The sequence below is a fragment of the Pseudomonas parafulva genome, assembly GCF_000800255.1.
Classification (GTDB): domain Bacteria; phylum Pseudomonadota; class Gammaproteobacteria; order Pseudomonadales; family Pseudomonadaceae; genus Aquipseudomonas; species Aquipseudomonas boreofloridensis.
The window spans coordinates 681,072-738,279 of sequence record NZ_CP009747.1; the positions used below are offsets into that span (position 1 = coordinate 681,072).

46 protein-coding genes (2 of these 46 only partly in view) are annotated in these 57,208 nt (G+C 66.3%); 18 read left to right on the forward strand and 28 right to left on the reverse strand.

From position 1 onward, the window contains the following. On the forward strand, positions 1-712 hold the 3' portion of the coding sequence (locus NJ69_RS03050) for a YihY/virulence factor BrkB family protein (protein ID WP_029613693.1). It extends 245 nt beyond the left edge of the window; 712 of the gene's 957 nt are visible here — the last part of the coding sequence; the start codon falls outside the window, past its left edge; its stop codon occupies positions 710-712. A gap of 8 nt (positions 713-720) precedes the next feature. On the opposite strand, the gene NJ69_RS03055 is transcribed toward NJ69_RS03050, so the two are convergent. After that, a complete protein-coding gene (locus NJ69_RS03055; RefSeq protein WP_080754706.1) occupies positions 721-1,143 on the reverse strand; it encodes a GNAT family N-acetyltransferase in 423 nt (140 codons plus the stop codon). A gap of 214 nt (positions 1,144-1,357) precedes the next feature. On the opposite strand from NJ69_RS03055, the gene NJ69_RS03060 reads away from it, so the two are divergent. Continuing rightward, the gene (locus NJ69_RS03060) at positions 1,358-1,612 is read left to right on the forward strand and encodes a DUF2790 domain-containing protein (protein ID WP_039576129.1); all 255 of its coding nucleotides are present in this window, start codon (positions 1,358-1,360) and stop codon (positions 1,610-1,612) included. Between the two features lie 5 nt (positions 1,613-1,617). Here the strand turns inward: NJ69_RS03060 and NJ69_RS03065 are convergent, their stop codons facing one another. Beyond that, positions 1,618-2,985: a PLP-dependent aminotransferase family protein gene (locus NJ69_RS03065; protein ID WP_155290510.1), complete on the reverse strand. Its 1,368-nt coding sequence runs from the start codon at positions 2,983-2,985 to the stop codon at positions 1,618-1,620. Between the two features lie 74 nt (positions 2,986-3,059). Here NJ69_RS03065 and NJ69_RS03070 point away from each other — a divergent pair, with 74 nt between their 5' ends. Next, the gene (locus tag NJ69_RS03070; protein WP_039576131.1) at positions 3,060-4,013 is read left to right on the forward strand and encodes a threonine dehydratase; all 954 of its coding nucleotides are present in this window, start codon (positions 3,060-3,062) and stop codon (positions 4,011-4,013) included. A gap of 4 nt (positions 4,014-4,017) precedes the next feature. On the opposite strand, the gene NJ69_RS03075 is transcribed toward NJ69_RS03070, so the two are convergent. Both NJ69_RS03075 and NJ69_RS03080 read right to left on the reverse strand, forming a co-directional pair. Beyond that, complete coding sequence (locus tag NJ69_RS03075; protein ID WP_039576132.1) at positions 4,018-4,488, reverse strand: MaoC family dehydratase; 471 nt, start codon at positions 4,486-4,488, stop codon at positions 4,018-4,020. Positions 4,489-4,520: 32 nt separating this feature from the next. Continuing rightward, positions 4,521-5,465 (reverse strand): alpha/beta hydrolase, encoded by a 945-nt coding sequence (locus NJ69_RS03080; RefSeq protein WP_039576134.1) that lies wholly within the window; start codon positions 5,463-5,465, stop codon positions 4,521-4,523. A gap of 200 nt (positions 5,466-5,665) precedes the next feature. On the opposite strand from NJ69_RS03080, the gene fadD2 reads away from it, so the two are divergent. Both fadD2 and fadD1 read left to right on the forward strand, forming a co-directional pair. Continuing rightward, positions 5,666-7,354 (forward strand): long-chain-fatty-acid--CoA ligase FadD2, encoded by a 1,689-nt coding sequence (fadD2, locus tag NJ69_RS03085; RefSeq protein WP_039576136.1) that lies wholly within the window; start codon positions 5,666-5,668, stop codon positions 7,352-7,354. A 283-nt stretch (positions 7,355-7,637) separates the two neighbouring features. Continuing rightward, positions 7,638-9,335, forward strand: a complete 1,698-nt coding sequence (fadD1, locus tag NJ69_RS03090; protein ID WP_029613689.1) for a long-chain-fatty-acid--CoA ligase FadD1 — start codon at positions 7,638-7,640, stop codon at positions 9,333-9,335. 66 nt (positions 9,336-9,401) lie between these two features. On the opposite strand, the gene NJ69_RS03095 is transcribed toward fadD1, so the two are convergent. Both NJ69_RS03095 and NJ69_RS03100 read right to left on the reverse strand, forming a co-directional pair. Then, positions 9,402-10,709 (reverse strand): NAD(P)/FAD-dependent oxidoreductase, encoded by a 1,308-nt coding sequence (locus NJ69_RS03095; protein ID WP_039576138.1) that lies wholly within the window; start codon positions 10,707-10,709, stop codon positions 9,402-9,404. Positions 10,710-10,734: 25 nt separating this feature from the next. Next, a complete protein-coding gene (locus NJ69_RS03100) occupies positions 10,735-12,099 on the reverse strand; it encodes a glutamine synthetase family protein (RefSeq protein ID WP_039576140.1) in 1,365 nt (454 codons plus the stop codon). A 485-nt stretch (positions 12,100-12,584) separates the two neighbouring features. Between NJ69_RS03100 and NJ69_RS03105 the strand changes: the two genes are divergently transcribed. From NJ69_RS03105 to NJ69_RS03115, 3 genes are all read left to right on the forward strand, one after another. Further along, the gene (locus NJ69_RS03105; protein WP_039576142.1) at positions 12,585-12,833 is read left to right on the forward strand and encodes a hypothetical protein; all 249 of its coding nucleotides are present in this window, start codon (positions 12,585-12,587) and stop codon (positions 12,831-12,833) included. Positions 12,834-12,971: 138 nt separating this feature from the next. Beyond that, positions 12,972-16,877, forward strand: a complete 3,906-nt coding sequence (gene hrpA, locus NJ69_RS03110) for an ATP-dependent RNA helicase HrpA (protein ID WP_039576144.1) — start codon at positions 12,972-12,974, stop codon at positions 16,875-16,877. Between the two features lie 165 nt (positions 16,878-17,042). Further along, positions 17,043-18,164, forward strand: coding sequence for a beta-ketoacyl-ACP synthase III (locus NJ69_RS03115; RefSeq protein ID WP_039576146.1), 1,122 nt, complete (start codon positions 17,043-17,045; stop codon positions 18,162-18,164). An 87-nt stretch (positions 18,165-18,251) separates the two neighbouring features. On the opposite strand, the gene NJ69_RS03120 is transcribed toward NJ69_RS03115, so the two are convergent. Beyond that, positions 18,252-19,139: a LysR substrate-binding domain-containing protein gene (locus NJ69_RS03120; protein WP_039576148.1), complete on the reverse strand. Its 888-nt coding sequence runs from the start codon at positions 19,137-19,139 to the stop codon at positions 18,252-18,254. A gap of 182 nt (positions 19,140-19,321) precedes the next feature. Here NJ69_RS03120 and NJ69_RS03125 point away from each other — a divergent pair, with 182 nt between their 5' ends. Next, entirely contained in the window at positions 19,322-20,017 is a 696-nt protein-coding gene (locus NJ69_RS03125; RefSeq protein WP_209435522.1) for a class I SAM-dependent methyltransferase, read from the forward strand. A 168-nt stretch (positions 20,018-20,185) separates the two neighbouring features. Here the strand turns inward: NJ69_RS03125 and NJ69_RS03130 are convergent, their stop codons facing one another. After that, positions 20,186-21,430: a putative porin gene (locus NJ69_RS03130; RefSeq protein WP_039576153.1), complete on the reverse strand. Its 1,245-nt coding sequence runs from the start codon at positions 21,428-21,430 to the stop codon at positions 20,186-20,188. 264 nt (positions 21,431-21,694) lie between these two features. On the opposite strand from NJ69_RS03130, the gene NJ69_RS03135 reads away from it, so the two are divergent. Then, a complete protein-coding gene (locus NJ69_RS03135) occupies positions 21,695-22,822 on the forward strand; it encodes a GNAT family N-acetyltransferase (protein WP_039576155.1) in 1,128 nt (375 codons plus the stop codon). Between the two features lie 90 nt (positions 22,823-22,912). Here NJ69_RS03135 and NJ69_RS03140 read toward each other — a convergent pair whose 3' ends face one another. Genes NJ69_RS03140 through NJ69_RS03155 form a run of 4 tightly spaced genes read right to left on the reverse strand, consistent with a single transcriptional unit; the run spans position 22,913 to position 27,101 of the window. Further along, positions 22,913-24,745, reverse strand: a complete 1,833-nt coding sequence (locus NJ69_RS03140; protein ID WP_039576157.1) for an ABC transporter ATP-binding protein — start codon at positions 24,743-24,745, stop codon at positions 22,913-22,915. A 55-nt stretch (positions 24,746-24,800) separates the two neighbouring features. Beyond that, a complete protein-coding gene (locus NJ69_RS03145) occupies positions 24,801-25,358 on the reverse strand; it encodes a peptidylprolyl isomerase (protein ID WP_039576159.1) in 558 nt (185 codons plus the stop codon). Beyond that, positions 25,352-26,164: an alpha/beta fold hydrolase gene (locus tag NJ69_RS03150; RefSeq protein ID WP_039576161.1), complete on the reverse strand. Its 813-nt coding sequence runs from the start codon at positions 26,162-26,164 to the stop codon at positions 25,352-25,354. Before NJ69_RS03150 ends, NJ69_RS03145 begins: the two co-directional genes overlap by 7 nt. Before the next feature lie 13 nt (positions 26,165-26,177). Beyond that, a complete protein-coding gene (locus NJ69_RS03155) occupies positions 26,178-27,101 on the reverse strand; it encodes a LysR family transcriptional regulator (RefSeq protein ID WP_039576162.1) in 924 nt (307 codons plus the stop codon). 48 nt (positions 27,102-27,149) lie between these two features. On the opposite strand from NJ69_RS03155, the gene NJ69_RS03160 reads away from it, so the two are divergent. Together NJ69_RS03160 and NJ69_RS03165 are read left to right on the forward strand one after the other, a co-directional pair. After that, complete coding sequence (locus NJ69_RS03160; protein WP_029613683.1) at positions 27,150-27,464, forward strand: hypothetical protein; 315 nt, start codon at positions 27,150-27,152, stop codon at positions 27,462-27,464. 108 nt (positions 27,465-27,572) lie between these two features. Next, entirely contained in the window at positions 27,573-28,172 is a 600-nt protein-coding gene (locus NJ69_RS03165) for an FMN-dependent NADH-azoreductase (RefSeq protein ID WP_039576164.1), read from the forward strand. Between the two features lie 117 nt (positions 28,173-28,289). Here the strand turns inward: NJ69_RS03165 and NJ69_RS03170 are convergent, their stop codons facing one another. From NJ69_RS03170 to NJ69_RS03225, 12 genes are all read right to left on the reverse strand, one after another. After that, on the reverse strand, positions 28,290-29,348 hold the full coding sequence (locus NJ69_RS03170; protein WP_039576166.1) for a hypothetical protein: 1,059 nt from the start codon (positions 29,346-29,348) through the stop codon (positions 28,290-28,292). After that, positions 29,332-30,510, reverse strand: a complete 1,179-nt coding sequence (locus NJ69_RS03175; RefSeq protein WP_039576168.1) for an MFS transporter — start codon at positions 30,508-30,510, stop codon at positions 29,332-29,334. The genes NJ69_RS03170 and NJ69_RS03175 overlap by 17 nt, the downstream gene beginning before the upstream one ends. Continuing rightward, complete coding sequence (locus NJ69_RS03180) at positions 30,507-31,715, reverse strand: acyl-CoA dehydrogenase family protein (RefSeq protein ID WP_039576170.1); 1,209 nt, start codon at positions 31,713-31,715, stop codon at positions 30,507-30,509. The genes NJ69_RS03175 and NJ69_RS03180 overlap by 4 nt, the downstream gene beginning before the upstream one ends. A 3-nt stretch (positions 31,716-31,718) precedes the next feature. Next, complete coding sequence (locus NJ69_RS03185) at positions 31,719-33,368, reverse strand: class I adenylate-forming enzyme family protein (protein ID WP_039576171.1); 1,650 nt, start codon at positions 33,366-33,368, stop codon at positions 31,719-31,721. Further along, positions 33,365-35,164: a CoA transferase gene (locus NJ69_RS03190; protein ID WP_039576173.1), complete on the reverse strand. Its 1,800-nt coding sequence runs from the start codon at positions 35,162-35,164 to the stop codon at positions 33,365-33,367. The genes NJ69_RS03185 and NJ69_RS03190 overlap by 4 nt, the downstream gene beginning before the upstream one ends. 71 nt (positions 35,165-35,235) lie before the next feature. Beyond that, positions 35,236-35,508 carry a MoaD/ThiS family protein gene (locus NJ69_RS03195; protein ID WP_029613680.1) on the reverse strand — a complete coding sequence of 91 codons (273 nt, stop codon included), beginning with the start codon at positions 35,506-35,508 and terminating at the stop codon, positions 35,236-35,238. A 43-nt stretch (positions 35,509-35,551) separates the two neighbouring features. Next, positions 35,552-35,962, reverse strand: coding sequence for a Mov34/MPN/PAD-1 family protein (locus NJ69_RS03200; RefSeq protein WP_039576175.1), 411 nt, complete (start codon positions 35,960-35,962; stop codon positions 35,552-35,554). A 10-nt stretch (positions 35,963-35,972) separates the two neighbouring features. Next, complete coding sequence (gene moeB / locus NJ69_RS03205; protein ID WP_029613679.1) at positions 35,973-37,145, reverse strand: molybdopterin-synthase adenylyltransferase MoeB; 1,173 nt, start codon at positions 37,143-37,145, stop codon at positions 35,973-35,975. Between the two features lie 183 nt (positions 37,146-37,328). Continuing rightward, a complete protein-coding gene (locus tag NJ69_RS03210; RefSeq protein ID WP_039576177.1) occupies positions 37,329-39,848 on the reverse strand; it encodes an aminotransferase class III-fold pyridoxal phosphate-dependent enzyme in 2,520 nt (839 codons plus the stop codon). Beyond that, a complete protein-coding gene (locus tag NJ69_RS03215) occupies positions 39,848-42,217 on the reverse strand; it encodes a thiamine pyrophosphate-binding protein (RefSeq protein WP_039576179.1) in 2,370 nt (789 codons plus the stop codon). The genes NJ69_RS03210 and NJ69_RS03215 overlap by 1 nt, the downstream gene beginning before the upstream one ends. Next, entirely contained in the window at positions 42,214-43,494 is a 1,281-nt protein-coding gene (locus tag NJ69_RS03220) for an MFS transporter (protein ID WP_039576181.1), read from the reverse strand. Before NJ69_RS03220 ends, NJ69_RS03215 begins: the two co-directional genes overlap by 4 nt. A gap of 4 nt (positions 43,495-43,498) precedes the next feature. Further along, positions 43,499-44,563, reverse strand: a complete 1,065-nt coding sequence (locus tag NJ69_RS03225; protein ID WP_080754707.1) for a methyltransferase domain-containing protein — start codon at positions 44,561-44,563, stop codon at positions 43,499-43,501. Between the two features lie 182 nt (positions 44,564-44,745). Between NJ69_RS03225 and NJ69_RS03230 the strand changes: the two genes are divergently transcribed. After that, complete coding sequence (locus NJ69_RS03230) at positions 44,746-45,708, forward strand: helix-turn-helix domain-containing protein (RefSeq protein WP_052191974.1); 963 nt, start codon at positions 44,746-44,748, stop codon at positions 45,706-45,708. Between the two features lie 189 nt (positions 45,709-45,897). Here the strand turns inward: NJ69_RS03230 and NJ69_RS03235 are convergent, their stop codons facing one another. Next, a complete protein-coding gene (locus NJ69_RS03235; RefSeq protein WP_052191975.1) occupies positions 45,898-47,886 on the reverse strand; it encodes a TonB-dependent receptor in 1,989 nt (662 codons plus the stop codon). Between the two features lie 195 nt (positions 47,887-48,081). Between NJ69_RS03235 and NJ69_RS03240 the strand changes: the two genes are divergently transcribed. Next, on the forward strand, positions 48,082-48,957 hold the full coding sequence (locus NJ69_RS03240) for a carboxylate/amino acid/amine transporter (protein WP_039576182.1): 876 nt from the start codon (positions 48,082-48,084) through the stop codon (positions 48,955-48,957). A 138-nt stretch (positions 48,958-49,095) separates the two neighbouring features. Here NJ69_RS03240 and NJ69_RS03245 read toward each other — a convergent pair whose 3' ends face one another. The 3 genes from NJ69_RS03245 to NJ69_RS03255 are packed head-to-tail and all read right to left on the reverse strand — an operon-like array spanning position 49,096 to position 53,762. After that, positions 49,096-52,176: an efflux RND transporter permease subunit gene (locus tag NJ69_RS03245; RefSeq protein ID WP_039576184.1), complete on the reverse strand. Its 3,081-nt coding sequence runs from the start codon at positions 52,174-52,176 to the stop codon at positions 49,096-49,098. Next, positions 52,163-53,269, reverse strand: coding sequence for an efflux RND transporter periplasmic adaptor subunit (locus NJ69_RS03250; RefSeq protein WP_052191978.1), 1,107 nt, complete (start codon positions 53,267-53,269; stop codon positions 52,163-52,165). Before NJ69_RS03250 ends, NJ69_RS03245 begins: the two co-directional genes overlap by 14 nt. Positions 53,270-53,276: 7 nt before the next feature. After that, positions 53,277-53,762: a DMT family transporter gene (locus NJ69_RS03255; RefSeq protein ID WP_029612364.1), complete on the reverse strand. Its 486-nt coding sequence runs from the start codon at positions 53,760-53,762 to the stop codon at positions 53,277-53,279. Positions 53,763-53,857: 95 nt separating this feature from the next. Between NJ69_RS03255 and NJ69_RS03260 the strand changes: the two genes are divergently transcribed. The 4 genes from NJ69_RS03260 to NJ69_RS03275 all read left to right on the forward strand — a co-directional run. Next, on the forward strand, positions 53,858-54,766 hold the full coding sequence (locus NJ69_RS03260) for a LysR family transcriptional regulator (protein ID WP_029612363.1): 909 nt from the start codon (positions 53,858-53,860) through the stop codon (positions 54,764-54,766). A gap of 101 nt (positions 54,767-54,867) precedes the next feature. Further along, positions 54,868-55,839 (forward strand): class I SAM-dependent DNA methyltransferase, encoded by a 972-nt coding sequence (locus NJ69_RS03265; protein ID WP_245219497.1) that lies wholly within the window; start codon positions 54,868-54,870, stop codon positions 55,837-55,839. Between the two features lie 32 nt (positions 55,840-55,871). Further along, complete coding sequence (locus NJ69_RS03270) at positions 55,872-56,876, forward strand: formylglycine-generating enzyme family protein (protein ID WP_116887785.1); 1,005 nt, start codon at positions 55,872-55,874, stop codon at positions 56,874-56,876. A gap of 45 nt (positions 56,877-56,921) precedes the next feature. Continuing rightward, a protein-coding gene (locus NJ69_RS03275) for a GTP cyclohydrolase II (RefSeq protein ID WP_039576189.1) crosses the window boundary here: on the forward strand, positions 56,922-57,208 show its start. It continues 325 nt past the right edge of the window; only the first 287 of its 612 coding nucleotides appear in the window; it begins with the start codon at positions 56,922-56,924; its stop codon lies beyond the right edge, outside the window.

Here is a 57,208-nt window from a genome sequence, read left to right on the forward strand (position 1 = left end):
TCCGGTGATCGACCAATTGCAGCAGTCCAAGGGTGGGCTGGTGTCGGTGGGTATCGTCATCGCCCTGTGGACCGCCTCTGCCGGCGTGCGCCTGATGATGAGCGCAATGAATGCCGCTTATGACGTGCCCGAGGGCCGTCCGGTGTGGAAGCGCATTCCCCTGTCGATCTTCTACACCATCGGTATCGCCGGCATGCTGCTGATGGCGGCGGCACTGATGGTACTTGGCCCGCAGGTGATGGAGTGGATCGCCGCCCAGGTCGGCCTGCAAGAGGTGATCGTCACCGTTTGGACGGTGCTCCGTTGGCCGGTCATCATCCTGCTGATGATGGTCGCGGTGGCGTTGATGTATTACGTCATGCCGGATGTGAAACAGAAATTCCGCTTCATCACGCCGGGGTCGGTGCTGGCGGTGGTTGTGTGGATCCTGGCTTCACTGGGCTTTGCCTATTACGTGAAAACCTTCGCCGACTACAACGCCATGTACGGCAGCATCGGGGCAATCATCGTCCTGCTGCTGTATTTCTACATTTCCTCTGCGGTGCTGCTGCTGGGCGCCGAGATGAATGCGGTGATCGAGCACATGTCGGCCGAGGGCAAGGATCCTGGGGAGAAGGACTTCGACGGCGAGAAACCCAAGGAAACCATCACCGTGCTTGGCCACGAGCAGCCGGTATCGGCCGAGTCGCACCCGCGCCAGCCTGATGCCTGAAGCGCGATTCAGCCTGGCGTGAACCCCGCCCGCACCAGCGCCACCAGTGACTTGCTGCGCTGGTAGCGGGCCAACCGAGAAGCCAGTTCAGCGGGCAGGGCATGGGTTGAGTCGAAACCCAGCCGAGCATAGAAGGTCTGCAGGTCGGGGTGGCAGAATAGCCAGGTCGGGCCTGGACGTGCTGCCAGTGACGCCTCGATCAACCCCGCCGCGATGCCTTTCCTGCGCCACGGTTCGGCGACGAACAATCCCGTCAACCACTGACCCCCGGCAACCGGCGTCAGGCTCAGCGCGCCGATCAGGCCGTCAGCCCGTGCTACCCATGACTCACCGTCACCACTGGCGCGCATGCGCGAGCCCTGCTGGCGATAGAAATGATCGAGCAAGCGGCGCTGTGAGTGGCATAGCCGTTGATAGTCAGGCGGAGTCATGGGCAGCTTTGTCGCAGATTGTTGCATTTGGAGCAAGGGTGAAACTCCGACTGCCGGGTTCACGTATTGCGTGGCGGGCGTAAAATTCCAGCTATCCCTTTCGCATTGTCCGAAGCGGGATTCGTGCTTCGTGTCACCGCTTCGGTGACAACTTCTCCACGCCAGTGACGGCACAAGAAGTCGATCTAGCCGATTGTCTTCAAGGTCTTGAATCATGAAACCATTATTGATCCTCGCATTGGTCGGGATGTCTTCGTTCGCCCTGGCGGATGAGGTCAAGACGGCCCAGGCCCAACCCCCGGTGCAATACGACTACTCGACCAACCTCGATATCAAGCGGGTCATCCATCTGTCGACCCTGCCCAATGTCTGCGAGGTGGTACCCGCGACCATGATCTACGAAGATCACCAGGGGCAGGTGCACACCCTTCAATACCGCGCCATGGGCGAGGGTTGCCAGCAGGGCTAGGTGCGTCAGTCACTGCCGTCGTCCAGCACTGCGCGCACGATCTCCAGCCCCTGTGTGAGCTGCGCGCGGCTGACGGCCGCCGACAGGCTGATGCGCACGGCTTTCACTGCCTCGCCGCCCACCGCGAACACGCTGGCTGGCACCACTTCCACGCCCCGTTGCCGACACGCCGCCGCCAAGGTTTCGGCGCAGGCGGGTGTGCGCACCCAGATATGCGGGGACGGCGCCTCGCGGGTGAGCAAGGCCTCGCCCAACCACCGTCGGGCCAGACGCCAGCGTTGCTCGACTTCCTCGCGCTGCTGGGCCAACCGGCGTGCTGCCGTCCCCTCGCCGATCCACTGGCAGGCGATCTGCAGATTCAGCGGTGATACCGACCAGTGGGTGGCGCGGGTGTGAGGGTCGATGCGCTCGAGCAGGTCCGGCGACGCCGCGATCCAGCCCACCCGCAGCCCGGCGGCCACGGTTTTCGACAGGCTGCTGACCAGCACGCCACGGCCATCGAGCAGTGGATACAACGGTGGCCGTTCGCTGAACGCACCGTAGACATCGTCCTCGATCACCCACAGCTCATTGCGTCGGACCACGTCGGCGATGGCCTGGCGACGGGCTTCGTCCATGCACGCTCCGGTGGGGTTGTGCAGCGTCGGCGTGGTCACCAGTACCCGCGCGCCGCTGGCCCTCGCCACCCGCTCCAGGGCCTCGGGGCGCAAGCCTTGACCGTCCAGTGCAACGCCCTGCACGGGAAGGCGCAGCTGTCGACAGGCGGCCTTGATGCCGGGCGCGCTCAGCGCTTCGACCATCACCGGCTCGCCGGGCTGGCACAGCGACTGCAACACGCAGGTCAGTGCCTGTTGCGCGCCGCCGCACAGCAGCAGGTCGTCGGCATCCACGGTGATGCCGCGCAGGCTGAGCCAATGGGCGCCCTGCAGGCGGCCCAGCAGCAGTCGATCATGGTCCAGGTAGTGATCCAGCAGGTTGAAGTCGCCTGCCTGCAGCAACGATTGCAGACTCTGTTGCAGATCCTGTGGGGCCAGGTCGGCCACCGGCACGTTGGTCGACAGGTCGATCAGGGTCGGATGGCGGTCATGCTGCTTGAGGCGAAACAGCGTCGCTTCCTTGCTCCCCGCCAGCACATAGGTGCCGCGCCCGACTTCGCCGGCCACCAGGTGGCGGGCGGCCGCTTCGCGATAGGCTTGCTGCGTGGTGCTCGGATTGAGCCCCAGCTTCCACGCCAGGCGCCGCTGCGGGGGAAGGCGTTCGCCGACTGTCAGTTCACCGCGCTCGATGGCCATGGCGATGGCCTCGACCAGCGCCAGGTAGCGGGGTTGGTCATCATCGACCAGGTGAGGTGTCCACACGAAATTGCGGCCCATGCAATATAAGGTTTGACCCATACAATGCCGGGCACTCAGGATCGAGGCAACTGCAACCGAGAAGGATGACCGCCATGTTCGATCTCACCGCCCTGCGCGAAGCCGCCGATTTCGTTCATCAGCATGTGCCGCCGACGCCTCAGTTGGCCTGGCCGCTGCTGGCCGAGCGGACTGGATGCCAGGTATGGGTCAAGCACGAAAACCATGCCCCTACCGGCGCCTTCAAGGTGCGCGGCGGACTGGTCTACGTGCGTTCACTGCTCGACAGCGGCGAGGTGCCCGCTGGCCTGGTGACCGCGACCCGCGGCAATCACGGGCAAAGCATGGCGCTGGCGGCGCGGCAAGCGGGCCTGCCGCTGGTGATCGTGGTGCCTGAAGGCAATTCGCTGGAAAAGAACGCGGCCATGCGCGCGCTGGGGGCGGAACTGATCGAGCATGGCGTCGATTTCGACGTGGCCCGCGAGCACGCGGCACAACTGGCCCAGGCCCGTGGCTACCTGATGGTGCCGTCGTTCCATGCGCAACTGGTACGCGGCGTGGCGACTTACGCCTTGGAGCTGTTCGAGGCGGTGACCGGTCTTGACACCGTCTACGTGCCGATCGGCATGGGCTCGGGCATCTGTGGGTTGATCCAGGCGCGGAACCTGCTGGGGCTGCGCACCGAGATCGTCGGCGTGGTCTCCAGCGCGGCGGATGCCTATGCGCGCAGCTTCGAATCGGGGCGTATCGTCACCACCGCCAGCGCGAACACCTTCGCCGACGGCATGGCCTGCCGCGTGCCCAACCCCGAGGCCTTCGCCCTGGTGCGAGAGCACGCGGCGCGGATCGTGCGGGTGAGCGACGATGAGATCGCCCAGGCCATGCGTCTGTACCACGAAACCACCCACAACACCGCCGAAGGTGCCGGTGCTGCGGCGTTGGCGGCGCTGCTGCAGGAGCGCGAACGTCAGGTCGGCAGGCGTGTGGCAGTGGTATTGAGCGGCGCGAACGTGGACCGTGCGCGCTACGCGCAGGTCCTGGCAGGCTGAGCCCTCAGCTGGCGACGAAGTTCGGCGGCGACACCAGTTCGACGGTCTGCTGCTTGCGCGGGGCGAGAATCTCGGCCTCGCCGGAGACCACCAGTTCGTCGTTCTGGTTGTAGACGTTGGTGGCGATGCGCACTTTGAACTTGGGCAGCTTCTCGAGAATTTCCAGGCGCACGGTCAGGGTGTCGCCGATCTTCACCGGCTTCTGGAAGCTCATTTGCTGACCCAGGTAGATGGTGCCCGGCCCTGGCAGGGTGCAGGCCACCGCAGCACTGATCAGTGCGCCGCTGAACATGCCGTGGGCGATACGCTCGCGGAACATGCTCTTGGCGGCGAACTCGGCATCCAGGTGCACCGGGTTGTGATCGCCGGACATCGCAGCGAACAGCTGGATGTCGCGTTCTTCCACCGCTTTTTCGTAACTGGCCGTCTGGCCGACTTCGAGGGCTTCGTAGGGCGTGTTGCTGACCTGGGTCATCAGGGCTTCCTTGAGAGGGACGAGGCGGGTGTTCATTCGCTACGGGCTGGACGGTTCAGGGCCAGGGCCTGTTCCAGCCAGGCGATGATGTCGCGGGTGACCTCGTCGCGATGGGTTTCATTGAGCACTTCGTGCCGGGCATCGGGGTAGACGCGCAATTGTACATGGCGGTTACCGGTGGCGCGCAGCGCGTCGGCCAGATGGGTGAGACGTCCGCCGGCACTGACCGGATCACATTCGCCGCCGATCACCAGCAGCGGCAGGTCCGGGTCGATCTGCGCCAGGTGGCGGGGCTGGCTGATCTGCACCAGGCCTTGCAGCAGGTCGAGCCATAGCTGATTGCAGCAGCGAAAGCCGCACAGCGGGTCGTTGAGGTAGGCGTCCACCTCCTGCGCATCGCGGCTGAGCCAGTCGAAGGCGGTGCGGTTGGGCCTGAATGCCTTGTTGAAGGCGCCGAACGACAGCCAGTCGATCACGCCGCTGCGCCCGCGCGGCCCCTGGCGCCAGGTTTCCAGGCGGGCGATCAGCCGCGCCGCACGGTACAGCGCCGCCGGCCGGCTGTTCGAGCCGCTGAGCACGGTGCCTTGCAGGCTGGCGCTGTGGTGCAGCAAATAGGCCTGGGCGAGGTAGCTGCCCATGCTGTGGCCGAACAGAAACAGCGGCGTGCCGGGAAACTGCTGGCCGATGTACTGGCTGAGCAAGCCCAGGTCATCGAGCACCGTGCTCCAGCCATTGCGCTCGGCGAACAGGCCCCGATCGGCCGGTGCGGCGGTGCGGCCGTGACCGCGCAGGTCGGGTGCGAACAGGGCGAAACCGGCCTCGTTCAGCGCCTGGCCCAGTCGTCCATAGCGTCCGCCATGCTCGGCCATGCCGTGGACCAGCAGCACGACGGCCTTGACCGGGGTGAGCGGCAACCACTGGTGGACATACAGGCTGCACCGCTCGCCGGTGGGTAGCCAGAAGGCGTTGGGAGACATGACCGATCCTTTGCGCACGGGCCTCAGATCAGTGTATGCACAATGACCAGAATTGCAGGGAGGGCACAAATAAGATTCACGATGTTAATGGCAGCCCTTCCTGTGTTTGTCCCCTCAGGCTTACCTGCTAACGTCGGCTGAACGCCTGTTTGCCAAGGGCAATCAGGGCATGGACGGTTCAGGCTGAGGAACAACAATAAATGCAAGCCGACTTCTGGAACGACAAACGCCCGGTGGGCGTGCCCTCCACCCTCGACATGGGCGACTATGCGTCGGTCGTCGAGGTTTTCGAGCGCGCCTGTAAGCGCTTCGCCGAGCGCCCGGCGTTCAGCAACCTGGGCGTCACCCTGACCTATGCCGACCTGGATCGCCACTCGGCCGCCTTCGCCGCCTGGTTGCAGCACCATACCGACCTGGCGCCCGGCGAGCGCATCGCCGTGCAGATGCCCAATGTGCTGCAGTACCCGATCGCCGTGTTCGGCGCCATGCGCGCCGGGCTCATCGTGGTCAATACCAACCCGCTGTACACCGAACGCGAGATGCGTCACCAGTTCAAGGACTCCGGCGCCCGCGCGCTGGTGTACTTGAACATGTTTGGCCAGCGCGTGCAGAACGTGCTGCCGGACACCGGCATCGAGTACCTGATCGAGGCGAAGATGGGCGACCTGCTGCCTGCCGCCAAGGGCTGGCTGATCAACACCGTCGTCGACAAATTGAAGAAGATGGTGCCGACCTATCGTCTGCCCCAGGCGCTGTCGTTCAAGCAGGTGCTGCGCCAGGGCCGTGACCTTCGCCGCACCCCGGTACCACGCACGCTCGATGACGTCGCCGTGCTGCAGTACACCGGCGGCACCACAGGCCTGGCCAAAGGCGCGATGCTGACCCACCGCAACCTAGTGGCCAACATGCAGCAGGTGCTGGCCTGCTTTTCCCAGCATGGCCCCGACGGCCAGCCGCTGATCAAGGAAGGGCAGGAGGTGATGATCGCGCCGCTGCCGCTTTATCACATCTATGCCTTCACCGCGAACTGCATGTGCATGACCGCCACCGGCAACCACAACGTGCTGATCACCAATCCCCGCGACATCCCTGGTTTCATCAAAGAGTTGGGCAAGTGGCGTTTCTCGGCGTTGCTGGGGCTCAACACGTTGTTCGTCGCGCTGATGGACCACCCAGGCTTCGCGTCGCTGGACTTCTCGTCGCTGAAGGTCACCAATTCGGGGGGCACGGCACTGGTCAAGGCCACGGCCGAGCGCTGGGAAACGCTCACGGGCTGTCGCATCGTCGAAGGGTACGGCCTCACCGAAACCTCGCCGGTGGCCAGCACCAATCCCTACGGCACGTTGGCGCGATTGGGTACGGTGGGTATTCCGGTGGTGGGCACGGCGTTCAAGGTCATCGATGACCAGGGTCAGGAGCTGCCGCTGGGCGAGCGCGGCGAGCTGTGCATCCAGGGGCCGCAGGTGATGAAGGGCTACTGGCAACAACCGGAGGCCACGGCCGAGGCGCTGGATGCCGAGGGTTGGTTCAAGACCGGTGACATCGCGGTGATCGATGCCGAAGGCTTCACCCGTATCGTCGACCGCAAGAAGGACATGATCATCGTCTCGGGCTTCAACGTGTACCCCAATGAAATCGAAGATGTGCTCATGGGCCACCCGCAGGTGGCCAGTTGTGCGGTGATCGGCGTGCCGGACGAGCGCTCCGGCGAGGCGGTGAAGTTGTTCGTGGTGCCGCGGGCGGGCGGGGTCAGCGTCGAGGAACTGAAAACCTTCTGCAAGGCCAACCTCACCGGCTACAAAGTCCCCAAGCACATCGTGCTACGCGACTCGCTGCCCATGACCCCGGTGGGCAAGATCCTGCGCCGCGAATTGCGCGACATCGCCTGAGGTGCCAATGGCAGCAGCGGGGGTGGGTCGCTGCTGCCATTGCGCAGTCGGAGAGGTTCAGTGCTTGTTCGCCGCAGGAGGGCGAAATTCAAAATGTGACCACAATCTAAGTTAAGGTCACTTTTGTGACTGTGCGGGCCGCCACGGCCCTAGGCGGCCCCCGGCAAAGCTGCTACTCTCGGCGCGCTTCGGATGATGCGGTTTGCACTGAGCCCTCATCCCATATCAATAATAAGCGCATCGACGCGTAGAGCATTCGCTGTTGCTAAAGGAGTGGGCTTCCATGATCGAACATTTTTGGAAGGATAAGTACCCAGCCGGAATTACGGCGGAAATCAATCCTGACGAATTTCCCAACATTCAGGCCGTATTGAAGCAATCCTGCCAGCGCTTTGCCGACAAGCCGGCGTTCAGCAACCTCGGCAAGACCCTCACCTACGGTGAGCTGTACACCCTGTCCGGCGCCTTCGCCGCATGGCTGCAGCAGCACACCGATCTCAAGCCCGGCGATCGTATCGCCGTGCAACTGCCCAACGTCCTGCAATACCCCGTCGCGGTATTCGGCGCCATGCGCGCCGGTCTGGTCGTGGTCAACACCAACCCGCTGTACACCGCCCGCGAATTGGAACACCAGTTCACCGACTCCGGGGCCAAGGCGGTGGTGTGCCTGGCGAACATGGCCCACCTGGTCGAGAAGGTGCTGCCCAAGACCCAGGTCAAGCACGTGATCGTCACCGAGGTGGCCGACTTGCTGCCGCCACTCAAGCGCGTGCTGATCAACAGCGTCATCAAGTACGTCAAGAAGATGGTGCCGGCCTACCACCTGCCGCAGGCGGTGCGCTTCAACGAGGCCTTGGCCAAGGGCAAGGGCCAGCCGGTGACCGAAGCCAGCCCCGAGGCCAACGACGTGGCCGTGCTGCAATACACCGGCGGCACCACGGGCGTGGCCAAGGGGGCGATGCTGACCCACCGCAACTTGGTCGCCAACATGCTGCAGTGCCGCGCCCTGATGGGCTCGAACCTGCAGGAAGGCTCGGAAATCATCATCACGCCGCTGCCGCTTTACCACATCTACGCCTTCACCTTCCATTGCATGGCGATGATGCTGATCGGCAACCACAACGTGCTGATCAGCAACCCGCGTGACCTGCCCGCCATGGTCAAGGAACTGAGCAAATGGAAGTTCAGCGGCTTCGTCGGGCTCAACACTTTGTTCGTCGCGCTGTGCAACAACGACACCTTCCGCAGCCTGGATTTCTCTGCACTGAAGGTCACCCTGTCCGGCGGCATGGCCCTGCAATTGAGCGTGGCCGAGCGCTGGAAGGCGGTCACCGGCTGCGCCATCTGCGAAGGCTACGGCATGACCGAGACCAGCCCGGTGGCGGCGGTCAACCCGTCGGAAGCCAACCAGGTGGGCACCATTGGCATTCCAGTGCCGTCCACCCTGTGCAAGGTCATCGACGACAACGGCCAGGAATTGCCGTTGGGCGAGATCGGCGAGTTGTGCATCAAGGGGCCGCAGGTGATGAAGGGCTACTGGCAGCGCGAAGACGCCACCGCCGAGATCCTCGACAGCGACGGCTGGCTGAAGACCGGTGACATCGCGGTGATCCAGCCGGATGGTTACATGCGCATCGTCGACCGCAAGAAGGACATGATCCTGGTCTCGGGCTTCAACGTGTACCCCAACGAGCTGGAAGACGTGCTGGTCACGCTGCCCGGCGTGTTGCAGTGCGCAGCCATCGGTGTACCGGACGAGAAGTCGGGCGAGGTGATCAAGATGTTCATCGTCGCCAAGCCTGGCGTGACCCTCACCAAGGAGCAGGTGATGACCCACATGCGTGCCAACGTCACCGGCTACAAGGTGCCCAAGGCCATCGAGTTCCGCGATGCGTTGCCGACCACCAACGTCGGCAAGATCCTGCGCCGCGAACTGCGCGATGAAGAGCTGAAGAAGCTGGGCCTGAAAAAGACTGCCTGAGCCCTGGCAACCCCTGCTGTAGACGCGGCGCAAGCCCGCGCCTACAGCAGGGGCGGGGCTCGGAGATCAGCGCAGTTTTTCCAGCATCTGGTAGTACCACATCCCGACCGACAACAACGGGTTGCCCAGCAGGTCGCCCATCGGCACCTTGATGTGCCGGCATTGGGCGAAGGTGTCGAAGCGCTCCAGGGTGCCGGTCAAGGCTTCGGCCATGATTTCGCCCATGATGTGGCTGGTGGCGATGCCGTGCCCTGAATACCCCTGGCAATACCAGACGTTGTCCGACAGCTTGCCCAACTGCGGAATGCGGTTGACCACGATCCCCATCGCGCAACTCCACTTGAACTCGATCGGCACGCCTTTGAGCGCGGGAAAGGTGCGCTCGATGCATGGCCGCAGCTCGGCCTCGATGTCCCGTGAATCGCGTCCGGAATAGTGGGCGCCGCCGCCGAACAGCAGGCGCTTGTCAGCCGTCAGGCGGTAGTAGTCGAGGACGAAGCGGCAGTCGTACACCGCCAGGTCGTGGGGATTGATCTGCTCTGCCAGCTCGCCCAGCGCAGCGGTGGTGACGATCCCGCCCATAGCCGGAAAGATCTTGCCTTTGAGCTGGCGCTGCTCGAGCTTGTGATAGACGTCGCCGGCCAGCAGCACCTGGCGCGCGTCGATGCGCCCGTGGGCCGTGATCACCGCCGGACGCGCACCGTGGACGATCTCCAGCACCTCGGACTGCTCGAAGATCAACGCGCCCAGTTGGCCGGCGGCACGGGCCTCGCCCAGGCACAGGTTGAGCGGGTGCAGGTGCAGGTTACGGCTGTTCTTCAGCGCGCCCAGGTACAGCGGGCTCTGCAGGTGCTGGGAGACGCCGCGACGGTCGAGCAACTGCACCTGATCGCCCATGCCGCGGCGCTGGGCCTCGGCTTCGAAGGCGCGCAGTTCATCCAGGTGCGAGGGCTTCATGGCCGCGTGCAGGTGGCCGTGCTTGAGGTCGCACTGGATGCCGTAGCGTGCCACGCGCTGCTCGATGATCTGATGCCCGCGCCAGCGCAGTTGCCAGATGAAGTCGTCCACTTCGGCGCCGAGGCGCCGGCGCATCTGTGTACGCATTGCCTCGTCGCCCGACAGGCTGCCGGTGACCTGACCCCCATTGCGCCCGCTGGCGCCCCAGCCAATGCGGTGGGTGTCGACGATGGCCACTTTCAGGCCGCGCTCGGCCAGCTCCACCGCTGTAGCGACGCCGGTGAAACCGCCGCCGATGATCGCCACATCGACCTCGACCGTGCCCTCGAGGCGGGGGTACTCGACGGGGTCGTTGAGCGTGGCGCTGTAGTAGGAGAGGGCACGTTGCGCCTGGGCGCCGTTCACTGCTGCATGCATGAGAAATTCCTTGTCGTTCGGGGGATCAGGCCTGGTGCAAATACCAGCGCCAGTCCTGTTCGCCCACTTCGGCCATGAACTGGCGGTATTCGGCGCGCTTGACCTTCAGGTACACGCCGAGAAAAGCGTCGCCCAAGGCGTCGCGTGCCCACTGCGAGCCCTCCAGGGCTTCAAGGGCAGTCAGCCAGTCGGTGGGCAGGTGTTCCTGGGCCTGGGCGTAGCCGTTGCCCTGCACCGGTGCGCCCGGATCGAGCTGCTGGCGGATACCGGCGTGGCTGGCGGCGAGCATCGCAGCGGCGGCCAGGTAGGGATTGGCATCGGCGCCACAGACGCGATGCTCGATATGCCGACTGGCCGCCGGCCCGCCCGGCACGCGCAGGCTCACGGTGCGGTTGTCGACGCCCCAGGTCGGCGCCAGCGGTGCATAGCTGTTGGCCTGAAAGCGCCGGTAGGCGTTGGCGGTGGGGCAGAACAGCAGCAACGATTCGCGCAGGTGACGCAGCATCCCGGCCACCGCCTGGCGCAGCAGCGGCGTACCGGCCGCATCGTCGCTGGCGAACAGGTTGCGACCGGCCGCATCGGCCAGGCTAAGGTGCATGTGCATGCCGGTGCCGGCGAGGTGGGCGAAGGGTTTGGCCATGAAGCACGCCTGCATGCCATAGGCGTGAGCCACGCCTTTGACCAGGCGCTTGTAGCGCACGGCCTGGTCCATCGCCGTCAGTGCATCGCCATGCTCCAGGGTGATTTCCACTTGCCCGGGGGCATACTCGGAAATCGCCGTGCGCGCCGGTATCCCCTGGGCCTTGCAGGCGGCGTAGAGGTCGGCGAGGAAGGGCTCGATCTGCTCCAGTTCGCGCAAGCCATACACTTGGGTGGCACGCGGTCGTCCACCGTCGCGGTCCAGCGCCGGCTGCGGTTGGCCCTGGGCATCGCGCTGCTGATCGAGCAGGTAGAACTCCAGCTCGCAGGCCATCACCGGGTGGTAGCCGTCGGCTTTCAGGGCCTGGAGGGTGTGCAGCAGCACATGCCGGGGGTCGGCGACACTGGCCGGCAGGCCTTCGCTGGGATGCATGCTGACCTGCACGGCGGCAGTGGGCACCCTGCGCCAGGGCAGACGCACCAGGCTGCCTTCAAGTGGGTAAGCGCGGCAGTCGATGTCGCCGACGTCCCACACCAGGCCGGAGTTTTCCACGTCGTCACCCTGGATAGTCAGGCCGAGGATGGTGCTGGGCAACGGTCGGCCCTGTTCATACACCGCCAACAGCTCGTCGCGGTGCAGCAGCTTGCCGCGTGGTACACCGTTGGCGTCGAGGATGAACAGCTCGAACAACTCGATATCGGGGTTGCTCGCCAGAAACTGGCGGGCGTGATTGGGATCGGCAAAATGCATGTAAGCGCTCGCTCGCGCGCCCTGGGTGAGGGTGCGCACGGGACCACCGCAAAACAGGCGCGGTGCGTCGGACGGAGTCAGGCAGCCACAGGGCTGCGGTGGGCGTCAGGAAAAGGCGAGCGAGGTGTCCGGCGGGCGTGCATGGCGGCAGTGCCACAGCGCCCAGAAGGCCAGGATGACGTGCACCAGCGGATTCTCACCGGCACGCGCCCTGGCCTTCGCTAGCGAAGGCCGTGAAGGCGGGGGCGGGGTGATCGGCTCGGCGGTCATGGGTTGGATACTCACATGCGCTGGAAGGGTGATTAAAGCGGTGAGTGGCGACGTTCACTCCTGTTATCGCTAAACATTTGAAATCTGTCCTGCCAATAGGGAAGTCTTTGCGCTGCCCTGTTCGGATTTGTCGGGTAGGCCGCGTCGCATGATCAGGTGAAGGTTTCACTCCCCGTGCACGCCGCGACGCCGACATCGTCAATGCAGGAGCTGCCATGTCCACCCTTTCCACCCTGGCCTTCATCCTGGTCGCCGGCTGCGTGCTGGACTGGCTGTGCCGATCGATGCGCCTGCGCGATGCGGTGTGTCTGCTGTTCATGGTGGCCAGCATCACCAGTTGCACGCAGTTGGGCGAGCGCGAAATCCTGTGGCTGGACGGTCTGGACTGGACCATTTTCTTCACCCTGATCGGCACGCGACTGCTGTTCGAGCGGTCGGCGGTGTTCGAGCGTCGTCGCCCCTGACGTCCAAGCCCGCAACGCTGCAACAGCCCCCGGCTCAGCCACCCCAACCAGCAAAGCCCGGGCAAATCTGCGACAATCGCCCACCTTCCGAATGCCGATCATGAGTAAGCAGGGTCACCTGCATCACCCAGAAGCCCCATGACTGACCACGCCATCGACACACTGCTGCACACCCTCGACCACGCCATGCTCGCCGACCGCCACCGCCTGCGGCGGCAATTGCACGAGCTGCGCAAGCGCCCCGATGAGGCCAAGCTGGCGCAGTGGGCGCAGAAGGTCCAGGCCTCCTGCGCCCAGGTCACCGCGCGCCAGCAGAGCGTGCCGAGCATCCGCTACGACGACAACCTGCCTATTGCCGCCAAGCGCGACGAGATCAAGAAAGCCCTGGCCGAACACCAGGTGCTGGTCATCGCCGGCGAGACCGGCTCGGGCAAGACCACCCAGTTGCCGAAGATCTGCCTGGAGCTGGGCCGCGGCAGCCATGGCCTGATCGCCCACACCCAGCCACGGCGAATTGCCGCGCGCAGCGTCGCCACGCGGGTGGCGGAGGAACTGGGCACGCCCTTGGGGGCGCTGGTCGGCTACCAGGTGCGCTTCGAAGACCAGAGCGATGCCAACACCCTGGTCAAGCTGATGACCGACGGTATCCTGCTGGCCGAAACCCAGCATGACCGCTTCCTCGAGCGCTACGACACGATCATCGTCGACGAAGCCCACGAACGCAGCCTGAACATCGACTTCCTGCTCGGCTACCTCAAGACCCTGCTGCCGCGCCGTCCCGACCTCAAGCTGATCATCACCTCGGCGACCATCGACCTGGAGCGCTTCTCCCAGCACTTCGACGGCGCGCCGATCATCGAGGTGTCCGGGCGCACCTACCCGGTGGACACCTGGTATCGCCCGCTGACCAGCGAGCAGGACGAGGAAGGCAACGTGGTCGAGGACGACCTCAGCGTCGATCAGGCGATCCTCGCCACGCTGGACGAAATTGCCGCGCACGAGCGCAGCCAGGGCAAGGGCCCGGGCGATGTGCTGGTGTTCCTGCCCGGCGAGCGCGAGATTCGCGACGCCGCCGAGATCCTGCGCAAGGCGCAGTTGCGCCATACCGAGATCCTGCCGCTGTACGCGCGGCTCACCCCGGCCGAACAGCAGAAGATCTTCCAGTCCCACAGCGGCCGACGCGTGGTGCTGGCCACCAACGTTGCCGAAACCTCGCTGACGGTGCCCGGCATCCGCTACGTGATCGACAGCGGCACCGCCCGTATCAGCCGCTACAGCTACCGCGCCAAAGTCCAGCGCCTGCCCATCGAGGCCGTGTCGCAAGCCAGCGCCAACCAGCGTAAAGGGCGCTGCGGACGGGTCGAGCCGGGGATCTGCATCCGCCTGTACAGCGAAGAGGATTTCAACGGCCGCCCGGCGTTCACCGATCCCGAGATCCTGCGCACCAACCTGGCGGCGGTGATCCTGCAGATGTTGCACCTGCGCCTGGGTGCCATCGACGCCTTCCCGTTCATCGAACCGCCGGATGGCAAGGCCATCAGCGACGGTTTCAACCTGTTGCAGGAGCTGTCGGCGGTCAACCGCGAGAACCAGTTGACCCCGCTGGGTCGCCAGCTGGCGCGCCTGCCGATCGACCCACGCCTGGGCCGCATGCTGCTCGAAGGCGCCCGCCAGGGCAGCTTGCAGGAAGTGCTGATCGTCGCCAGCGCGCTGTCGGTGCAAGACCCGCGCGAACGTCCGCCGGAGCGCCAGCAGGCCGCCGACCAGGCCCATGCCCAGTGGAAGGACGTCGATTCGGACTTCGCCGCGCTGGTCAACCTGTGGCGCGGCTTCGAGGAGCAGCGCCAGGCCCTCACCGCCAATCCGCTGCGCAACTGGTGCCGCAAGCAGTTCCTGAACTACCTGCGCCTGCGCGAGTGGCGCGATGCCCACCGGCAGTTGTCGCTGATCTGCCGCGACTTGCAGCTGACGGTGAACAAGGAGCCGTGCGACTACCCGCGCCTGCACAAGGCGATCCTCAGCGGCCTGCTCAGCCAGATCGGCCACAAGGCCGAAGAGGGCGACTACCAGGGCGCGCGCCAGCGCCGCTTCTGGGTCCATCCGTCCTCCGGCATCGGCCGCAAGCGCCCGCAATGGCTGATGGCGGCGGAATTGGTCGAGACCACCAAGCTGTACGCGCGCATGGTGGCCAAGATCGAGCCGGACTGGATCGAACCGCTGGCCGGCCACCTGATCAAGAAGAACCACTTCGAGCCGCACTGGGAGAAGAAGCGTGGCCAGGTGGTGGCTTACGAGCAGATCACCCTGTACGGTCTGATCATCGTCGGCCGTCGCCCGGTGCATTTCGGGCCGATCGATCCGGCGACCTCACGCGAGCTGTTCATCCGCGAAGGGTTGGTGGGCGGCGAAATCCAGTCCAGGGCCAAGTGCCTGGCGGCCAACAAGCGCCTGCTCGAACAACTCGACGAACTGGAAGCCAAGGCGCGCCGACGCGACATCCTGGCCGACGAGGAAACCCTCTACGCCTTCTACGAGGCGCGCCTGCCGCAGGAGATCCACCAGAGCGCGACCTTCGACAGTTGGTACCGGATGAACAGCCAGAAGGACGCCGACCTGCTGATCATGCGCGAGGAAGACGTGCTGGCCCGCGAAGCCAGCGAAGTCACCGCCGCGCAGTACCCGGATCACCTGCAGGTGGGCGATCTGCGCCTGCCGCTGAGTTACCACTTCGAACCCAATCACCCGCGCGACGGGGTCACCGTGCGGGTGCCGGCGCCGTTGCTGCCGACCTTGCCGGGCGAGCGCCTGGAGTGGCTGGTGCCGGGGCTGCTGGAGGCCAAGTGCGTGGCGTTGGTGCGTAACCTGCCCAAGGCGCTGCGCAAGAACTTCGTGCCGGTGCCGGACTTCGTCAAGGCCGCGCTGGCGCGCCTGAGCTTCGGCCAGGGTGCGCTGCCCCAGGCGCTGGGTCACGAGCTGTTGCGCATGACCGGCGCCCGCGTGTCCGACGAAGCCTGGGCCGAAGCGGCCGGGCAGGTCGAAGGGCACCTGCGCATGAATGTCGAAGTGGTCGATGGCCAGGGCAAGTTTCTCGGCGAGGGCCGCGACCTGGCCGAACTCACCGCCCGCTTCGCCGCCGCCAGCCAGGCGGCGCTGGCCCTGCCACGCACTGAAAAGACCGAGCAGCCGGTGCAGGCCAAGGCCTTCTGCGAAGTGGCGCAGACCGCCCAGCAGAAGATCGCCGGCCTGTCGCTGACCGTGTACCCGGCCTTGGTTGAAGACGCCGGGCGTGTGCGCGAGGGGCGCTTCTCAACCCAGGCCGAAGCCCAATTCCAGCACCGCCGTGCCCTGCAGCGCCTGTTGCTGCAGCAGCTGGCCGAGCCCGCCAAGTTCCTGCGCGGCAAGCTGCCGGGGCTGACCGAACTGGGGCTGCTGTACCGCGAGCTGGGCCGCATCGACGCGCTGGTCGAAGATATCCTGCTGGCCAGCCTCGACAGCTGCGTGCTGGAAGGCGAAACCACGTTGCCGCGAGACGGCGCCGCGCTCGCTTCGCTGGCCGAGCGCAAGCGCGGTGACTGGACCGAGCATGCCGAGCGCCTGGCGCGCCAGACGCTGGAGGTGCTCAAGCTCTGGCACGGGCTGCAGAAGCGCTTCAAGGGCAAGATCGACCTGAGCCAGGCCGTGGCCTTGAACGACATCAAGCAGCAGTTAACCAACCTGGTCTACCCAGGCTTCGTGCGCGAAACCCCGACGCAGTGGTTCAAGGAGCTGCCGCGCTACCTCAAGGCCGTCGAACTGCGGCTGGAGAAGCTGGGCGCGCAGGTGCAGAAGGACCGGGTGTGGAGCGGCGAGCTGGGCACCCTGTGGACCCAGTACAAAGCCCGTGCCGACAAGCACGCCCAGGAGGGCAAGCGCGATCCGGAGCTCACGCTCTACCGCTGGCTGCTGGAGGAGTACCGGGTGTCGCTGTTCGCCCAGCAACTGGGGACCAAGGTGGCGATTTCAGACAAACGTCTGAGCAAGCAATGGGCGCTGGTGGAGGGTTAAACTGCGCCGATTTGTGGCACACTTGGCGCAATTTTGGTCCGGCGATGCGGGCCTCGTCGCGGTTGAACCCGCGCCTGCGGGCGGCGGGTTCGGTCGCGATCCTGCTGCAAGCTGTCCATCCGACTACAAATTGGCACTGACGTGCCACAGACCAGAGGAACGACCGTGCACAACGTCGTGATCAGCGGCACCGGCCTGTTTACCCCGGCCCAGAGCATTTCCAACGAAGAACTGGTGGAGTCTTTCAACACCTGGTCGCAACAGTTCAACTATGACAACGCCGAAGCCATCGAGCGTGGCGAACTGGAGGCCGCGCCGCTGTCCGACGCGGCGTTCATCGAGAAAGCCTCGGGCATCAAGAGCCGCTTCGTCATGGACAAGGCCGGCATCCTCGACCCGCAGCGCATGAAGCCACGCCTGCCGGAGCGCGCCAACGACGAGCCGTCGATTCTCTGCGAAATGGCCGTGGCTGCCGCCCGCCAGGCGCTGGAACGTGCCGGGCGCAGCGCCGCCGATGTCGACGGGGTGATCGTCGCCTGCTCCAACCTGCAGCGCGCCTACCCGGCCATCGCCATCGAAGTGCAGCAGGCGCTGGGCATCCAGGGCTTCGGCTTCGACATGAACGTGGCCTGTTCCTCGGCCACCTTCGGCATCCAGAACGCCGCCAACGCCATTCAACTCGGCCAGGCCCGGGCGATCCTGGTGGTCAATCCGGAGATCTGCACCGGGCATTTGAATTTCCGCGATCGCGACAGCCACTTCATCTTCGGCGACGCGGCCACGGCGGTGCTGCTCGAGCGGGCCGACCAGGCCACCTCGGCGCACCAGTTCGACGTCGTCAGCACCAAGCTGCTGACCACCTTCTCCAACAACATCCGCAACAACTTCGGTTTCCTCAACCGCGCGGCTGAAGAGGGCGAGGGCAGCACGGACAAACTGTTCGTGCAGGAAGGCCGCAAGGTGTTCAAGGAAGTCTGCCCGATGGTCGCCGAGCTGATCGGCAAGCACCTGGCCGACAATCAACTGCAGCCTGCCGACGTCAAGCGCTTCTGGCTGCACCAGGCCAACCTCAGCATGAACCACCTGATCGTCAAGAAGCTGCTGGGGCGCGAAGTGAGCGAGCAGGAAGCGCCGGTGATCCTCGACCGCTATGCCAACACCAGTTCGGCCGGTTCGGTAATCGCCTTCCACCTGTATCAGGATGACCTGGCGCCGGGTTCGGTGGCGGTGCTGAGCTCATTCGGCGCGGGCTATTCGATCGGCAGCGTGATTCTGCGCAAGCGTTGATCGCGGCGGCGGCCTTGGCCGGGCCGCCTGCTTCAAGGCCCTTGTCCCAGAGGGTGCGGATACAGATCGCTGGGTGGCGCCTTACCCTTATGGCGCCCGCAGTATGCCTACCAAGCGACTCAACGGGGAACCCGGCTGCACAGGCCCGTGTGCCAGCGTCAGTGGAACGCTGAAGCTGTCCGCAGCCTCCAGCGTTCGGTAGTGCACGCTGTCGCTCAGCACGACGCGTAGCGACGCCGGCACCAATGACACCCCCCGACCGGCTGCCACCATCGTTAAAGCAGACAGCATCCGTGGCACGGTTTCCACCGCGCGCGGCACGAAGCCTGCTCTGCGGCATGCCGCCATCAGTACGTCCTGAATACCGGGACCATCGGCACGACGGTAGGCCACGAACGGCTCGTGGGCCAATTCGCTCAACGCCAGGGGCGCAGTGCCCAGCGCCAGCCGATGCCCTTGCGGCAACGCCGCGACCATGGGTTCACCGCCTAGATCGATGGCCTGCAGGTCAGGGTAGCGTTCGGTGGTGGAGCGCACGAACGCGGCGTCGAGCTGCCTTGCCTGCAACGCATCGAGCAAGTCGCGGGTGGTGTTCTCCTGGACATGCAGGTCGATCAGCGGATAGCGCTCTCTGAACACGCGGATCACTTGCGGCACTCGGTCATGAATGGCGGCGGAACTGGTGTAGCCCAGGCGAATGCTGCCCAACTCGCCGCGGGCCGTCTGGCGCACCCGCTCGACCGCCGTCTCGACCTGCTCCAGCAGCTTGCGCGCATCTTCCAGAAAGACTTGGCCAGCAGTGTTCAAGCGAATGCGGCGCGGGCTGCGCTCGAACAATTGGACCGACAGCTCACGCTCCAGGTCTTGGATCTGCTGGCTCAGAGGTGGTTGCTGAATGCCAAGCCGCTGAGCGGCACGCGTCATGTGCTGCTCTTGCGCTACGGCGATGAAATAGCGCAAATGCCTGAGTTCCATTGAACGATCCAATAATATTTTAAACGTATTTATAAAGGACTTTTTATATATTTTACATACCTAATTAGTGGGCCTACGCTACGAAGCAACAAAGGAGTAGGCCAATGACCATTGATTTTCACGATGCTTCCAACAGGCACACCTATGCGACGCGCGAGGCGTCGGACAGCTGGTCTGTCGCCATGACTGCCCTGCTTGATCCGATGGGCATGCACGTCGTGGACATCGGATGCGGCGGTGGGATCTATTCCACCGCTTGGAAAAAACTGGGCGCCGCGCAGGTCACTGGCGTGGATTTTTCGCAGCAGATGCTTGAGTGTGCACGTGAGCGCACGTCGCACATCAGCGGCCTCACCTTCGAGCAGGGCGAGGCCTCCAGTACCGGTTTGCCCGCAGGTGCGTTCGACCTGGTGTTCGAGCGTGCCTTGATTCATCACCTGGATGACTACGCGGGCTGCTTCGCCGAAGCGCGCCGTCTGATGCGCGATGACGGCATCCTGCTGGTGCAGGATCGCACCGCGGAGGATGTGGCACAGCCGGCATCTGCCGAGCATCTGCGCGGCTACTTCTTCGAGAAATTTCCTCACCTGCGCGCTCTGGAAGCGCAACGACGTCCTGATCCAAACACGGTCGCCTGCGCGTTGCGCAACGCAGGCCTGCGCCTGGAGCGTGTCCAGAGCCTATGGGAAACGCGGCGACGCTACGACGCGTTCGACGCGTATGCCCAAGAGCTCGCCGCACGCACGGGGCGCTCCATCCTGCACGCCCTGAGCGATGACCAATTACAGGAGCTGATCACCTACATCCGTGCTCGAGTGCCTGCTGGCGCTCTGGTCGAGCGCGATCGCTGGACGCTGTGGCTGGCCCGACGTGCATGAATCCTCACCCACTGTTTCTCACCGTCCTCAAGGACGAACGATCATGGCTACCTTTATCGATCCTGCCGACGCCGTACTGCTCGATCACCCTCGCAGCAGACGAAAAAAAGCGGAAAGCGCCGGATGGGGTTCGGCACTTCCCGCTGAGCTACGCAGGGGAGCGTTCGGTTAGAACTTGGCTTCCAGGTCGACCTGCAGGGTATCGACGTCTGCATCGGTGTTCGGCAGTTGCGAACGGTCGGTCTTGGCCATCAGATAGGCTGCGCCGACGGCGAAGTTCTTGTCGATCTCGTAGCCGACCTTGAACTTGTGACCGCGAGCACCGGTGAAGCCGTTACCGAAGTCCGAATCGGTGAAGGCGCTGACCACGGCGTTACGCTGCACGTCGCGGTAGTTGTAGTCCATGCTCCAGGCACCGACCTTGGTCTTCAGACCGGCCAACCAACCTTTGTCTTCGCCGTCGGTGCTTTCGGTGTTCTTGACGAACTGACCGTAGGCGGCCAACGGGATGGCGAAGCCGGTGAAGTCGATCTGACCGAAACCTTCGACCAGGTTGAACTCGTTGGTGGTGTTGCCGAACTGGCGCAGGGCCGCCGATTCCTTGTCGTTGTCATAGCCGTAGACACTGCCGCCGACGGTGAGCTTGAGGGTATCGGCTGGCGCGAAGCGAGCACCCAACTGACCGTGGTACAGCTGAGCGTCGTGCTTGAACTGCACGCCGTCGCCGTCGACGTTGTCCTTGAGCATGTAGTGACCGGCGCTGCCGAACAGTTCGGTGCCGCCCAGGTTGGTCTTGTAGGTGACGGCCACGCCTTCGGGGTTCAGGTCGCTGTCCCAGATGATGTCGCCCATGCTCACCCACGGCTGCTGCATCTTGCCGCCGATCAGGTGCAGGTTGGGGATGGCGGTGGGGTGCCAGTCGAGGTAGGCCAGGTCGACCCACAGGGATTTCTTCTCGAAGTAGTTGTCCAGGCTCTGGTTGGTGGAGCGGCCGTCGGCGCTGCTGCCGGTGGCGATACGCACGCCAGCGTCGACCTGCGGGTTGATCTCGCTGTAGAAGCCAACACGGGCGCGAACGCGTTCGCGGTCCTGGTTGCCACTGCCGCTGCGTGGGTTGTCGACGTTGACGTCTTCGTAGCGCAGGCGCACATCGCCCTTGATCTGGGTCTTGGCAGCCCAGGCGACTTTCTGTTCGAAGGAGCTCAGGCGATCGGCCTGGGCTTTCTGGTCGACCTTTTCCTTGGTTTCTTTTGCCAGGTCGGCCTGCAGTTCGCTGTACTGCGCCTGGTTGATCGAGCCATTGGCGCGGAGCATTTCGAGCAGCTTGGCGTCGACTGCAGCACTGGCCGGGGCGCTCAGTGCCAGCATCATGCCGGTGAGGCTAACTCCGGTAAGTGTAGAAACAAGACGCATAAGGTTCTCCCTGTTGAAAAGGTGTGGGGAGGCCCGTGTACGCCTCGCCCCGAGTTGGCATGTCGACGGAAAGTGCCTGGCTAGACAGGTTCTTGGCTTTCCGAAAACAGGCGCAAGTATTGCGGGGGCGGATGACAGAATAATGTCTTTTTGATGGCGCTGCGGTTAAGTCAGCTAACCTTTGGCTATAAGCGAAATCGTCATAATTTGAGCGAATCGACGCCTTTGGCGATACTGGCCGCTTGTGTCCAGGGAGTCGACGTCGTGACCAGCCTCTACAGTCTTGCCCACCTGCGCGACCTTGCGGCGCCGCAGTGGGACGCGCTGGTGCCTGCCGGCCAGCCCTTTCTGCGCCATGCGTTTCTCAGCGCCCTCGAAGACAGCGGCAGCGTCAGCCCGCAGACCGGCTGGGCCGCCGAGCATCTGGTGCTGGAGCGCGACGGCCAAGTGCGCGCCGTGCTGCCGGCGTACCGCAAATGGCATTCGTTCGGCGAGTACGTGTTCGACCACGGCTGGGCAGAGGCCTGCGAGCGCGCCGGCATCGCCTATTACCCCAAGCTGCTCGGCGCGGTGCCGTTCAGCCCGGTGAGTGGGCCGCGCTTGCTCAGTGCCGAGCCGGCCGATGCTTCACTGCTGTTGCAGGCCTTGCCCGAGTACCTGGTCAAGGGCGAACTGTCCGGGGCGCATATCAATTTCACCGACAGCGCCCTGGACCAGCAGATGATGGGGCAGCCTGGGTGGATGGAGCGCCTGGGTTGCCAGTTCCATTGGCGCAACCGGGGCTACCGCGATTTCCAGGACTTCCTCGACACCCTGGCCTCGCGCAAGCGCAAGCAGATACGCAAGGAGCGCGAGCAGGTGGCCGGGCAGGGCATCGACTTCCATTGGCTGCGTGGCGATGAACTGGACCCGGTGCGCTGGGACTTCGTCTATCGCTGCTACGCCAACACCTACGCGGTGCGCCGCCGCGCACCCTACCTGACCCGTGAATTCTTCAGCCTGCTGGCCGAGCGCATGCCCGAGGCGCTGCGGGTGGTGATCGCCCGGCAGAACGGGCGCGACGTAGCCATGGCCTTGAGCCTGGTGGGCGGCGACAGCCTGTATGGTCGCTACTGGGGCTGCCTGGATGAGTTCGACCGGCTGCACTTCGAAACCTGTTTCTACCAAGGCATGGACTACGCCATCGCACACGGTCTGCAACGTTTCGACGCCGGCGCCCAGGGCGAACACAAGCTGATCCGAGGCTTCGAGCCGGTACTGACACGCTCCTGGCATTACCTGCGTCACCCCGGTCTGCGCCGAGCGGTGGACGAATTTTTGCAGCAGGAGCGCGACGGGGTCAGGGCGTACGCCGAGCAGGCGCGCGAGATGCTGCCGTATCGGCGAGGTTGAGTGGGGTTTGTGCCGGCCCTATCGCGGGGCAAGCCCGCTCCCACACCTGTGGGAGCGGGCTTGTCCCGCGATAGGGCCGGTTAGAACCCCTCAATCCACGCCGACGAACCCGCCTGTCTGGTGATGCCACAGCCGCGCATACAGACCCCGCTGCGCCAGCAACTCGGCATGGCTGCCGCTTTCGACGATGCCCCCCTGCTCCAGCACCACCAGCCGGTCCATGCGCGCGATGGTCGACAGGCGGTGGGCGATGGCGATGACCGTCTTGCCCTGCATCAGCGTCTCCAGGCTTTCCTGGATCGCCGCCTCCACCTCCGAGTCCAGCGCCGAGGTGGCTTCGTCCATGATCAGGATCGGCGCGTTCTTCAGCAGCACCCGCGCAATGGCGATGCGCTGACGCTGGCCGCCGGACAGCTTGACCCCGCGCTCGCCCACATGGGCATCGAAGCCGGTACGGCCCTGGGCATCGGACAATTGCGGGATGAACGCGTCGGCACGGGCGCCGCGCACCGCCTCCCAGACCTCTTCCTCGCTCGCCTCCGGTCGCCCGTACAGCAGGTTCTCGCGGATCGAGCGGTGCAGCAGCGAGGTGTCCTGGGTGATCATGCCGATCTGCGCCCGCAGGCTGGCCTGGTTGACCTGGGCGATGTCCTGGCCGTCGATCAGAATGCGTCCGCCCTGCACGTCGTACAGGCGCAGCAGCAGGTTCACCAAGGTGGATTTGCCCGCCCCGGACGGCCCGATCAGACCGATCTTCTCGCCCGGACGAATGTCCAGGGTCAGCCCTTCGAGCACCTTGCTGCCCTTGCCGTAATGGAAGTCCACGTTGTCGAAACGTACGGCGCCGCGCTCGACCTTCAGCGCCGGGGCGTTCGGCGCGTCGGTGACGGTCACCGGCTGGGCGATGGTCTGCAGACCGTCCTGAACCATGCCGATGTTCTCGAAGATGCCGTTGACCACCCACATGATCCAGCCGGACATGTTGACGATGCGGATCACCAGGCCGGTGGCCAGGGCGATGGCGCCGACGCTGATCAGCGACTGGCTCCACAGCCACAGCGCCAGGCCGGTGGTGGCCACCACCAGCAGGCCGTTCAGCGTGGTGATCACCACGTCCATGCTGGTGATCACCCGCGACGCCAGTTGGGTCTTCTCGGTCTGCTCGGAGATCGCCTCGCGGGCGTACTGCTGTTCGTGGTCGGTGTGGGCGAACAGCTTGAGGGTGGCGATGTTGGTGTAGCCATCGACGATGCGCCCCATCAGCTTGGAGCGCGCGTCGGAGGACACCACCGAGCGCTCTTTGACCCGCGGCACGTAGTACCACAGTGCGGCGATGTAGCCGAAGATCCACGCCAGCAGCGGAATCATCAGCCGCCAGTCGGCCTCGGCGAACAGCACCAGCGAACTGACCGCGTAGATCAGCACGTGCCACAGCGCATCCACCGCCTGCACTGCTGAATCGCGCAGCGAGTTGCCGGTCTGCATGATGCGCTGGGCGATGCGCCCGGCGAAGTCGCTCTGGAAGAAGTTCAGGCTCTGCTTGAGCACGTAGCTGTGGTTCTGCCAGCGGATCAGGCTGGTCATCCCCGGGTTGATGGTCTGGTGCACCAGCAGGTCGTGCAGGCCGAAGAACACCGGCCGCAGCACCAGCACCACCACCAGCATCCAGATCAGCTCGCCGCTGTGGTCGCTGAAGAAGTGGACGTTGGGGGTGCCCTGGGCCAGGTCGATGATGCGGCTCAGGTAGCTGAACAGTGCCACCTCGATCAGCGAGGCGATGAGGCCGACCACCAGCAGGGCGAGGAAGCTCGGCCATACCTGGCGCAGGTAGTACAGGTAGAACGGCCAGACCGTGCTTGGCGGCGCCTCGCTGGGCGCCTCACGGAAGATGTCGATCAGTTGCTCGAAACGGCGGTACAGCATGGGTACTCCTGTCGGTCTCGCGCACAGAGGGCGTCACCTCCCGTGAGACCTGCGATCAATCGATACGTTTGGCCGACTTGATGAAGACCGGATTGGCAGGCACGTCGCGCATGCCTTTCTTCACGGTGGTCGGCGAGTTGACGATCTGGTCGACCACTTCCATGCCTTGGGTGACCTTGCCGAATACGGCATAGCCCGCATCGCGGCCTGGGTTGAGGAAGTCATTGTCGGCGACGTTGATGAAGAATTGGCTGGTGGCCGAGTTCGGGTTCGAGGTGCGCGCCATCGACAGGGTGCCGCGGGTGTTCTGCAGGCCGTTACTGGCTTCGTTCCTGATCGGATCCTGGGTGTCCTTCTGCACCATCTGTTCGGTGAAGCCGCCGCCTTGGACCATGAAGCCCGGAATCACGCGGTGGAAGATCGTGTTGTTGTAGAAACCGCTGTCCACGTAGCTCAGGAAGTTCTTGGTACTGACGGGCGCTTTTTCCGCGTTCAATTCGATGGTGACCTGGCCGAGGCTGGTGTCCAGGAGCACGTGAGGGGTTTTGTCGGACGCCATGACGCTGGTGGCGAAGGCGACCGAGCAGGCAGTGAGCAGGAGTTTCTTCAGCATGGGCGCGATGTTCCTTGAGGGGGAAAATGGGCTGCGAGAAAGCGCAGCAGGGTCTGGTTGAAGACCTCGGGTTGATCCAGCGGCGTAGCGTGCCGCGAATCCTCGATGACCGCCAGCGTCGCATGGGGCATCAGGGCGACGTAGCGTTGCTTGTGCTGCACCGGGGTGTAGTCGTGGTCGGCGGCGATCACCAGGGTCGGACACTCGATGGCGCCGATGCGTTCCTGCACGCCCCAGCCGACGATGGCGTCGAAACTCTTGAGGTAGGCGCGCTTGTCGTTGCGCGCCCAGCGCTGGGCCATGCTGCGGCGCAGCGCGGCCTGTTCAGGCTTGGGAAACAGGCGCGCGGCCAGGCCCTGGCCGACCGTTTCGACACTGAGCAGGCGCGCCAGGCTCCAGCGCTTGGCCCACCACAGCCAGTGTTCCAGGCTGCGCCGCTTGACCTCGGGCGCGCTGTTGACGATGCACAGGCTGCGCAGCCATTGCGGGTGATCGACGGCGAACTGGAAGCCGACCATGCCGCCCATGGAGAGGCCGACGACATGTACCGGGCCACAGCCCAGGTGCTGGAGCAGCGCCAGCAGGTCGTCGCTGAAGGTGGCGATGCGGTAGCCGCTGCGGGGTTTGGCCGACTGCCCGTGGCCGCGCAGGTCCATCAGGATCACCTGGTAGTGCCGGCTCAGCACCGGTACTTGCCGCTCCCAATCCTGGCTGCTCGAACCGAGCCCGTGCAGCAGCACCAGCGGTTCGCCCTGGCCGTGCACCTCGTAGTGCAGACGGCATCCAGCGTGTTCGAAACGGGCCATGGCCGAGGTCCTCTCAGGCTTGTGCGGGGGCGGCGAAGGGCACGTCCAGCGGCGCGGTGTCGAAGTTGCGCAGCAACTCGATGAGGATCTGCGTAGCCGGGCCCAGGGCCTTTTCCTTGCTCGCGTAAAGGTAGAACAGCGGATGACGACTGCCACCCTGATCCAGCGGCAACGGCTTGAGCAGACCTTCCTCGAGTTCGCGCTCGATCATGTGCCGCGGCAGCCAGGCGAAACCCAGTCCGCTGCCGACGAAGGTCGCCGCCGTGCCCAGGCTGCCCACCGTCCAGCGCTGCTCGGCGCCCAGCCAGCCGACGTCGCGCGGCTGGCTGCGCCCGGAATCGCGGATCACCACCTGCAACTGGCTTTCCAGGTCCTGGAAGGTGAGTTGGCGGTTGAGCCGGTGCAGGCTGTGCTCGGGGTGGGCGACGGCGATGAACTCCACCGTGCTCAACTCGGCGCCCAGGTAGCCGGGAATGTTGAAGCTGCTGATGGCCAGGTCCGCGATGCCGTCGTGCAGCACCTCCTCGACGCCCGACAGCACTTCTTCGCGCAGCCGTACACGGCAGCCGCGGCTCTGCGGCATGAAGGCGCTCAGGGCACGCACCAGGCGGGCGCTGGGGTAGGCGGCATCGACCACCAGGCGCACTTCGGCCTCCCAGCCCTGCTCCATGTGGTGGGCCAGGTCCTCGAGTTGGCTGGCCTGCTTGACCAGTTGCCGCGAGCGGCGCAACAGCACGTCGCCGGCCTCGGTGAGCACTGCCTTGCGCCCGTCGATGCGCAGCAGCGGCACGCCAAGTTGCTCCTGCATGCGCGCCACGGTGTAGCTCACCGACGACTGCGAGCGGTGCAGGGCCTCGGCGGCCTGGGCGAAGCCGCCGTGGTCGACCACCGCCTGCAGGGTTCGCCACTGATCCAGGGTCACGCGCGGCGCTTTCATGTTCGGCTCCTGTTGTCCTAAGCTGCGCACTCTCAAGGAGCGCGCACGATGAAAAAATGCCTGGCGATACTGATGTCGTTGCTGCCGATCACGGCGTTGGCCTATCCGATCGAGGTGCAGAAGCAGGTGGACGGCGTGAAGCTCGACTACACCGCCTACGACACCGCCCCTGACATCGGCAGCATCGCCCTGAACAACTATGGCCAGGTGCCTGCCGCCTGCAAGGTGACCTTCAGGAACGGCCCCGAAGCGCCCCGTGTGCGCCGGATCAACGTGCCCGCCGGGCGAAGCGTGGACGTGACGGCGAAATTCAATCGGCAGATCATCAAGCTGCGCATCGACGTCAACTGCCAGGCGGAATGAACGGATTAGTCGATAGATTGCAGCGATTTTTTACGCTTTTTTATCGATAGGTCAAGCATTAGTCTCACCTCCATCGAATCGCAACCGTATTTGCCGATGGAGGCAGCCATGTCCCGCGTACTGATCATCGAAAGCAGCGCCCGCCAGCAGGATTCCGTGTCTCGCCAGTTGACCCGCGAATTCACCCAGCAGTGGCAGGCCGCGCACCCGGCTGACACCCTGGCCCTGCGCGACCTGGCGCTGAACCCGGTGCCGCACCTGGATGCCGACCTGCTCGGCGGCTGGATGAAGCCCGAGGCGCAACGCAGCGCCGCCGAGGTGCAGGCGCTGCTGCGCTCCAACGAACTGACCGACGAGTTGCTGGCTGCCGACGTGCTGGTGCTGGCCGCGCCCATGTACAACTTCACCATCCCCAGCACGTTGAAGGCCTGGCTCGACCATGTGCTGCGCGCTGGCATCACCTTCAAGTACACCCCCACCGGGCCGCAAGGCCTGCTCAGCGGCAAGCGCGCCATCGTGCTGACCGCTCGCGGCGGCATTCATGCCGGCGCCAGCAGCGACCACCAGGAACCCTACCTGCGCCAGGTGATGGCGTTCATCGGCATCCACGACGTGACCTTCATCCATGCCGAAGGCCTGAACATGAGCGGCGATTTCCACGAGCAGGGCCTGAACCAGGCCAAGGCGAAACTGGCGGCGGTTGCCTGAGACGCTGGGGCGAATCCATTCCCAACCCCTGACACCTGTTGCTCCTTTGGGTGTGTCAGCCCGGCCATGCACATGGCCGGGCTTTTTTTATAGCGCTTACTGAATCGCCGCGCGCACCTACCAACCGGCCACGCCGCCGTCGCCCGCCAGCACCTGGCCCTGGGCCCGCAGTGCCTCGATCAGGAAGAACGTCGCGCAGGGCGTCTCCACCAAGTGGGTCTGCTGTGGGCCGATGCGGTAACTGTGGCCCACGAAGCGGCCGCGCTTGACCTCGGGCGACAGCAACCCGCCGATCTGCCGACAGGCCAGTTCGCACCAGGCATTGCGCCCTGGCAGGCATTGCCACAGGCGCAGCAGCGCCAGCGAGGCGATGGCGATGGCGCAGGGGTCCGCCTCGTTGGCGCGCAGGCGCCCGGCGGCGGCCTGGGCGCCCCAGCGCTGGGTCCAGTATTCGCACGCCCGCGCGGCGGCCTCGGCGTATTCGCCGCCGTACCGACCCACGGCCTCGGCCAGGCCCAGCATTGCCCAGGCCTGACCGCGCGCCCAGTGTCCGGGCGCGCTGCGCTGCCAGTGCCCGTCGGCGTGGCGCACGGCCTGGGCGGCCCAGGCGCCTGACGGCTCGGCCAGGCTGTGCAGGCAGCGTTGTAGATGCCGGCGCGCCAGGTCTGCGTGGCTCGCCACGGGGCTGCTGTGCAGCAGCGCCAGGGTCGGGGCCAGGGCATCGACGTCGAGGGTGGCCGCCCCTGGCTCGCCTGCGCCCAGGCCGGTGCCCAGCCACCAACCGCCCAAGCCAGGATCGAAGTCGGCGGCCAGGGCAGCGGCGGCGCGCTCGGCCAATTGCCGCGCCTGTGCGCCTTCCGGGTAGCGGGCGGCCAGGCCGGCGCCGTACCAGAACACGAAGCTGCGGTTGAGGCTGGGTTCGGCCAGTTGCCCGTGCAAACGTTCGCTCCAGGCCTGGGCTTCGGCCAGGTCAGTGGCCTGCCCGCTGAGCCCGGCGCGGCGCCACCACAGGGCAGCCCAGAAACCGCCCAGCCAGGAGCCACGCCGCGACAGCTTCCACGGCGTGTCCGGGGCCAGGCGATACAGCGGGAACTGCCCGTCGCACTGCTGCGAGACCCGCCCCAGCGGCGCCAGCAAAGCCTCGATGATCGCCTGACGCTTACGCTGTTCCGGCATCGCTGCAGCCCTCCTGCGTGCGCCGCGCCCGGTACAGGCTGCGGCACAGTCCGGCGCCCACGCACAGCGCTGCCATCAGCAGTGTCCAGCCTGCCGTGAAACCACCGGGCTGGCGCAGCAGCGCGGCGAACAGCGGCGGTCCGAGTGCGATGCCGCCGAAGAAGCCCAGCGACAGCAGCCCGGCGCTGCCGGCCACGCCACCGAAGCGCGGCTCGCGCAGCAGCATGCTCATCGCCACCGCATTGCTTGCCACCAGACTCAGCCCCATGCCCAGCACGGCGCCCCACAGCGGCCAGAGCCGACCCGGCGCCGCCTGCTGCAACAGCAGCACGGTGACCAGGGCGAACAGGAACAACCCGCCGAGCAGCGCGGTTTCATCGCGCAGCGCCGCGCCCAACGGGGTCAACAGCAGGCGCGAGAGGATGCCGGTGATGCCGAAGCCGCTGATCATCAGCCCGATAGTGGCCGGGGCGACGCCAAGACTGCTCGCATACACGCCAAAGAAGGTGATGAACGCTGACAGGCACAGCCCCGCGCAGCCCTGGATCGCCATCAGCCGCAGCAGCCAGCCGTTGGGCCGCTGCACGCGCAGCGCGGTCTTGGCCGGTGTGGCCGGTGCGGCGATCTGCCGGGCCACCCCCAGCGCCAGCAGCAGCGCCAGCGGTGCCCAGCAGGCCAGCGCCAGGCGCCAGCCCAGCGCTTCGCTGAGCGCCGGCAAGGCAATGCCTGCCAGCAGCGCCGACGCCTGCACCCCGGCCTGCTTGATACCGACCAGGCTGGCCCGTGGCGCATCGGCGGTCTGGGCGATGGCCTGGTTGGTGGCCGGGTTGGCCAAGGCCTGCGCCGCGCCGCAGAACAGCAGCGCCACCACCAGGCCGACGAAGCCCGGCAGCACCAGCACCAGGCTGAACGACAACGCCACCAGCACGAACAGCGCGCGCAGCCCGTTGCGCGAGCCGATGCGCTGCACCAGCGCCCCGGCCCAAGGCGACAGCAGCGCGGCCAGGCCGAAGGCGCTGGTGGTCAGCCAGCCCAGTTGCTGGCGGTCGATGCCCAGGTCGGCGATCAGTTGCGGGCCGAGCACGCCGAGGGCATAGAACACCATCATCGGCAGGCCCATGGCGCAGGTGAGCAGGGCCGCCAGCGGCACGTGCCGGTTCATGGCGCCCCCTTGCCGTGCAGGTGCACGGAGGGCGCCAAGGCATCGAAGGCCACACCGGGTTGCGTGGCCTCCAGCAGATCGCGGCCCAGGGTGCTGATCAGTGCATCGTCGGTGCCGTCGAGGATGTGCGTGGTGCGCGCGCCGCGATAGATGCCCGACAGCGGCGACAGCTCGCTCAGGCCCTCGGCGCCCGTCACCTGGATCGCCGAGTCCACCGCCAGCGACAGCGCTTCGCTGGCCGCCAGCTTGGCCAGGTTGACCTCGATGGCGTTGGCCTGGCCACGGTCGAACTTGGCCGCCGCATCCTGCAGCAGGCCGCGTGCGCTGGCGATTTCACGAAAGCTGCGGTACACCCGGGCGCGCACCAGTTGCTTGTCGGCCAGCCGTGCCTGGGCGCCGCGCGGCGAGTGTACCCGTGCGCACAGCGCGTCGAAGCAGCGCTGGGCCAGGCCCAGCCAGTGCGCCGCGCGCAGCAGGCGGCCCAACCCCAGGCGCTGCTGCATCAGCGCCAGGCCCTGGCCCGGTGCGCCCAGCACCTGGTCGGGCTGCACCCGCACCGCTTCCAGGTGCACCTCGCCCTGACCCTGCTGGCGACCGAGCAGTGCCAGCGGCCGGACGAAGCGAAACCCTGGACTGTCGCAGGGCACCACCAGCATCGACAGCGCCGACGGCAACGGACCGTCGTCGGTGCGGGCGATCACAGTGGCGAAGTCGGCGCGCTCGGCGCGGCAGATGAACCACTTGCGCGCCGTCAGTTGCCAGTGGTCGCCTTGCCAGTGCGCCCGGCTGTTGAGCGTGGCCGGGATCGAGCCGATGCTGTCTGGCTCGGACATCGCATAGCAGGGCACTTGTTCGCCGCGCACCAGCGGCAGGTAGAAGCGCTCGCGCAGGCTCGGGTTGGCGTGGCGGGCGAGCATGTGGCAGTCCAGCGTGGCGTCGCAGCCCAGCAGCGCCGGGGCGAATTCGCTGCGTCCTTCCTCGGCGGCCACGGTCAGGTAGTCCACCAGGCTGGCGACCCGGCCGCCGTCGGCCACGGGATAGAAATTGCCGAACACGCCCTCGGCCTTGGCCTGAGCCTGCAACTGGGCCGTCAACCGCGCCGCCGCCGCATCGCAGCGGCCCAGCTCGGCCTCGCGCGGCAGCACCTGCTGCTCGACGAAGTGGCGCACCCGCTGCGCCAGGTGGGAGACATTCTCGCAGGTCATGGCTCAGCCCACCTGCCGCACGGGCTCGGCCAGGCCGGCAGCGTCGGCGGCCAGGGCGCGTTTGTCGACCTTGCCGGCCGGCGTCAGCGGCAGGTGGCGGTAGAAGCGCAGGTACTCCGGCAGCTTGTTCACCTCCAGGCCCTGTTCGCGCAGGAACCCGGTGATGTCCTGCAAGGCGAAGCGCTGCGCGCCTTCGCGCAGGGTCACGCACAGGCACACGCGCTGGCCCAGGTCCGGGTCGGGCACCGGCACGCAGGCGACGCTGACCACGTCCGGGTGCGCCATGGCCAGCCCTTCGATCTGCACCGGGCTGATGTTGGCGCCGCCGCGAATGATGATGTCTTTCTTGCGCCCGGCCAGTTTCAGGTAGCCCGCCGGATCGATGAAGCCCAAATCTCCGGTGCGTACCCAGCCCTCGGCGTCGCGGTAGCGCTCGTCCAGTTCCGGCGCGTTGACGTACTGCATGGGGCTCAGTGGCCCGCGCGCGGTGATTTCGCCGACGCTGCCAGGCGGCACCTCGCGGCCCAGGTCATCGACGATGCGGATCTCGCACACCGCCGGATTGGGTTTGCCGACGCTGCCCAGCACCACCTCCAGCGGGTCGTCCAGGGTGTTGTGGCAGTTCACCCCGTCGGCCGAGCCGTAGAGGCTGATGAAGCCGCAGCCGAAGGCCTCGGTGCAGCGCAGCACGGTGGCCTCGTCGATCACCGAACCGCCGCAGATCAGCCCGCGCAGGCTGGACCTGTCGATCTCGGCCAGGGCCGGGTCGGCGGCGATGCGCTGGAGCATGGTCGGCACGCCGAGGATGAAGCTCGGGCGCAGGCGTTCGATGGCCTTGATCGCCTCGCTCACCTCGAAGCGCGGCAGCACCACCAGCGAGCCGCCCAACCAGCTGAGCACGCCGAAGGTCGCCGTGGAGCCGAACGAAGAGCCCAGCGGCACCAGGTACAGGCCCCGGAACTCGGCGCCGTCGTCGCTGATGCGTTGCAGGAAGCGGCCGCGTCCGCCGATCAGCGCGTTGTGCGAGTAGGCCACCAGTTTCGGCTCCGACTCGGTGCCCGAGGACACCAGCAGGCGCACCGGCGAATCCGGGCACACCCGAGGCAGGCTGGTGCTGTCGATGGGCGTGTGCTCGAACAGCGCGTCGAGGGTCGACCAGCCCGCGCGTGGCGCGCCGTCGACGATCAGAAAGCGCAGCGACAACAGGGTCGGGCGCAGCGACTCGATCACCTCGCACAGGTCGATGTCGGCGTACTGCGCCGGCACGATCACCGCCCGCGCATCGCAGCGGCGCACCAAGGCCTGGATGTCCAGCTTGCCGCGCCCCGGCGGGAAGGGCGCGACGATGGCGCCCAGCGCGGCCACCGCCAGGTCGATGGCGCAGCAGCGCCAACTGTTGCTCAACTGATAGGCCACCACATCGCCCGCGACGATTCCCGACTGGCGCAGACTGCCGGCCAGGCGCAGGGCCGCGCCGAGCAGTTCGGCGTAGCTGACGTGGCCCTCCGGCGACAGCACCGCGGGTTTGTCCGGCGTCTCGCCGGCGCGCTCGCGGAACAGGTCGAACACATCGCGGTTCGGGTAGCTGCCGTCTTCGCGCCAACGACGACGGGCGTTCTGGGGTACCAGGTCAATGATGCCGGCGGTGTTCATGTGAAACTCCACGGTGATTGAACGGATCGGTAGGTGCGCTGGCCGAAGCAGTCGGCCAGGCGTGGGTCGTTGGCCAACGCGGCCAGGTCTTGATGCACGCGGCTGGCGGGAATCCCGGCCTGTTGGCAGCGTCGTTGCCAGTGTTCGGCATCGGCGCTGGCCAGGCGTCGTGGCAGGTCCTGGGCCTCGCAGGGGGCGCCGAGCAACTGGTCGAGGGCGTGTCGCTGGGCGCGGGTCTGGCAGTCCACCGCCAGCAGGCCGTGGCCGGTCTCGAACACGCCTTGCAGCAGGCTCGGCGGGTTGGCGCTGTCGCTGGCCAGCAGCAGGTCGGCGGCGCCGAGCAGGGTGCTCTGCACCTGGCTGCCGCGTGCGTGCAGGCAGCGGTCGAGCAGGGCGGCGCAGACGCCTTGGGCGCTGATCACCCCGCCCAGCACATCGAGTGCGGTGAACAAGGTGCCGCCGCGCGTGCCACTGGCGCGGGCGATGCGCTCGGCCACGCCAGACCAGGCCTGTACGGTGAAGTCGGTGCCCGGCGCCTGCACGGCGGCGTCGCCCCAGCCGCCGGCATAGGCATGCACCAGCGACGGGTGCCGCGCGTGCAGGTCGGCGGCGTCCAGGCCCAGCTCGGCGGCCTTGCCCGGCGCCCAGTTGTGCAGGAACACGTCGGCCTCGGCGCACAGCGCGTCGATTTCGGCGCGGCCGGCGGCGGACTTGATGTCCACCTCGCGCACCGACTTCAAGTGATTGAGCGCATCGAAGCGCACCGAGCAGCCGTCGGCGCACGGCGGCATATTGCGTAGCGGATCCCCGCCCGGCGGCTCCAGGCGAATGACCTCGGCGCCGAGCAGCGCCAGCAGGTGGCCGGCCAGCGGGCCTTGGATGCGCCGGCACGACTCCAGCACGCGAATGCCCTGTAACGGCAGCGCGCCGGGCACGGTGGTGGACCGTGCCAGCGCTTGCGGCCCGGGCGTCAGGCGCCAGGGGCTGGACAGGCTGGCACGGTAGTCGGCGTCGGCCTGGCGCTGCGCCGGGCTGCGCAGGGGCACCAGCGCCACACCGCTGGCCTGCGCCTGGGCCTGGATCCGCGCCAACGGCAGGGCGGCCAGTGCGTCCAAGCATTCGGCGGGCATCGCTGCCACGGCCCTGGCATAGCGCAGCAGAAAGTGCTGCCAGGCTTTGCCTGCAAGGCTGTCGCTGATACCGAGCGCGCGCCAGAAGTGCCGCCACGGTTGGCTGTCGAGGGTTTCCAGTTCGAAGGCCGCGCCCTCCAGCGACACGAACGGCGGCCGGGCGAAGGCATCGTCCTGGCCGGGCAGCAATCGCTCGGCGTCCTCCGGCGCGGTGGCGCCCGCCAGGTACTGGCCGATGCTCAACAGCGCACCGCGCGCAGGGTCCAGGGTGACGCTATGGAAACGGCCGCCGCGCAGTTGGCCGACGGCGGCGGCCAGCGTGGCCTGCCAGGCCAGCGCTGCGTTCAGGCTGGCCAGGTAGTTCACCCCCAGTGCCTGCGCTCGGCCACTGGCGCGACCATGCACCGACATCAGGCCGCAGGCGGCCTGCAGGGTGAACTCGCTGGTCAGCTCCAAGGGCAGTGCAGTGGGCATCGCCAAGTGCGTGTGCAGCGGTTGCAGATCGGGGTGCAGCAGCTGCAGTGCCGGCCCTTCGGCCAGGCCGTCGAGCGAACGCAGGCCAAGGCACTCGCCGTGCTGCTGCAGGGCGCGGCTCAGGCCCTGCCAGGCAGGCAGGGAGGGGCCGCTGCGCCAGCGCAGGCTGGCGTCATCGAGGATACGGGGCATGGGCGGATCTCGCGGACAGGGGACGGGCGAGCAGGCTTCGCGGGCGTACCCGCGAAGGGCTGGAGGGCGCTTCAGCCGCCAGCGACGGCCGGCAGTACGGTCAGCTGATCGCCCGGACGGGTCGCCGTGGCCAGCCCGTCGGCGAAGCGGATGTCGTCATCGTTGACGTAGATGTTGACGAAGCGGTGCACCTGGTCATCGTTGACCAGCCGCGCCTTGAGGCCGGGGAAGCGGCTGTCCAGGTGCTCGATGATGTGGCGCACCGTGTCGCCCTCGGCCTGAACCTGTTTCTGCCCTTCGGTGAGCGGGCGCAGCAGGGTGGGAACCATCACTGAAACCGACATGCGAATCTCCTTCTTTGCGTGTGGGGCCGCCGTGGCGACCGGTTCATGGCTGGACGGACAGCGGTTCCTCGAACACCCGCCCGTCGATGATGCGAAAGCTGCGCGCCGCATGCCGGGCCTCGGCCCAGGTCGAGACGATCAGGTAATGCACCTGGCCGTCGCTGGCATGGGCGATGTCCTCGCGGCTGGGCCAGGCTTCGCTGGCGGTGTGCGAGTGGTAGATCACCCGGCAGTCCTCGTCGCGCTGGTCCAGCTCGCGCCAGACCTGCAGTTGCTCGCGCGGATCGAAGCTGAACCAGGTCGGGCTGGCCGCCTGGTTGCGCAGCGGGACCACGCGCCGGGCCAAGGCCTGGCCACTGGCGGCGGCGATCAGGCCGCAGGCTTCGATCGGATGCGCGGCGCGGGCCAGGCGCTGAACCTCGGCCAGCGCCTGGGCGCTGATGCGCAGAACCATGTGGCTGTCCTCAATAGCTCGGCAGGGCCGGCTCGACGTCACGCACCCAGGCCAGCACGCCGCCTTCCAGGTCGCGCACCTTGCCGTGGCCCAGGCGTTGCAGGTCGCCGGCCACCGCGCGCGAGCGCATGCCTGACTTGCAGGTGATCACCAGGTCGGTGTCGTGGCCGTAGCGCTCGACGATCTGCGCCGCCACCTGCTCGGACTTGGGCATGAGCACGGCGCCGTCGATGCGCACGATGTCCCATTCGGTCGGCTCGCGGACATCGATGATCACCGGCGCGCGCCCGGCGTCCTGCAGCGACTTGAGCTGCACCGCGCTGATCGCCGGCACCCGCGGCGCGTCGCTGGCCGCCGGCCGGTTCAGGCCGCACAGCGCCTGGTAGTCGCCCAGGGCGGTGACCGCCTGGCGTTGCGGCAGGCGCCGCAGGGGCAGTTGGCGATAGCTCATCTGCAGCGCGTCGTAGACCATCAGGCGGCCCAGCAGCGGCTCGCCGATGCCGGTCAGCAGCTTGATCGCCTCGGTGGCCATGATCGAGGCGATGGCCGCGCAGAGCACGCCGAGCACGCCGCCTTCGGCGCACGAGGGGGCCAGTTCCGGCGGTGGCGGCTCGGGGTACAGGTCGCGGTAGTTGAGGCCGCGACCGTCGGGTGCGTTTTCCCAGAACACCGAGGCCTGGCCTTCGAAGCGGAAGATCGAGCCCCAGACGTAGGGCTTGTCGGCCAGGATGCAGGCGTCGTTGACCAGGTAGCGGGTGGCGAAGTTGTCGGTGCCGTCGAGGATCAGGTCGTAGCCGCTGAACAGCTCCACGGCCATGTCCGCTTCCAGGCGCTCGGTGTGGGTGCGCACCTTCACCAGTGGGTTGAGGCGGGCGATGGCCTGGCGTGCGCTTTCCACCTTGAGCTCGCCCAGGTTGTCGACGGTGTGGATCACCTGGCGTTGCAGGTTGGACACATCGACCCGGTCGAAGTCGATCACGCCCAATGTGCCGATGCCGGCCGCGGCGAGGTAGAGCAGGGTCGGCGAGCCCAGGCCGCCGGCACCGATGACCAGCACCTTGGCGTTCTTCAGACGACGCTGGCCGATGACGCCGATGTCGGGAATCAGCAGGTGGCGGCTGTAGCGGTTCACTTCTTCGCGGCTGAGCTCGGCAGCGGGCTCGACCAGAGGCGGTAGGGTCATATCGCTTTCTTCCATTCAGTAGATACGAACTGGAACCATTTTCAATTGCGGCGACCGTCGATTCAATCCGTTGGTGGGGCCGATTCGTATGGCAAAGCGCGGGAAAACTATGGGGTTCGGTGGGCGGTGCTGCTGGGTCGTGTTGGGGGCTGCTGCGCAGCCCCGAATGCCTCACCCAAGGCCTTACGACTGGAACGTCGCCAAGTCCTCGCACACGGCGGCGAACGCGGCGAGGAAGTGGTCGGCCTCCTCGCGGCTGAGCACCAGCGGGGGCTGGATGCGCATCACCCGGTTGTTGTTGGCGGTGACGAAGGTGAGCACGCCGTGCTCCTGGGACAGCTTGGTCATGAAGCGCAGCACGAACATGTCCTCCAGGCTCTGCTCCACCGCCTCGGCGGCCGCTTCGAGATGCGCGCGGGCAGCGCCGGAGAGCATGCGGTAGGTGGCCATGGCCTGGCCGGGGATGCGCCCGGCCAGTTCCTTGACCAACGCCTGCACGCCGCCCTGCAGATCCTGCTGGAACTCGATGGCCAGCATCAGCCCGCGGCCACGCACCGCCACCAGGAACGGATAGCGCTCGACTAAGTGCTGCAAGCCGGCCTGCAGGTGCGCGCCGATCTCGGCGGCATTGGCGGTCAGGTCGTCCTGCTCCAGCACGTCCAGCGCGGCCAGGGCGGCGGCGGCGGCGAAGTTGCCGCCGCCGAAGGTCGAGGTGTGCAGGGCGAAGCGGTCGATGTCGCCGTAGGCCCGCTGCCACACCGCCTCGCGCGACAGCGTGGCGCCAATCGGCACCAGCCCGCCGGACAGCGACTTGGACAGCACCAGGATGTCCGGCGCGGTGTCGTCCCACTGGCAGGCGAACAGCTTGCCGGTACGGCCCAGGCCGGTCTGGATCTCGTCGAGGATCCACAGGCAGTCGAATTCGTCGCACAGCGCGCGGACCCCGGCCAGGTAGCCCGGCGGGGGCAGGATCACGCCGCCTTCGCCCTGGATTGGCTCGACGATGAAGGCGGCCACATCGCCGCGTTCCAGGCGTGTGCGCAGCGCCTGGAGGTCGCCGAACGGCAGGCTTTCACAGCGCGGCAGCAGCGGCTCGAACGGCGTACGGTGCTTGGCCCGGCCGGTCACCGACAGCGCGCCGAGGGTCTTGCCGTGGTAGCCGTTGTCGCAGTACAGCACGCAGCGTTTGTCGCTGGCCGCCAGCGCCAGCTTGAGCGCGGCCTCCACCGCTTCGGTGCCGGAGTTGCTGAAGAACACCCGATTCAGCTCGCCCGGCGCCAGGGCCGCGAGGCGCTTGGCCAACAGGCTGGCATGCAGCGGCGCGGACAGGTACTGGATGAAGGTGGGGAACTGCGCCTGCAGGTAGCCTTGCAGGGCCTGGCTGATGGCCGGGTGGTTATGCCCGGTGTTGAGGCAGCCGTAGCCGGCGACGAAATCCAGGAAACGTCGCCCGTCCAGGTCGGTGAGCCAGCAGCCCTCGCCATGGCTGAACACCCGCTCGATATGGTTGAACTGGTAGAACTCGCGCAGCACCGGGTTGATGTGATCGGCGAAGCTGTTCAGCACTTCGCGGCGCAGGGCCAGCGGTTCCTCGTGCGCATCGCGGGCTTGCAAGGTGCGACGCGGGTGGTGGTGGCGGTGCAGGCGGTCGAACGCCTCGCTGCCGAGCACCTCGCCTTCGCAGGTCATCGGCGAGGGGCTGAAACCGTGGCGCTCGGCGATGCGGCCGATCTCCAGCACCTTGTCCACCGGCAGCTCGCGGCCCAGGGAGAACGGTTCGGCGCGGCCTTCCAGGGCCAGGATCATGGTTTCGGCCAGGCAGCCATTGAGGCTGCGCTTGGGCTCCAGGCCCAGGCTGCGCAGGCCCAGGTGCACGGCGGGGCTGGCCGAGACCAGGCCGGCGTCCACCAGCAGGATGTCGCGGCGCTGGTGGTCCACCGCCATCACGTCCTTGGGCAATGCGGCGTCCAGCACCACCGAGCCCGGCAGCAAGCGACGCGGGTCGATCAGGCCGCCGCTGGAGGTGGCGGCGACGTAGAAGCGCACCTGGGCGTAACAGTCTTCGAGGTTGTCGTGCAGGCTGACCTGGGCGTGGTACTGGCTGGGCAGGTATTCCAGGTGCGCCTGGGCTTGCTGGGCATTGCCCCGGTGCACCAGGCGCAAGCGGCAGCCCTGTTCGACCAGCAAGCGCGCCACCGCCAGGGCGATGGAGCCGGGATAGCCGAGCACGGCCACTTCGGCGTCCTGGGCGGCGATGCCCAGCAACCTGAGGCTGTCCATCAGGTTGGCATAGGCGGCGAAGGCGGTCAGCGAGTTGCCGGTGGTCACGGCCACGTCAGCCTGCTCCAGGGTGGCCACGCCACGGTTGCCGACGATCGCGGTGAAGCCGCCCAGGCCCACCAGCTCGGCGCCTTCGGCCTTGAGCGCGGCCACGCCCTGGAGTACACGCTCGGCAATGGCCCGTGGCTGGCGCAGCATCTGCTCGGCGGTCAGCGGCATGAACTGCAGCATCCCCGAGCACTCGGCGCCACAGGCGCTGACGATGCGGCCGAAGTCGATGAACGGCACCAGGTTGCGGCGCTGCCAGCGTTCGCGCTGGTAGCCCCAGGCCTGTTCTTCCAAGGTGCGGTCGAGCAGGTCGACCAGCTTGACCTGATGCAGCAGGCCGGTGGAGGTGGGGTGGGCAATGAATCCGAATTTCATCAGCAGTTTTCCATGTTCAGGCGGCTCCAGGCCGTTTCCGAGACCAGGCTCAAGCCATCGCCCTCGGAGTTGTGGCCGAGCCAGACGTCGAAGAAGTTGAGGCGTCCCGGCGCGCTCAGCGCCTGGCGCAGGGTGTCGGGGCAGAAGTGCAGCAGGCGTGCGCGGCAGATGCTGATCGGGCCGAAGGCGCGCTCCTGCCACAGCGGTCCGTCGGCCAGGGGCACGTTGACCTGGCTGGCGCCGTGGCAGGCGTAGCGCTTGTCCAGGTAGGTCTGGATCATCGACAGCACACCGTTGGCCAGGTACATCACCGTGACGTTGCGCTGGGCGCCATCGGCGGCGCTGGCCAGGCTCATGGCCAGGCGCTGCTCGATGTCCGGCACCAGCGCGCGGGCGCCGTCGCCGATGAAGGCCAGCACATGCCGGCCGTCGTTGCGGGCGATGTACGGCAGCGACACCAGCGCATCGCCCATCAGTGCCCGGCCGTACCAGCCGGAAAAACCGGCGTCGGTACGCGGCAGGTTGCGCAGCGCCGAGAGGCTGCAGCGGCCGACGTCGAAGACGCCGGTATAGCGGTAGCCGTCGCGCTCGATCATCTCGCCGAGCAGTTGGCCGAGGCGGTGAAAGAAGAAGTTGGGCGTCATCGGCAGGGTTTCGATCTGATCGCTGGGCAGCACTTCGCGGGTGCGTTGCAGGCGCTGCAAGCGTTCGCGGCGCGCCTTGAGCAGCGTCGGCGGGACGGCCAGGCGCGGTTCGAGGTAGTCGAGCACGGTGTCCAGGCCGAGGGTGACCGGCAACTCGCAGAACGGTGCGATGTGCTCGGCTTGGCGGTTGATCTGCACGATGTGGAACAGGCGTTGCAGACGGCCTTCGGAGTAGGGCGTGGCCGACTGGTCGATCTTGCTTTTGACGAACACCAGCCAGGGCTTGTCCGGCGTGTCCTCGGGCTGTTCCAGAAAGGCATGCACACGGCGGCTGAAGCCGTACATCGACAGCGGACCGAGGTAGTTGGCCACCGGTTCCTGGTCCTGGTAGGCGCACACGCTGCCGGGGGCGACGAGGCTGTCGGCCAGGGCGATGCCGCTGCGCCGGGCCAGCTCGACCACGCGCTGGCGCTCGCGGGCGTCGAGCCGGCCACATTGCCAGAGCACGCGCGAAGGGGCGTGGTTGAGCACCTCCAGCAGTTGTTCGAGGCTGGCCTGCTGCTGCGCGCTCAGGCCATGGGCGGCGGGCTCGATGGGCGCGGGTGGCGCGGGCTGCTCCACCGCCGCGCGCGACTCCAGCACCGCTTGAGTGGCGAACAGAAAGGTCGGTGCCGGGCGCTGCGCCAGGGCCTCGAAGGCCTGTTCGACACAGGCCGGGGCTTCGTCGGGACGGCGTATGAAGCGCTGCCACAGGCCACGGGCGGCGATCACCTGGTGGCCGTCGTTGTCCGCGTCCAGGCTGCCCTGGAAGGCGAACCACACCGATTCGGGCGAGTCGGCGCAGATCACCAGGCCCGGCGCACCGGCGCGCTTGAGATTGGCCAGGGTGCCGCGCATCTCGTCGAGCATCCCCGAGGTCATCACGATCACATAGGCGCGCTGGTACAACTGCCAGCCGGCCAGGGCGCTGACCGCCAGGGCGTGCTCGTTGCAGGCGCTGTGGAAACCGCAGGCGGTGGGCCGCAGCAGCTCGCCGAGCGAGTCTAGAAAGCCGGCGACCATGGAGCCGGTGAAGAAATGGCAGTCCCAGGCCTGGCCCCAGCGTTGGGTCATGCGCTGCTGGATGTCGCGGGCCAGCGCCACCGGCTCGCTGGTCTGCAGTGTGGTGCGGGCCAGCAGGCGGTTGCAGTAGGCGTGTTCCAGGTGGTCGACGAACAGGCGCAGCAGGTCGGCGCGGCGCAGCGCCGGGTCGGGGTGGGGCACGCGCAGCAGGCGGTTGCCGCCCAGCCGTTCGAGCCAGTGCTGCAGGTGCTGCGGGTCGCACAACAGCACGGCGCTGCTGGGCGAGCGCCGGGCCTGGGGTTGAGCGTCGAGCAGCGCGTGCAGTGGGTCATGTGCGGGTTGCTGGGACAGATGGCGGGTGTCGAGCAGCACGTGATCGCATGGGCAGGCCGAGGGCAGCGCGGCGTGGGCCTGGGCGAGGTCGTCGAAGGCCAGCAGTTCCAGCGCCAGGGCGCCTTCGCCGGCTTGCTGGCGCAGGTACGCCTCGGCCTGGCCCGCCACCTGGCGGTACAGGCTGTCCAGGTGCGCGTCCGGCCAATGCTGGCTGGCCAACGGGGTCTCATGGCCCAACCAGTGGTTGAGCCGGTCGAGCACGGCGCTGACATCGGCCCGCAGCGCGGGGTCGCGGCTGATCAGGCAGATGCCGTAGCGGTGTGGCTTCATGGTTTGCCCTCCAGAGCGATGGCGGTGACACCGGGGGCGGCGTCATCGGGGGTGTGCAGCAAGGCGTCGGTGCTGCGGGCGATGCTGTGGCGCACCCGCCAAGCCAGCAGCAGGGCCAGCAGCAATCCGCCGCACAGGCTGGCGAGCAGGCCGCCGTAGCCCAGGCGGTCGAGCAGCAGGCCGGCGAGCACCGGCGCTGCCAGGCGGGTGATGACGAACAGGCTCGATTGCAGGCCGTAGTCGCTGGCGCTGCGCTGCTGGCGGCTGAAGAACAGGGTCAGGCCGAACATCAAGGCCGACACGGCGCCCATGCCCACGGCCAGCAGCAGTGCGCCGGCGATCAGCCACGCCGTACCCAGCCGCAGCCATACCGCCAGGCCCAGCACCAGCAGGGCGAGCAGGGCGCTCGACAGGTACAGGACGATGGCCCGCGCGGTGCCCAGCACGCCGATCAGCCGACCGCCGAGCAGGCTGGCCAGCGCACCGAGGGCGCCACCGGCGATGCCGACCACCCAGGCTACCTGTTCCAGGGCCAGGCCTTGGTCGAGCAGCAGTGGCTTGAGGTACAGCCAGGCCGCGCCGATGAACGGAAATGCGCTGAGCAGCAGCCAGGTCCACTGGCGCGCGGCCGGTTGGCTGAAGAAACTCGCCCAGTCGGCCATCACCCCGGGCGCCGCGGAGGGCTGCGCGGGCGCGCTGGGCAAGCGTCGTCCGACCCATAGCAGCACCAGCACGCCGAGCCCCAGCGCCGTGCCCATGATCGCGAAAGGCGCCTGCCAGCCCAGGCGCGCCTGCACCAGCAGCATCGCGCCGCCGCCGACGATGGCACCGACGAACAGCGCGGCAGCGCGAATGCTGCCGGCGCGCACCTGCTCGCGGCGCGGCAGCCAGTGCACGGCCAGGGCATTGAGCGGGATGTCCATCCAGGTGGCGATGAGGCTGATGGCGAACGTCATGGCGAACAGTGCCAGGCGCTGGTCGATGAGGTTGTCGCGGGCGATCAGCGCGTACAGCCCGATCAGCGCCACGCTCAGCACCAGCAGCCAGCGTTGCAGGGGGGCACGGCTCAGGCGCACGCGCTGTACCGGCACCGCCAGCAGGAACTTGAACACCGCCGGCAGCCCGGCCAGTTGGAACAGCCCGATCTCGGTGCCGCTCCAGCCGTATTGGCGCATCACCAGTGGCAGGCCGAACATCAGGTAGATGCTCGGCACCGCCAGGGCTAGGTTGAGCCAGCCGAACAGCAGTTGCAGCGCAGTGAGGCGGGCGCGGGTCATGGCATCACTCCTTGGCCTTGCGGGCGATCACGGCGGTGACCGGCGTGACCGGGTAGCGGACCCCGTCGATCTGCTCCACGCCGCACCAACCGTTGTCCCGGAGCTGGCCCGCCAGTTCGCCTTCGGCCAGCACGTGGCGGCCCTGCAGGCGCATGTGCAGGTAGTACGGCAGCACCTGCGCGGCGGCCGCGCGGGCCTGGGGCACTTCGGCCTGGCAGCACACCAGCAGCCCGCCGGGGACCAGGGCGGCGTGCAGGCGCTGTAAGGTGGCCGGCAGGTCGCGGACGAAGTGCAGCACCGAGGAACACCAGATCAGGTCGTAGCCGCAGCCGATGTCGTCGCTGTCGAGGTCGCCGCCCTGCGCATGCAGGCGAGCGCTGAGGCCCGCTGCGTCGATGTTGTGTGCGGCCACCGCGGCCGTTTGCGGGTACTCGAACACGGTGCCGCTGAGCGCCGGCAACTGCCGGGCCAGGGCGATGGCCACCAGGCCGGGGCCGCCGCCGAGGTCGAGCAAGCGGCGCAGGCGCGGGTATTCCGGCAGGCTGGCCAGCAACGCGCAGGCGCTGTCGCAGGTGACCGCGCGCTGCTCCTGGGCGATCTGCAGGCGGGCGGCATTGGCCCAGGCCTGGTCGAGCTGGACGCTGGTCGGCGTGCGCCGGGGCAGGCCATTGCGCAGGTAGTCGTCGAGTTGCGCGCCGGTCTCGCGCAGCACGCGATGACGGAACATCAGCGCATCGCCGCAGTAGCTGGCGCCGTCGCTGCGCAGGTGACGGTCGGCCAGCGGGCGGTTGCGGTAGTGCGCTGGGTGCTGGGTATCGCGCTCAAGCAGGCCTTGGCTCCACAGCAGTTCGAGGAAATAGCCGGTGCTGTCAGCGTGCCAGTCCAGGTGCTGTGCCAACTGGGTGGCGGGCTTGAACTGTTGCAGGTGGTCGAACAGGCCGTGCTCCAGGGCCAGGTGCAGGGCATCGGCGCCCAGGCCACCCAGTTGCAGGTCCCAACTGGGCTGCAGCGGATGGGCGGTGGTGAGGTCCAGGGGCGCCGGGTGCGGGCGGGGGGCGTGTCGGGTCACGTTAACGTCCTGTCGTGGGCTGACCCGCGCCTTTGGGCAGGTCACGGGTCTGAAACGAAACGGGGCATGGCCGAATCGGCGAAAAGGGTGGTATATATTAAATGAGAATCATTCACGTAAAGTATGCGAGCCGGAGCCGTTTCTATGCGGCGCGATGGCCGCCGACCCTCAGGGATGTCTTGATGAACACGACCAATGCCGTTTCCCGCCTGGGCCTGGATCAACCCCGCCACCGTTCGGTGAGCAGCGATGGGCGTCTGCGCCTGCAACTGGACGAGACCTACGGGCAGTGCCACACCGACCTGCTGCAACTGGAGCAGGGGCTGTCCCTGGGCCGACTGCACTACCACCCCACGCGCACGCTGGTAGAAGAGACCTGTGGTCCGCACGACGGCCATGTGATGGTGGTCACCGTGGGCTTGCAGGGAAAATCCGGCTTCATCGGCCAGGACGGCAGCACCCTGGCCTTCGAAGCCGGGCACACCACCATCACCGCCTTTCGGGCCACGCCGGGCGAGCGGCGCTACCAGGCCAACGAGACCGCTTCGCAGCTGCGCGTGGTGATCGACCATGCCACGTTGTGCAAGTACGTCGGCGAGGCGCGGGCGACCGAGGTGCTGGGCAGCGGTCGCCTGCATCGCCTGGATTTTCGCCGCAGCTCCCAGGCCGCCCAGGCCCATGCCGCCGCACTGGTGCGCTACCTGCAACCGGGCGGGCTGGACCCGGCCCATCGCCTGGACCTGCACATCCACACCCTCAGCCTGCTGGCCGAGCAGTTCAACCTACTGGCACCGCAGCAGAGCAGCACGTCGGCGATGAGCACCTGTGACATCCAGCGCATCGAGCGCGCACGCAACCTGCTGTGCGAGCAACTGGACAAGCCGCTGACCGTGGATTACCTGGCCACGGCGGTTGGCATGAACGAGCACAAGCTCAAGGAAGGCTTCCGCTACCTGTTCGATACCACCCCGGCGCGTATGCTGCTGGAGCTGCGCATGCGCAAGGCCATGACCCTGCTGGAAGCCGGGCAGCAGGTGGCGCAGGCGGCGTGGCAGGTGGGGTACAAGTACCCGAACAATTTCACCGTAGCGTTCACGCGCTATTTCGGGCGCTCGCCAAAGTCGATTTTCGGCAAGAAGCGCTGAGGGATCGGCGGGCAGCGGCCCGAGCTATTCAGCTTTGCCGCCGCCCTGGCCGGGAGCGCTGTGCGGTCCAATCGCGACACAAGGCCGCTCCCACCGAGATTTGAGCTGCGCCCCAAATGTTGGACACCGGTCCACTTTTGGGGCGCAGCTCAGGCTTTTGTGGGCGCGGTGCGGGGGGAGTCCGGGGCTCTACAACTCGAAGCTGAGCCTCACGCCCACTTCGCGCGGCGGGCTGTAGACGGTCACCGCGCCGTTGAGCAGGCCCTGCGCGTCATAGCGCTTGTCCATCAGGTTGTCGACATAGGCGCTGACTGTGTACTGGCCAAACCGATACCCACCGCTCACGTCTACCAGCCCGTAACCGGGCCGCTGGTAGCGATTGGCTGCATCCAGGTAGATCTTGCCCACGGCGCTCAGGCCACCTTGCACGTACCAGCCGTCATCGGCGTCGTAGCGCAGGCCCAGGTGGCCGGTGAGGTCCGGGGCGAAGGGGTTGCGATGGTCCTTGTAGTCGTTGAGCCCCTCGCTGAAACGCTCGAAGCGCGTGCGGTTCAGGCCCAGCGCGGCGGTCAGCGTCCAGCGCTCGCCAAGCAGGTATTCCAGGTCCAGGTCCAGCCCGGTGGAGGTGGCCGACGCCGCGTTGGTGATGTACACCAGCCCCTGTTGCACCAACTGCTGCACCTGCATGTCGCGCACCTGCATGTGGTACAGCGCTGCCGAGTAGCGCAGGCGCTGATCGACGCTCAGGCCTTTGACGCCGATTTCATAGCTGTTCACCCGCTCCGGGTCGTAGGCGGGGTTGCCGGCGTTGCTGGCGAAGGCGTTGAAGCCGCCGGCGCGCATGCCCTGGGTGTAGCTCAGGTACACCTGGGCGTCCTCGCTCAGGGCGTATTGCAGCGCGACCTTGGGCGTGAAGTGTTGCCAGCTGTCCGACTGGTTGCGGTTACTGGCTGGATCGATCCAGGCGCGGGCGTATTCGTAGCGCCCACCCAAGGTCAGCGACCACGCCTCGGACAGCGGCTGCAGCCACTGTCCGAAGACGGCGGCGGTGTTGCCGCCCAGGTCGGCCTGGGTGCGGGTCAGCGCCATTGGCAGTTTCTGCTCGTAGTCCAGGCTGTGATCCTCGCGGTCGGCATACAGCCCCAGCAACCAGCGGCTTTGGCCCTGCTCGCCGCTCAGGCGCAGTTCCTGGCTGAGGGTCTCGAAGTGGTAGTCGCGGGCCAGGTGCATGAGGTCGCGGGGCTGGAAGTCGGTGTCCTGGCGCAGACGGTCGTCGAACACGCTGCGCGCGGTGATCGAACGCAGCTCGACCGTGTCGGACAGGGCGCGGCGCAGGTCCAGCGACCAGGTGTCGCCGCTGGAGTGGTTGCGTCCCGCCAGCCCGGCATTCACCGCCCGGTCGCGACCCTGGCGGCTGCCCCACTGCGAGGCCTCGTCACGGTATTTCAGGGCGCTGTAGCGCAGGGTCGCGTCGGTGAATTCATCCGGCGTCCAGCGCAGGGTCAGACGCCCGCTCTGGCGCTCGCGGTCGTCGGCCTTGCCGCCGGCGAAATCGTCGTCCAGGTAGCCGTCCTGGCGCGTCCACTGGCCAGCCAGGCCGCCGTACAGCGTGCCCTCGATCAGCGCCGTGCTCAGGTCGGCGCTGACGGTGCGCTTGTCGCGGCTGCCCAGGGTGGTGTCCAGCCGCGCGTAGTCGGCGGCGTCCGGCTGGCGGGTGAATACGCTGAGCACCCCGGCTTCGGCGTTGCGTCCGTACAGCGCCGACTGCGGTCCGCGCAGGATCTCCACGCGCTCGACGCCGACCAGGTCGTTGTCGAAGCCTTGCCCGCGCAACACCGGTACGCCGTCCACCAGCATCAGCAGCGAGTTGGAAAAGGCCGTGGCGTTCGAGGTGAGGCCGCGCACCACCGGCAACTGGGTGCCGGACTGGCCGAACGGCTGGAAGGTGAAGCCGGGTGTGCGCCGCACCAGTTGTTCGAGCGACTGCACCGGCGTGCTCTGCAGCGTCGTCGCGTCGATCACCGAGAGGCTGGCCGGCAGGCGCTCGCGCGACTGCTCCAGTTTGTCGCTGACCACCACGGTGTCTTCCAGCATCACCCGTTCGAGCGCGCTCGTCGGCATCGCTCCGCCTGCGGCCACCAGCCCGCCGAACACGCCCCCCAGCCATCCCCTCGTCATCTCTGCTCCCCGTGCCTGCAAGACGCACCCCGAACGGGCGCGCGACGGACGGCATTGTAGCTCGCTATCGAGAATCATTTGCATATGGGCGCCTATGCGCAAGCGCTAGATTCCTATGCGCTGCGGCCCTGCGCGACGGTTGCCCGCACGGACACTAACGGCTAAGGTCGCCGCCTTGATTCACGAGAGGCAACCATGGGCTACCTGATTATCGTCGCGCTGATCCAGGCGTTTTCCTTCAGCCTGATCGGCGAGTACCTGGCCGGGCATGTCGACAGCTACTTCGCCGTGCTGGCGCGCGTGCTGCTGGCGGGTCTTGTGTTCCTGCCACTGACCCGCTGGCGCCAGGTCGAGCCGCGTTTTCTGCGTTCGATGCTGCTGATCGGCGCACTGCAATACGGCATCACCTACGTCTGCCTGTACCTGAGTTTCCGCGTGCTGAGCGTGCCGGAGGTGCTGCTGTTCACCATCCTCACGCCGCTGCACGTGACCCTGATCGAAGACGCCTTGAACCGTCGCTTCAACGCCTGGGCACTGCTCGCGGCGCTGGTGGCCGTGGCCGGTGCGGCGGTGATCCGCTTCGACCGCATCAGCGGCGAGTTCTTCGGCGGCTTCCTGCTGCTGCAACTGGCCAACTTCACCTATGCCGCTGGCCAGGTGCTGTACCGTCACCTGATCGCCCGGCACCCGAGCGATCTGCCGCACTACCGGCGCTTCGGCTATTTCTACCTCGGCGCGCTGATGGTGGTGCTGCCGGCGTTCCTGGCGTTCGGCAATACCCAGCGCCTGCCGAGCACCGACGTGCAATGGCTGGTGTTGCTGTTCCTCGGCCTGTGCCCCACGGCGCTGGGGCTGTACTGGTGGAACAAGGGCGCCTGCCTGGTCTCCGGCGGTACTCTGGCGGTGATGAACAATCTGCACGTGCCGGTGGGGCTGTTGCTGAACCTGCTGATCTGGAACCAGCACGAACCGCTGGGGCGCTTGTTCATCGGCGGCGCGGTGATCCTGGCGTCGGTGTGGCTCAGTCGCCTGGGCGAGCGCCGTGCCCCGTCGCTGGCGGGCAAGGGCTAGGCTCTGACTGAAAAGTTCTGAAACGCCGGGGAGACAAGGCGAAAACAGCCGAGGAACGGTCGGAGTCGCGCTCGACTTTACTGGTTGTAAATGAGCATTCCGACCGGGCTGGCGATCCAGGCTGTTTTCAACGCAGGATCACCAAGTATCAGGGCTTTTCAGACAGAGCCTAGGCGCGGCGAGCGCGGGCTGAGCCTTCACCCGACGCGCTGGCACCAAGGCATAGAGCGCCGGCAGCACGAACAAGGTGAACAGCGTGCCGATGAGCATGCCCCAGACCATCACCATGCCCAGCGAATGCCGGCTGTTGGCACCGGCACCGCTGGCCAGCAGCAGCGGCAGCGAACCGAAGACCATGGCGGCGGTGGTCATGATGATCGGCCGCAGGCGGATCTGCGCCGCGGTTTCGATGGCGCTGATGCGGTCCAGACGCTCGCGCACCTGCAGTTCGTTGGCGAATTCGATCATCAGGATGCCGTGTTTGCTGATCAGTCCGATCAAGGTCACCAGCCCGATCTGCGTGTAGATGTTGACCGTGGCGAAGCCCATCGCCAGCGGGATCAGCGCGCCGAGCAAGGACAGCGGCACGGTCACCAGGATGATCAGCGGGTCGAGCATGCTCTCGAACTGCGCGGCCAGCAGCAGGTAGATCACGATGATCGCCATGACGAAGGCCAGCGCCAGCGAACTGCCTTCCTGCACGTACTGGCGGCTTTCACCGGACCAGTCGACGCTGTAGCCGTCCGGCAGGCTCGCCGCTTCGCGTTGCAGGAAGGCGATGCAGTCGCCCAGGCTCACGCCGGCCGCCGGGACGGCTTGCAGGGTGATCGCATTCTGCTGGTTGAACTGCTTGAGGGTGTTCGGTTTGGTGGTGGTCTCGGCGCGCACCACGGCCGACAGCGGCACCAGCTCGCCACTGCGGCTGCGCACGTACTGTTGGCCCAGCGCCTCGATCGTCGAGCGGGCGCCCTGGGTGCTCTGGGCAATCACGTCGTAGGAGCGGCCCTGCAACGCGAAGCGGGTGGTGTAGCCCTCGGCCAGGAAGGTTTCCAGTGAATCGCCGATGGCCTGCATGGAGATGCCCAGGGCATTGGCCCGGTCGCGGTCGACATGCAGATCGACGTTTGGGCTGTCGAACTCGATGTCGCTGTCCAGGGTGGCGAACAGGCCACTGTCCCGGGCCTTGCGCTTGAGGCTATCCATGGCGCTGTACACATCCTCGAAATCGGCGCTGGCGCGCAGGATCATCTGCACCGGCAGGCCGCCGGTGGAGCCGGGCAGGGGGGGCAGTTGAAAGGCGAAGAGGCTGGTGCCCTGGATGTCGCCGACACGCGCTTGCAGATCGCCCTGGATCGTGGCCGCCGTGCGTGAGCGCTCATCCCACCGGCTCAGGTTGACACCGGCGAAGCCGTTGGCCGGACCGTCGGTGCCGTTGATGATCCAGCGGCTGATCACCTCGGGGATGTCCTTGAATGCGTCGTCCAGTTCGGCGGCGTAGCGCTCGCTGTACGCCAGGTTGGCGTACTGCGGCGCCTTGATCACCGTGAGGATCGAGGCCTGGTCTTCGGACGGCGCCAGTTCGTGCTGCGCGTGCAGGTACAGCAGCGGCAACGCCAGCAGAATCAGCACACTGCCCAGCACCACGGCCCAGCGCAGGCGCTGCACCTGGACCAGCACCCGCGCGTAGTACTGCTGCGCTTTGCTGAACAGGGCGTCGGAAAAGGTGGCGGTGCGGCTGGGCGAATGGGCTTTCATCAGCGTCGCGGCCAGCACCGGTGACAGGGTCAACGCCACCACGCCGGAGATGATCACCGCGCCCGCCAGGCTCAGCGCGAACTCTTTGAACAGCGCGCCGGTCAGCCCACCGATGAAGGCGATGGGCGAATACACCGCCGCCAGGGTCAGGGTCATGGTGATCACCGGCACGGCGATTTCCCGGGCGCCGAGCAGCGCCGCCTGCCAGGGCGAGGCTCCGTCGTCGATGTGCCGGTGCACGTTCTCCACCACCACGATGGCGTCGTCTACCACCAGGCCGATGGCCAGGACCATGGCCAGCAATGTCAGCAGGTTGAGGCTGAAGCCGAAGGCGAACATCAGCGCCGCCGCGCCCAGCAGCGACAGCGGAATGGTGACCAGCGGGATGATCACCGTGCGCAGCGAGCCCAGGCACAGGAAGATCACCACCGCGACGATCAGCGAGGCTTCCACCAGGGTGCGGGTGACCTCGTCGATCGAGGCCTTGATGAACAGCGCGGTCTCGAAGGCGATGTCCGCCTCGACGCCGGGCGGCAGGGTTTTCTTGATCGCCGGCAGCAGGTTGTTGATCTGCTCGACGATGGTCAGCGGGTTGCCGGCGGGCGCGGCGAACAGGCCCAGGTGCACGGCCGGTTTGCCGTCCATCAGCGCGCTGGTTTCGCGACTGGCGGCGGCCAACTCGACGGTGCCGATGTCCTTGACCTTGATCAGTTCGTTGCCGGCGCTGCGCAGGGTCATGTCCTGGAATTGCGCGATGCTCTTGAGGTCGGTGTCGACCTGGATGTTGGTGACCGTCAGGTCATCCTTGAGGTTGCCGGGGGCGGTCTGCACGTTTTCCGCACGCAGGGCCTGGGCCACTTCTGCGGCGGTGATGTTGCGCGCGGCCAGGCGCGACGGATCCAGCCACAGGCGCATCGCCAACTGCTGGCCGCCGAAGGTCTGGATCTTGGCCACGCCGTCGATGCCGGACAGGCTGGGAATCACTTCCCGGGACAGGTAGTCGGTCAACTGCGCCAGCGACAGGGTGGTGGTGGAGAAGCCCACGTAGGCGACCGCCGTGGAGTCGCCGGCCGACTGTTCGATGACCGGGTCATAGGCTTTTTCCGGCAGCTTGTACTTGACTTGGCTGACCTTGGCGATCACGTCGGACAGCGCTTTGGTGGTGTCCGCGCCGAGCTTGAGCCGCACCTGCACCGTGCTCAGGCCCTGCTTGGTGGAGGAACTGATGTAGTCGGCGCCCTCGATGGTGGCGCTGGCCTGGGCGATCGGCTGGGTGACGAAACCTTGCATCAGCTCGGCGGAGGCGCCGGGGTATTCGGTGGTCACCGTCACCGTGGCGCTGTCGAGCAACGGGTACTGGCGCACCGGCAGGTTGTTGAGGGCCAGCAGGCCGGCGAGGACCAGGAAGGCATTGACCACCAGGGCGAGGATCGGCCGGCGCAGAAACAGATCAGTGAAGTGCATGGGCCGCTCCTTGCCGGGCTGCTTGAACCGGGGCAGGGCTGGGCACGGGTTGGACGTCCTGCCCGTCGCTCAGGCGGTTCTGCCCGACCTCCACCACTTCGTCACCGGGCTCGAGGCCTTCGGCGATCACCCGCCAACCCTCGCTGCGGGCACCGGTCTTCACGGCGACCCGATGCACCTGGGCGCGCTGCTCGTGGCGGGTAATGCGGTACACCACGTCGCCGTAGGCGCTGCTGACGATGGCGGTGGTCGGCACCACCAGGGCGGGCGCGGCAGAGGCGCGCACCACGCGCACATCTGCCGACATGCCGGGCCTGAGCGCGGGGGGCGCCTCGGTCAGGATCGCCTGCACGCGGGTCATGCGTGTGCTGTCGAGCAACGGATCGAGGGTGGTGATGCGCGCGGAGTAGGTCTGATCGGGCAAGGCGCTGAAACTCAGCAGCACCGCCTGGCCCTGATGGACCTGGGCGCTGGCGTGTTCATCGAGGGAGAAATTCACCCTCAGTTCGCTGAGGTCGATCAGGCTGGCGAGGGTGTCTCCCGGGTTCACGTACTGGCCCACATGCACTTTGCGAATGCCGAGCTGGCCGGCGAAGGGCGCGGTGATGGTCTTCTGCGCGATCACCGCCTCGACTTTGGCCAGCATGGCCTTGGCCGCGTCCAGGTCCGCCTGGGCGTTGTCCAGGTCTTCCTTGGCCACTGCACCTGCCGGGATCAGTTGGCGGATGCGTTGCAGACGCTTTTGCGCCCTGGCCGCCAGTGCCCGCTGATGATCGGCTTCGGCCCGCTCCGGCGCGCTGTTGAGGGTCACCAGCCGCTGGCCTTTCTGAACCCTCTGGCCGGAATCGAAACTCAGCGCCTCGACTTTGCCGCCCACTTCCGCGCTGACCAGCACTTGTTCGCCCGCTTCCAGGCTGCCGATGCTGTCGAAATAACGAGGTAGCGACTGGGTCTTTGCCTGGGCGGTTTGCACGTTGGTGGGCGCCGGCGCTTCGCCGCTGGCCTGCTGCGCCGTCGTGGTGTTTGGCATGGCGTACACCGCGATAACGATGACCAGCACTAGGCTGACGAATAGAGCAAGTTTCTTGCGCATGGGCAGATCATTCCTTGATCACACTTTCGCTGGACAATTGAATCAACAACACCCCGATGAAAATCATTGCCACACCCAGTATTCGGTACAGCGTGACCTGTTTGGTCGGCATCCCCATCAAGCCGAAATGGTCGATGATGAGCGAGGTGAGCAATTGGCCGCCAATGACGCAGGCCATGAAACTGGTCGTGCCCATGCGCGGCGATAACAACAACGCGGCGGTGATGTAGATCACCCCGGCAATCCCCCCCACCCAGGCCCACAACGGCAGGCTGGTGGCGGCACCGAGTTGAGGTGCGGGTGCACGCAGCGCCAGCAGTACCGGCGCAATGGCTATCAAACTGATGATCAGCGACACCACCGTGGCCCATAAGGGATGACCGACGGCGCGTCCCAACGCCGCATTGGCTGCGGCCTGGAACGGCACGACTGCGCCTGCGGCTATGGCTGCGCCGACAAGCATCGCGGTAGACATCGAAAGAGGAGTGGTCATTGGCTATCGCTTCATCAGTGGTTGTTTTGGACTTGATTTTGAAATATGAATAGAGGGAATGGAAATTCGTATAACCAACGGATGGTATTCAACGGATGAATAATCTTCGAAGTATCGACCTCAATCTTCTGGTGACCTTGCAGGCACTGTTGGTCGAAAAGCACATCACCCGCGCTGCCTCCCGTTTGCATAAAAGCCAACCTGCCGTGAGCCATGCCTTAGCGCACTTGCGCCGACTGTTCGATGACCCGTTGCTGATCCGCCGCGGCGGTCACCTGGAGTTGACGGCCAGGGCGACCGAACTGCTGCATCCGCTGAACGACGCGCTGGGACAGATCGGCACCCTGTTCGAGCCGCCGCAATTCGACCCGACCAAAGCCAAGCGCGTGTTCCGCCTGGCCATGTCCGATTACGGTTCGCGTGTGCTGTTGCCGGGGCTGACCCGGGCGTTCAGGGCCATGGCGCCGGGCGTGGAATTGCTGGTCAGTCAGGCCAGTCGGGAGTCGATGCTGGCCGATGTGCGAGAGAGCGAAGTGGATCTGGCGCTGGGGGTATTCCCTGGCAAACAGTCGGACGAATTGCGCCAGCACACCTTGTTTTCCGAAAGCTTCGTCTGCGTGGCGGACTCCTCCAGCATCCCCGAGAAGGGCATCGCCGACCTCGACGGTTGGCTGAAACGGCCCCATGTGCTGGTGGCCATGCGCGCCGGCAACGACAACGAGGTCGACCGCGCCCTGAGCAAGTTGGGCGTGCAACGCCAGATCAGCGTGGCGTTGCCGCACTGGAGCGTGGCCAGCGACCTGATCGCCGGCACCGACCTGATTCTGACCGTGGCGCGGCGAAGCCTGGACAGTGTCGAGCGCGACGGTCGGCTGCGCCTGTTCGAACCCCCGTTCGACATTCCCCAGTTCGACTTCAAGATGATCTGGCACCCGCGCCGCGAATCCGACACGGCGCATACGTGGTTGCGCCAGATGATCATGCGCGTGGCGAATGAGCAATGAATACGGCGTGAATCAATTCAGCGTCAGCGGTTTTTATCTTTACAACTAACCCAATCCGACAGGCTCGCTCTACAGTCAGCTTTTTGCCCACGTCAATGCGCATGGTGCCTTCGTTCGAAGTGCGCCTTTTTTTATTCGTAATCCTGAAGGAACAGGAACTTTCCAAGTGCGTTATTCGTCGCGCGAATAGTCTGGATGCGAACAAAGAATTGGCATTCGTGCCGCCTGCGGATAACCCTATTCGCGGCACTTATGGTTTTTATTGTCTTGCACAGGTGCTGGAACTAACAGGGTGCATAGAACACTGTTTTCCAACCACTAAGGAGAGTGAAATGACATTGGAAAGCGCCGAATACAATGTGATTGGCGGGCTGTTCGAGAGCTTTACCGATACCGCCGCCCAGCGCGAGGTGGAAGTTCGCACGATTCTTCATATGGTCGGGGACGTGCACGGCAAGTCGATCCTCGACGTGGCCTGCGGCTTCGGCTATTTCGGCCGTCAACTGCGCCAGCGCGGGGCGCGCAAGGTGGTCGGGGTGGACATCTCGCAAAAGATGATCGACCTCGCCAGGGAAGAGTCCGCGCGCACTGGCGACGACCTCGAATTCCATGTTCGCGATGCCTCGAAGATGGAAAAACTCGGCAACTTCGACATGGTGGTGGCGGCGTGGCTGTTCAACTACGCCTCGTCCCTCGACGACTTGGAGAACATGTTCAAGTGCGTCGCCGCCAATCTTTCGACCGGTGGCACTTTAGTGGCTTATACCGTGGAGCCCGACTTCGAACTGGGCCTGGGCAACTTCACGTCCTACGGCGTGAATGTCCGCACCGAAGAACCCTGGGGACCCGGTTATCGCCACCAGGCCGAGTTCGTTACCCAGCCGCCGAGTCCATTCACCTTTTATCGCTGGGGACGTGCCGACTATGAACGCGCGGCGAAGAACGCCGGGTTCAGTTCCTTGCGGTGGCAGAAGCCGCTGTTGCTCAAGGCGGACGAGCAAAAGTACACGCCCGGCTTCTGGGACGTGTTCAAAGACAACTGTTTGCAGACCGGGCTGGTGTGCACGCTGTAACGCGCGCCTATAACAAGAAACGGAGTAGCTCCATGGGACTCATGAGTTTTCATTCTCCCGAGACGTTGCGTCGAGCCAACCCACAGTTGTCGGATCGCGAATTGCTTGGCCTGCCAGCGTCCTTCACCCCCAACCGCACGCTGAACCTGTCGGCGGACAGTTTCGGCGCACTGGTTGCCGGTGGGGTGGCGCACTGGGTCGATTCGCTGGAAAGCCAGGACTGCGCGCTCGCCTATCGCTACACGGCCGGACAGATCCTCGCCAGTGTGGGCGATCCGCGCCTCAATCCGCTGGCCCCGAACATGGTGCTGGTGCCTGAAGCCACGGCGCAGATCGGCCTGGCCTGCGAACGGTTGCCGGCGGTGATGCAGTCGTTGGCCGACCTGAACCTGGACCCGGACTGGATCGCCAAGGAAACCCCTCGGCACGCGGTCGACTTGCCCGCCTACAAGATCGGTCGTTACCCGGTCACCAACTTGGAATACAAAGCGTTTCTGCTCGATTCCCAAGCGCCGCGTATCCCGACCGACTGGTTCCTCGGGCGCTACCCGCTCGAACGCGCCAACCATCCGGTGTCCGGCATCAGCGTCGAAGACGCGCAGTGCTACATCGAGTGGCTGTCGGCCAAGACCGGGCGCGCGTTCCATCTGCCCAGCGAAGCGCAATGGGAGTACGCCGCAGCAGGGCCGCAGGGCCTTCAGTACCCCTGGGGCGAAGACTTCCTGCCCGATCACGCCAACACCGCTGAACTCGGCGTGTTCACCACCACCCCGGTGGGTCTGTTCGCCAATGGCGCTTCGCCATTTGGCTGCCTGGACATGGCAGGCAACGTCGAAGAGTTCGTCGCCGATGACTACCACGCCTATCCCGGCGGTGCGGCCATCGAAGACGACCTGGTGACGGCCGTCGGCACCCATCGAGTCGCCCGCGGCGGCAGCTACTCGCGGTTTCGCGATCTGGCCCGCACCACCCGGCGCCATGGAAAGTTTCCAAGGGATATCTACGTCATGGGTTTTCGTCTCGCTGAAAGCGTGTAGTGACAAGGACCCGTCATGCAGTGTGATCAGAAGAGGGTTGCTCGTATGCCAATCTATAAAGTTAAAAATACCGTGGACATCCCCATCCTCCAGGGGGGCAAGGTCGGTAGTTTCGTGTCCTTCGAAGGGTTTTCGCCCAGCGAAGAACACATCGCCATCGTGGTCGGTGACGTCACCCAGCAAGCGCCGCTGGTGCGGATTCACTCAGAGTGCCTGACCGGCGATATTTTCGGTTCGCACCGCTGCGACTGCGGCGCGCAATTGAACGAAGCGCTCGAGCGCATGGCCGACGAAGGCGGCGTGCTGCTGTACCTGCGCCAGGAAGGACGCGG

What these genes read in the sequence shown, in the direction of transcription:
- NJ69_RS03055 (WP_080754706.1), bottom strand. Translation starts at nt 1,143, where the DNA reads ATGACTCCGCCTGACTATCAACGGCTATGCCACTCACAGCGCCGCTTG.
- NJ69_RS03060 (WP_039576129.1), top strand. Translation starts at nt 1,358, where the DNA reads ATGAAACCATTATTGATCCTCGCATTGGTCGGGATGTCTTCGTTCGCC.
- NJ69_RS03065 (WP_155290510.1), bottom strand. Translation starts at nt 2,985, where the DNA reads ATGGGCCGCAATTTCGTGTGGACACCTCACCTGGTCGATGATGACCAA.
- NJ69_RS03070 (WP_039576131.1), top strand. Translation starts at nt 3,060, where the DNA reads ATGTTCGATCTCACCGCCCTGCGCGAAGCCGCCGATTTCGTTCATCAG.
- NJ69_RS03075 (WP_039576132.1), bottom strand. Translation starts at nt 4,488, where the DNA reads ATGACCCAGGTCAGCAACACGCCCTACGAAGCCCTCGAAGTCGGCCAG.
- NJ69_RS03080 (WP_039576134.1), bottom strand. Translation starts at nt 5,465, where the DNA reads ATGTCTCCCAACGCCTTCTGGCTACCCACCGGCGAGCGGTGCAGCCTG.
- fadD2 (WP_039576136.1), top strand. Translation starts at nt 5,666, where the DNA reads ATGCAAGCCGACTTCTGGAACGACAAACGCCCGGTGGGCGTGCCCTCC.
- fadD1 (WP_029613689.1), top strand. Translation starts at nt 7,638, where the DNA reads ATGATCGAACATTTTTGGAAGGATAAGTACCCAGCCGGAATTACGGCG.
- NJ69_RS03095 (WP_039576138.1), bottom strand. Translation starts at nt 10,709, where the DNA reads ATGCATGCAGCAGTGAACGGCGCCCAGGCGCAACGTGCCCTCTCCTAC.
- NJ69_RS03100 (WP_039576140.1), bottom strand. Translation starts at nt 12,099, where the DNA reads ATGCATTTTGCCGATCCCAATCACGCCCGCCAGTTTCTGGCGAGCAAC.
- NJ69_RS03105 (WP_039576142.1), top strand. Translation starts at nt 12,585, where the DNA reads ATGTCCACCCTTTCCACCCTGGCCTTCATCCTGGTCGCCGGCTGCGTG.
- hrpA (WP_039576144.1), top strand. Translation starts at nt 12,972, where the DNA reads ATGACTGACCACGCCATCGACACACTGCTGCACACCCTCGACCACGCC.
- NJ69_RS03120 (WP_039576148.1), bottom strand. Translation starts at nt 19,139, where the DNA reads ATGGAACTCAGGCATTTGCGCTATTTCATCGCCGTAGCGCAAGAGCAG.
- NJ69_RS03125 (WP_209435522.1), top strand. Translation starts at nt 19,322, where the DNA reads ATGACTGCCCTGCTTGATCCGATGGGCATGCACGTCGTGGACATCGGA.
- NJ69_RS03130 (WP_039576153.1), bottom strand. Translation starts at nt 21,430, where the DNA reads ATGCGTCTTGTTTCTACACTTACCGGAGTTAGCCTCACCGGCATGATG.
- NJ69_RS03140 (WP_039576157.1), bottom strand. Translation starts at nt 24,745, where the DNA reads ATGCTGTACCGCCGTTTCGAGCAACTGATCGACATCTTCCGTGAGGCG.
- NJ69_RS03145 (WP_039576159.1), bottom strand. Translation starts at nt 25,358, where the DNA reads ATGCTGAAGAAACTCCTGCTCACTGCCTGCTCGGTCGCCTTCGCCACC.
- NJ69_RS03150 (WP_039576161.1), bottom strand. Translation starts at nt 26,164, where the DNA reads ATGGCCCGTTTCGAACACGCTGGATGCCGTCTGCACTACGAGGTGCAC.
- NJ69_RS03155 (WP_039576162.1), bottom strand. Translation starts at nt 27,101, where the DNA reads ATGAAAGCGCCGCGCGTGACCCTGGATCAGTGGCGAACCCTGCAGGCG.
- NJ69_RS03160 (WP_029613683.1), top strand. Translation starts at nt 27,150, where the DNA reads ATGAAAAAATGCCTGGCGATACTGATGTCGTTGCTGCCGATCACGGCG.
- NJ69_RS03165 (WP_039576164.1), top strand. Translation starts at nt 27,573, where the DNA reads ATGTCCCGCGTACTGATCATCGAAAGCAGCGCCCGCCAGCAGGATTCC.
- NJ69_RS03170 (WP_039576166.1), bottom strand. Translation starts at nt 29,348, where the DNA reads ATGCCGGAACAGCGTAAGCGTCAGGCGATCATCGAGGCTTTGCTGGCG.
- NJ69_RS03175 (WP_039576168.1), bottom strand. Translation starts at nt 30,510, where the DNA reads ATGAACCGGCACGTGCCGCTGGCGGCCCTGCTCACCTGCGCCATGGGC.
- NJ69_RS03180 (WP_039576170.1), bottom strand. Translation starts at nt 31,715, where the DNA reads ATGACCTGCGAGAATGTCTCCCACCTGGCGCAGCGGGTGCGCCACTTC.
- NJ69_RS03185 (WP_039576171.1), bottom strand. Translation starts at nt 33,368, where the DNA reads ATGAACACCGCCGGCATCATTGACCTGGTACCCCAGAACGCCCGTCGT.
- NJ69_RS03190 (WP_039576173.1), bottom strand. Translation starts at nt 35,164, where the DNA reads ATGCCCCGTATCCTCGATGACGCCAGCCTGCGCTGGCGCAGCGGCCCC.
- NJ69_RS03195 (WP_029613680.1), bottom strand. Translation starts at nt 35,508, where the DNA reads ATGTCGGTTTCAGTGATGGTTCCCACCCTGCTGCGCCCGCTCACCGAA.
- NJ69_RS03200 (WP_039576175.1), bottom strand. Translation starts at nt 35,962, where the DNA reads ATGGTTCTGCGCATCAGCGCCCAGGCGCTGGCCGAGGTTCAGCGCCTG.
- moeB (WP_029613679.1), bottom strand. Translation starts at nt 37,145, where the DNA reads ATGACCCTACCGCCTCTGGTCGAGCCCGCTGCCGAGCTCAGCCGCGAA.
- NJ69_RS03210 (WP_039576177.1), bottom strand. Translation starts at nt 39,848, where the DNA reads ATGAAATTCGGATTCATTGCCCACCCCACCTCCACCGGCCTGCTGCAT.
- NJ69_RS03215 (WP_039576179.1), bottom strand. Translation starts at nt 42,217, where the DNA reads ATGAAGCCACACCGCTACGGCATCTGCCTGATCAGCCGCGACCCCGCG.
- NJ69_RS03220 (WP_039576181.1), bottom strand. Translation starts at nt 43,494, where the DNA reads ATGACCCGCGCCCGCCTCACTGCGCTGCAACTGCTGTTCGGCTGGCTC.
- NJ69_RS03230 (WP_052191974.1), top strand. Translation starts at nt 44,746, where the DNA reads ATGAACACGACCAATGCCGTTTCCCGCCTGGGCCTGGATCAACCCCGC.
- NJ69_RS03235 (WP_052191975.1), bottom strand. Translation starts at nt 47,886, where the DNA reads ATGACGAGGGGATGGCTGGGGGGCGTGTTCGGCGGGCTGGTGGCCGCA.
- NJ69_RS03240 (WP_039576182.1), top strand. Translation starts at nt 48,082, where the DNA reads ATGGGCTACCTGATTATCGTCGCGCTGATCCAGGCGTTTTCCTTCAGC.
- NJ69_RS03245 (WP_039576184.1), bottom strand. Translation starts at nt 52,176, where the DNA reads ATGCACTTCACTGATCTGTTTCTGCGCCGGCCGATCCTCGCCCTGGTG.
- NJ69_RS03250 (WP_052191978.1), bottom strand. Translation starts at nt 53,269, where the DNA reads ATGCGCAAGAAACTTGCTCTATTCGTCAGCCTAGTGCTGGTCATCGTT.
- NJ69_RS03255 (WP_029612364.1), bottom strand. Translation starts at nt 53,762, where the DNA reads ATGACCACTCCTCTTTCGATGTCTACCGCGATGCTTGTCGGCGCAGCC.
- NJ69_RS03260 (WP_029612363.1), top strand. Translation starts at nt 53,858, where the DNA reads ATGAATAATCTTCGAAGTATCGACCTCAATCTTCTGGTGACCTTGCAG.
- NJ69_RS03265 (WP_245219497.1), top strand. Translation starts at nt 54,868, where the DNA reads ATGGTGCCTTCGTTCGAAGTGCGCCTTTTTTTATTCGTAATCCTGAAG.
- NJ69_RS03270 (WP_116887785.1), top strand. Translation starts at nt 55,872, where the DNA reads ATGGGACTCATGAGTTTTCATTCTCCCGAGACGTTGCGTCGAGCCAAC.